The following is a 57671-nucleotide window of genomic DNA, read 5'->3' on the forward strand; positions in this document are numbered from 1 at the left end:
CGCATTTAGCCGAAATGATCGCTGATATCGAGGATAGTTTTCCGGATCAGGTACATCTTGCCTACCTTCCTAAGATCGGTATGGTCAGACTTCGGTTGACGGTTTCTGGCAAAGATGTGGAACAATTGAATCTTTTAGCGGATGAGTTGCAAGAGCAATTGATTGCGAGAATTGGGAATGCTGTTGTATCAACGGAAGATATCAGTTTTGAGGAGGTGCTCATCAAATCCTTTGTGGCGGATAACTGTACCTTAGCCACGGCAGAGAGCTGTACAGGCGGAAATATCGCACATATGATTACGGAAGTAGCCGGAGCAAGCGAGATGTTCGAGGGAGGGATTGTTTCTTATTCCAATCAGGTGAAAGTGTCGCAGCTGGGTGTGTCGGAGTCGACCTTGGAGGCTTTTGGTGCGGTAAGTGAAGAAACGGCTGTGGAGATGGCGAAAGGGGCAAAGGAACGTCTCGGCACGAGTTATGCAGTGGCCACTACGGGAATTGCAGGGCCTGGAGGTGGCTCGGAGGAAAAGCCTGTAGGTACCGTGTGGATTGCTGTAGCGGGTAAGCAGGAGGTGCAAACTAAATTGTTCCGTTTTCATGGGGATCGGCACATCAATATTGAACGGGCAACCGCGCAAGCCTTCCTGATGTTATGGAATTTATATCGACAAGAGAAGGGCGATTAACAGAATTATATTTTTTGTAGGTTTTTATTCAAACGATTATATTTTGTTTCCTTGAGTTTCAACTTTTAATAAGTAACTTAGTGGACTAACAATCCAAATAAAAAATAGATGGCTATATATAAACTTTTACTTCCTAAGATGGGAGAAAGCGTATCAGAAGCTACGTTGACAAAATGGGTGATTCAGGTTGGAGAGCGCATCGAGGAAGATGATGCTGTCGCTGAGATCGCGACGGATAAAGTGGATTCCGAAGTGCCATCTCCGGTTGCTGGTATCCTAAAGGAAAGATTGTTTGAAGAAAATCAGGTAATCCAGGTAGGCGATGTTATTGCATTGATCGAGGTTGATGGCGATGATGATGCTGAAAATTCAGGGAATGTTCAGGATGAAAACTTGAATAATTCCGAGCAAAACATAGAAGAAAAACAAGCGGAACATACGGAAGAATCTGCTGATCAGGAAGGAATGGATGATGCTCCTGAAGCATCGACAGAAATTCCTGGAATGGATCAGGTGGATAGCCGTGCTGCTGAAGATCATAACCAAGTTTCGGAAGCTGGGAGTTCTGGTATTCGTTTTTATTCCCCATTGGTTAGGAATATTGCTCAACAGGAGGGTATTTCTCAACAGGAGCTGGATGGAATTACTGGTACTGGTGCAGAAGGCCGAGTGACGAAACAAGATGTTTTAAACTATATCCAGCAAAAGGCAGGAAGTAACCATATACCTAAAGTTGATTCAGCTTCTCCAACTATGGGGTCTTCAATTACTGAGTCTAGAAGCTCGGTAGCTTCATCATCTGCTGGTTCAGAAGTTAAAGCATCTTCTGGTACAACTAATGTAGGTCAAGCTGTGACGAGTCCGGCTCAGGTAGTGAAGAGCTCCGGATCAGACGAGATCATTGAAATGGATAGAATGCGTCGTTTGATCGCAGATCATATGGTGAGCAGTGTGAAGACTTCGCCACATGTATTTTCAGTGGTGGAAGCGGATGTAACGAATCTGGTGAACTGGAGAAATAAAATCAAGGACGCTTATAAAAAAGCAGAAGGGGAGAACATCACCTTTACACCATTGATCATTGAAGCGATCGCGAAAGCTATTAAAGATTTCCCGATGGTGAATGTTTCAGTGGATGGATATAATATTATTCGCAAGAAAAACATCAATATTGGTATGGCGGCGGCTTTGCCAAGTGGAAATCTGATTGTTCCTGTGATTAAAAATGTGGATCAGTTGAGTCTTTCGGGGATTTCAAAATCGGTAAATGATTTGGCAAATCGTGCGAGGGGTAATAAGCTGAAGCCGGATGATACACAGGGAGGTACTTTTACATTTACGAATATCGGTGCGTTCGGAAATATTTTGGGCATGCCTATTATCAACCAGCCACAGGCAGCGATTTTAGCTGTAGGAACTATTAAAAAGAAACCGGCTGTGTTGGAGACTGAATATGGTGATGTTATTGCTGTAAGGCATATGATGTATATCTCGATGTCTTATGACCATAGGGTAATCGATGGCGCTTTAGGTGGAAGTTTTATCCGCAGAGTGGCTGATTACTTAGAAAACTGGGACGCAGAAAGGACGGTGTAGGTTTTTAGTTGTTGCGACTATCTCGGCAACTATCTCGTCATTGCGACTTTCCCGTCATTGCAAGGAACGAAGCAATCTTTCCGCAGGTCATGCTGAGCAGCGTCGAAGCATCTGTTCGTTAGTACCCGTACAGATCCTTCGACTACGCTCAGGATGACAAAGACTACGCTCAGGATGACAAAGTCCAAAGATTGCTTCTTCGTACCTCCTCGCAATGACGGAGTACCTTACAATGTCTTTAGGCACCCACCTCAATTAACTTCCTTTTCACCACATACTGATACCTCCAAAACAGCAAAACCGAAGAGGTCAGCAATCCCAATGTCAAACCATACCAAATCCCTTTAACCCCCACATTCCAATAAATCCCCAACAGATAAGCCACCGGTATACCCACCACCCAATACGCCACAAACGTTATAAAAGTAGGGATATTCACATCGCCCATACCCCGCAAAACACCCAATCCAACCACCTGCGTTCCATCAAACAATTGGAATCCACCTGCAATGATCAATAGAGGGCCAGCCAAAGCAATAACCGCCAGATCCGTTGAAATAATATAAGGAAGGTATTGATTAAACACCGCAAATATCAAGGCGCATATTATCATAAAGACAATCACCAAATGATAGGAAACCGTTGCAAACTTCCTCAACCTAAAAAAGTTCTTGTTTCCAAAACTATTCCCAACCTTAATGGTGGCTGCTGAAGCAATTCCACTGGCCATCATATAAGTCATCGCAGCAAGCGTAATTGCGGTTTGATGTGCTGCCTGTTCCACTGCCCCGATCATCCCTGCGATCAAAGCCGCCGCAGCAAAAGCGCCAATCTCAAAAACATACTGCATAGCAACCGGAGCACCAATCTTCAGGATGTTTTTCATACGATGCACATCAATGAACTTTACCGAAAAATGCTGGATATACCGTTTGAAATTCGATGAATTCAAAACATACCATGCCATAACAGCCATCATCAGGATACGGTCCACCAAGGTGGCAATACCCACACCAACAACGCCCATTGGCTTAATGCCAAACATCCCTTTCACCAGCACAATTGCCAAGAGCACGTTCAGTACATTTCCCCAAATGGTAATGTTCATAGCCTGCTTGGTAAAACCCAATCCTTCGGCAAATTGCTTAAAGGTATTGAACAGCATCAAAGGTAATATGGATAAGCTCAGGATCAGAAGATAAGGTTTGGCGGTTTCAACCACCAGCGGATCTTGGTCAGCATGTTGCATGGCATACATCGATCCGAAATAAACCAACAAGAACAGCAGGAGAGCCGAAATGATGTTCAACCAAAAACTGTTGGAAAGCAATTTGGCACATTCCTGATAGTTCCCGCGTCCATTTTCCTGCGCGATCAGAGGTGTTAATCCAAAGGCAATACCAAGGCCTATCACCAGAACTACCATAAAAACAGAATGTACCAGAGAAACAGCAGCTAATGAAATCGTACCGGCAAAATGGCCAACAATAATGGTATCCGCTGTTTGGACCAAGGTATGGCCCAATTGGGAAATCACAACAGGTCCGGCTAATGCCATGCTGCTGAGGTAGTACATTTTGTTGGATTTGTAATAATTGAACATATCAAATCGGGTTGGAATGGGCAAATGTACAAAGTTTAACTTCAAACATTGTAGCAGGCTTGTTAACTTTTTGTGTCTAAATATTTACAGATAACAGTTGGCGAAAAAAAATAATACACTTACCTTAGCTCTATTAACAATTTTTAAAAGAAATGAATTTAGCGTTTTTGAATATAGGTACCCAAGAGATGGTGTTGATCCTGATTGTGGCGTTGTTGTTGTTCGGAGGGAAAAAACTACCTGAATTGGCGAGAGGACTGGGAAGAGGTATACGCGAATTTAAAGATGCTTCCGAAGGCATCAAAAGAGAGATTTCCGATCAGATCAATAACTTTGAAAAGGAAATTGATGATGTAAAAGCAAATATCGAAACCGAACCTGAGCAGCAAAAAACATCTACGAATTACCAAAATGATGAGGCTTTAGCAAATCAAGGTACTGATCAGACAGAAAATGGAGAGGTAAAAGAAAAGAAAACTCCACATTTTTCTGCTCCTGCCGGGACATATACCCATCAACCTTATGCAACCCCAACACAGGATGATTATTACAGCTATGGTTATAACGACCATTTTGAAGATAATAAAGAAGTAGACCAAACGGCAGCTACAGAAGATCAACCATCTGCTGACCAAACACAAAATGAAGAAGATAAAACTTCTTCAGATGAAAATCCATCTAAAAACGCCTAACAATATTTAAGCATAAAACCTTAAGCTGTTGATGTTCTTCAACAGCTTATTTTTTCTATAACATTTGATTATGAGTACATCCCACGAGTTTATCGTATCGCAAGAGCTAGCGCTTAGCGAAAAGCAAGTAAACAGTACATTGGCTCTATTGGATGAAGGTGCTACCATTCCTTTTATTGCAAGATACCGTAAAGAGGTTACCGGAAGTTTGGATGAGGTGCAGATTGCGGCGATCAGAGATCGTATTCAGCAATTACGCGATCTGGATAAACGCAAGGAAGCTGTCTTAAAATCCATTAGTGATCAAGGGAAATTGACCCCTGCTTTAGAGGAGCAGGTGAAAACAGCCGAGACCATGGCCATTCTGGAGGATATTTACCTTCCATACAAGCCAAAACGTCGTACTCGGGCTTCCATGGCGCGCGAGAAAGGATTACAGCCATTGGCTGATATTCTATTAGCACAGGATAAGATCGATCTTGACGAAGCAGCTGCAGACTATATCGATGCGGAAAAAGGGGTGAACAACCTGGAGGAAGCATTGGCAGGAGCAAGAGATATTCTAGCGGAACAGATTGCAGAGGATGCAGAAGTTCGATCTCATGCAAGAAAGATCCTGATGGAAAAAGGGAAATTTGTTTCTAGGGTGGTGCCAGGAAAAGAGGAGGCAGCCCTTAAATACAAGGACTATTTCGAGTGGTCTGAATCACTAAAAGATGCACCATCCCATCGGGTATTAGCGATGCGTAGGGGCGAAAAAGAAGAATTATTGTACCTGGATGTGGACGTGGAAGAGGAACAAGTGCTTCCGGGTATCGAAAAACAATATATCAAAGCCAAGAACAGTTCCAGCGAGCAGGTTGAACTTGCGCTATTGGATAGCTATAAGCGTTTGCTGAAACCATCCATGGAAACGGAGGTTCGCGTATTGACTCGCCAACGTGCAGATGAAGAAGCGATCAAGGTTTTTGCAGATAATGTTCGCCAATTGCTATTGGCGGCACCACTTGGTCAGAAACGCTTATTGGCGATTGATCCAGGTTTCCGTACGGGATGTAAAACCGTGGTCCTTGATGCCCAAGGGAATTTATTGGAGAACACGGCGATCTTCCCACACAATGGCGCCGGAGGAATGGCAGAGGCCGAGAAAACCATCAAGCATTTAGTTGCTAAATACGATGTGGAAGCTATTGCAATTGGCAATGGTACAGCTGGCCGTGAAACAGAAGATTTTGTCCGCAAATTACAATTGTCGAATGTGACGGTGGTGATGGTGAACGAAAGTGGAGCTTCGATTTATTCGGCTTCAGAAACCGCAAGGGAAGAGTTTCCCGATTATGATGTTACCGTTCGGGGTGCAGTTTCCATCGGTAGAAGATTGATGGATCCATTGGCCGAATTGGTGAAGATCGATCCAAAATCCATTGGAGTAGGTCAATATCAACATGATGTAGACCAAGGTAAATTACAGAATGCATTAGATGATACCGTGATTTCCTGTGTGAATGCAGTTGGAGTAGAGTTGAATACCGCTTCCAAACAGATTCTTGCCTATATCTCAGGATTAGGACCAGCATTGGCTCAACAGATCGTCAATTATCGTAAGGAAAATGGACCGTTCAAATCTCGTCGGGAGTTGAAGAAAGTGCCTAGACTGGGCGATAAAGCCTTTGAACAGGCAGCAGGCTTCCTCCGTATCCGAAATGCAGCGCATCCTTTGGATGCTTCCGCAGTACACCCGGAGCGATATGCGTTGGTGGAGCAGATGGCAAAAGATCTAAAGGTTTCTATCGAAGATCTGATGAAGGATGATAGCCTGAGAAAACAGGTAAACTTAAGAAACTATACGTCCGAGGAAGTGGGATTGCCAACCCTGACTGATATCATGGCCGAGTTGGCAAAACCAGGATTGGATCCACGGGAGAAATTTGAATCCTTTTCCTTTACGGAAGGTGTGAATAAAATCAGCGATTTGAAGGTGGGCATGAAACTGCCAGGAATCGTAACGAATATCACAAACTTTGGCGCTTTTGTGGATATAGGTGTTCACCAAGATGGATTAGTACATTTAAGTCAATTAGCGAATCATTATGTTTCCGATCCACATGAAGTAGTCAAAGTGCAACAACAGGTGATGGTGCAGGTGACGGAGGTAGATGAACGCCGGAACCGAATCAGCCTAAGCATGAAAACAGAAGATAAAGGCCAAAGAAAGCGTTCGGATTACCGGGAGACTGGAAAATCAGATCAAGGGAAACGAGAGCAGGGTAACAGGCCGCATGGCAAAGGAAACCAGGGAAGGAGAGAGTCTGAGCCCGAAACCGATATTGCTAGTAAACTTGCAGCGTTGGCAAGTAAATTTAAATAGACACAAAAGAAATGGCTAGTCCTCCAGGCTAGCCATTTTTTTATTAGTACTCGAAATAATTGATTAATTTCAACCATGACTATTCAAGAATTCAAAGCCTCATTAAAAGAAAATCATCCCGATCCATCCTGGTCTATTCATCTAAAATCCCTTTGGTATGATGCAAAGGGCGATTGGAAAACTGCTCATGACTTGGTCGATCAACTCACGGATTTGCCTTCTGCACATCTACATGCTTATTTGCATCGGGTGGAGGGCGATCTATGGAATGCCAGGTATTGGTACAACCGGGCCAAGCAGCCTGAATTTACCGGTTCCCTAGATCAGGAATGGGTGTCCTTATTCCATTTATTTAATAAAAACTAAAGTTTACTAGAAGATCAACAAACGGATAGCCAATTAAAATGGATTAAGGTTATGCTTTACCGAATCCTGCCTTGGCAAAGAAAAAGGTTTGATACTATCCTGTTTTGTTTTGAAAGTCCACATCCGGCGCCAGAATTCTCCAAGGGTATTGAATTCCTGCCGATACACCAATCCTACCGCGTTGATATAATCATCCGTCGGTGTAAATAAAATATTCCTCGTATTTAAACGATTGTAAGCCCGGAAGACTAAACTTCCATCCCTACGCACCCTATAAGTCAACTCCGCATCCGTAGCTACCTCATTGGAGAAAAAAGTAAGATCGGTGGTCTGTATGTTCCTGCGGTCCACAATACCACCCGTCAATACCAAGCGATCATTGAAGAACCTAAAGGAAGCTGAGGCATCATTGAAAGAACGGATATTAAAATCCAAGAAATTAATATTCAAGGATTGCGCTAAAATATTATTAAGCTGATTGAAGGCGATCTCCGTTCCGGCAGACAATAAGGTGTTGTTCACCTCCCGACCAACATCATTGGAAGAACTTGCCGTAAAACTTCTTCGGATGATCAGACTCAAGGCCTGTTGGTTCACATTGTTCGCATCGCTTAGATAAGCCTGCAATTCATCCTTTACATAAGGGTTTTGCGGGAAATTCAAGTCGAAAGTAACATCTGGTTGGCTTAGCGTACCTTTGATGTTCATATCAGCTTGTGCCAACACGCGTTCATCCTGCCCAGCTCGCCCTGCTGCATTATACAGATCGCCGATCGATGTTCTCTGTTGATAGAGTGCCACCAAGTTAATTGTTGCTCCAGACGGAGAGCCCGTCCAACGGATGGTTCCCCCTTGTTTGATGTCAAAGTATTTGTTGATAAAATCCTGCGCCGTAAAATGGAATTTTCCAGAACTTACGGTATAATCTCCGAACATCTCAAAATCCCCCAAACTCGATACTTTCAAGGTGATTTCCCCATTACCTGTCCCTTTCAGAGAACCAAGATCCGTCTGTAGGTTCACTTCCGCATCGGGGGTCAGCACCAGGTCCATGTTCATGGTCATGCCCTTCAGGAAGTACCTGGAAGCATTCTCTTTATTTTCACTGGAATCCTTACTCACAAAATAGATGAAATCGCTGTCAGATACCGTCATCGCTGTGTTAAACGGTATACTGATGACTGTATTGGCCTCGGATCTTGCTTTGATATTGATGTCGATAGCAGAGGTCTGTCCCTTGAACAAAAAGTTCCCCGTAGCAAAGGCAGTCCCATAGTAAAGGTTATTGTCCTTGAAAGTGGTGTTCAAAATCATGACATTATTGGTGGCCACATCCACATCAATATAAGGATTGTTTAATTTATTCAGATCGATCTTCCCATTCGCTACCGCTTGATGCCCTTTGGTATCCGTGAAGGTCAAATTATCCAAAATAATGTTGTTCTTGTCTACCAATGCCGTTTGGTTACTGAAGTTATACGCCGTTTTCAGGTAATTCACATTGAACGATGCATTCTGAATCTTGGCCGTTCCGTTGAACAATGGATTCTTCAGGGTGCCATTGATCTGGATATCTGCATTGATCCTGCCTTCCAGATTAGAAGCCAGGTTGCGGACAAAAGGTTGCAGCAAAATCAATTCTGCTTCCTTAAGACCGCCCTTCAGATTTAATTCCTGATCACCCTCATCCACTTGATAGGTTCCTTTCAATGTAAGCCCTCGGTTCAGTTCATCCAATAATTGGAGATCTAAGTTCGCTACTTTGGATTCCGGTACATAATCCGCCAATAATTTCAAATGCCCGATGGGGATTTTATTATATACTAGCGGGGTAGTACTTACATCCGCAGATAGATATGGTTTTCTGAAAATAGAATTCACTTCAATATTACCGTTCAGCTCTCCACTTAACTGAATTCCCATAGGCGCCAGAATACTTTCCAAGGAATTTAGGTTGAAATGGTTGAAAGCCACATCCAATTTATCATCCTCATTGGACAATACCCCGTTAAATGTCAACAATTGCTTGCCCTGGCTGGCCTTCAGGTTCTGCAGGTAAAATTTCCCCTTAGAAACACGCATTTCTGCATCTTTGTTGAATTCCCAAGGATCATTATTGACCACAATGGTCGATTCATTGAACTTGATGTATGCGGGTTTGTTATGCGCAAAATGGATATTCCCATTCAATCGCAGGTAATTTAGATCGGTTTCATTTGCCGCATTGACCGAGAACATCAGGCTGTCTTTTGCCAGTACATTGTTGATCTCGATATTATTTACATATAGACTATCATTTAAAAATAGCCGATCTGCCTTGAGGTCAAGAGAAAAGGCCTCTTGATCCGCATTTTCCTGCAGATTTAGGTTTTGCAGGTTGATACCTTTGTATTTGACCAAAGGGCTAAAAGCATGGAATTTAGCGGTATAATCCTTCGAAGAAAAATGGGCTTCTAAATAAGCACCATCTTCTAAGGTCAGGTTGGGATCCAAGAAAGCGGAAACAGGTTCAAAGGATTTGATATTGAACTCCAGATCAAATATCTGGGGGTTATAAGGTTCCAGATCGAAGCCGATTGCTGGTGCATAGCGCATCGCCAAAGCTTTAAAATAGGGAACAATGGTATTCAGATCGATCAAGCCGCGCATCTCCGCATCCGCCACATTGGACTTCAAACTGAAAAGCCTGTCCTTTTCATTACCCTGTGCCGAAAAATAAACATCATTGATGGAAAACTCGCCCTTGCTGGTTTCCATATTGATCTGGTCGCTATAAAGATCGCCCACCAGATTGTTCAGGTTGTTTCCTTTTAATTGGGTGTGGATGCTGGTATTATAGATCAGGATACTGTCTTTTTTAACCACGCCCATTTTCTTCAGGTTGACCTGCTCAATATCAGCGTAAATGTCGTAAGCAATTTGAGGTTGCTGAAGGTCTATAGAAGCATCGTAACTCAACCTGATCTGGGGATCTTTAATATCCCCAACGGCCTGGATAATGCTGTTCGCTAAGGTCGCATTGACGAATAGGCTATCATATTGGTAATTCTCAAACTGGAAGTTTTTTAGATCTCCTGCCAGATTCAGTTCCAATTGATCCAATTCCAGACCTTTACCTTGAAAATCGAAATCCATTCCGGTTTGTCTCAAGCTATTAGACCCCAAAAGTTTACCTAATTGAAAATCCGGGCTTTGGAGTTGACCTTGATATTGTATGCCTTGCTTGAGGTTGATGTTTGTCTTGGCAATGATATCGCCTAAGGCAGTTTGGAAGTTACCTTCCACATCAAAAAGGTTGTAAAGCCCTTTGAAAGTTCCGGCAAACTGTAGATGTCCTAAGGCATGTAATTGTTCAGGTAGCTTGAAAGCGGAACGGTTGGCCAATTGAGGAACCAAGAGTTCCACATCCTTGGCTGAACTGTTCAGTTTTTCCAGGTCAAAATCAAAAATGGTCCTGTTGATGTCGGGTAAACCCTTGATACTGAAATCGCCCTTTAGTTCCGTTTCCTTTCCGGTTTTAAGATGGGCATCGCTGGCGTATAATTCCGCTACGGTTCCATCCACCTTAGCCTGGATGACATGGGTTTTGAACTTGACGAACTTCAGGTCAGGTGCGAAATATTCTATATCCCTGGAATCCACAAAAACATCTTCCAAGGTGCTTTCAATCTGCACCTTATTGATGAAATCGCCGAAATCAGCGAATTTCGAATAAGTGAATTTTAAATAGCGGCTTAAGGAGGAGTTGTTGCTGATGAGTTTCAGATCATCAAATTCCATGGAAGTGGAGCTGATCTTCGTCTGCGCAGTGAGTTCCCTCAGGTGAAAACCTGATTTTTCTTTAAGCGTTAATGCCCTTAAGTTAGCCTCAAAACCTAGGGTATCAAATTTGATCTCATTGATTGCGCCAGAAAGGTTGATGATGTCCAGATCGGAAAAATCAACACCTCGGTTAAGGTGTTTGAATCGATGGTTGACCAGTTTGATCTGGTTGTTCTTGAGCACAATATTATCCAGTTGCAGTTGCAAAGGCTTGCTCTGTTTTCCTTCTTTCTTTTTCTTGGGGGCGAAATAATCGACCAAAAACTTAAAATTAGAACTGTCTTTATAGAAATGCAGGTTGGCTTTTGCTTCCTCGATACTGATTTCCTCAATGGTAATCTTGTTTTCCAAAATCTTGCGCAGCATGAGGTTGGCATGCAGTTCTTTGGCAGAAAGCAATGCTTTGCCCGATTGATCGGAAATCTGAAATCCAGTAAGGGTGAGTTCTGAAAATGGTCGGAAATATACACGTTCCACCTTAACATCAGCTTTTAACTCTTTGGACAGGTAATTGGCGACCTTATGGCTCACATAGGTCTGCACGGAAGAGAACTGTAGCGAGAATAACACGATCGACAGCAATGCAAGGATGCTGAGCAGGCAAATCAACGTTATTTTCAGTATTTTTTTGATACTTTTGTACTTTATTTAAATTACTCTCTCAAAATGGCCATCATACTCGGAATAGAATCTTCATGTGATGAAACTTCGGCCTCTATTTGTATAGACGGCGAAATTAAGGCAAATATTATAGCTGGTCAAGCAGTACATGCGAAATATGGTGGTGTGGTTCCGGAGTTAGCCTCCCGAGCACATCAGCAGAATATCATCCCTACGGTAGATCAAGCTATTGCTGAGGCAAAAATACATAAAAATGAGATAGATGCAGTAGCATTTACGCGTGGACCTGGACTTTTAGGCTCTTTATTGGTAGGAACCTCCTTTTCGAAGTCTTTTGCCTTGGCGATGAATATTCCTTTGATCGAAGTGAACCATATGCAGGCACATATTCTAGCGCATTTTATTGATGATCCTAAACCTAATTTTCCGTTCTTATGTTTAACGGTTTCTGGTGGACATACGCAGATCGTGCTGGTGAAGGATTATTTTGAAATGGAATTGTTGGGGGAGACCCTGGATGATGCTGCTGGAGAAGCTTTTGATAAAACAGCAAAGATATTGGATCTGCCTTATCCCGGTGGACCATTGATCGATAAACATGCACAAAATGGAAATCCAGAGGCTTTTAAATTACCGGAGCCTCAGATTCCGGACTTGAACTTTAGTTTTTCGGGTTTGAAGACGGCGATACTTTATTTGGTGCAGGGAGAGTTGAAGAAGGATCCTCGATTTTTGGAGGAGCGAATGGATGATCTATGTGCCTCGGTGCAGAGTAGGATTGTTTCTATTTTGTTGAATAAATTGAAGAAGGCGGCGAAGGAAACAGGAGTGAAGGAGATTGCTATTGCGGGTGGTGTTTCTGCGAATTCGGGGTTGAGGAAGGGGTTGTTGGAAATGGGTGAGAAGTATGGTTGGAAGGTGTTTATTCCGAAGTTTGAGTATTGTACGGATAATGCAGCAATGATTGCGATAGCGGGTTATCAGAAGTTTTTGAAAAAGGATTTTGTAGGGCAGGATATAGCGCCATTGGCAAGGATGCATGTATAGTTTTCCGCGTCATTGCGAGGAACTATACGTCATTGCGAGGAGGCACGACGAAGCAATCTTTCGATATGCGGCGCCCTATGTCATCCTGAGCGAAGTCGAAGGATCTGTACCAGATGGTTCGACTACGCTCACCATGACATGGCTAAAGATTGCTTCGTTCCTCGCAATGACGCGAAAAACTACCTAAACTCTACCTTAACCTCTACCTTCTTCCCATCATTACCCAAGCTCCAATCCGGGCCGTTCGAAATAATCTGAATAGCCCTTTGGTTCAACACCGTATTACTAGATTTCTTAACCTGTATCTCCACCGGCCTTCCCGCATTAGAAACATCAAACACCAAGGTCACAGTTCCTTTACCCAATAAAGATTGACCAGTCTGATCCTCTAGGTATTTCCTAAAAGCCGACCAACCCGCCAAAGGCTCTGATTTTGTTTTTCTCGCTCTACCACTTACTCCAACAACAACAACCTCATCCAAACTATGATTCGATGGGGCCAGCTGTACCACCTTATTATTACTTGCGATTATACGCTTACTCTCATATCCTAAAGAAATCAATTCCAATTCTTGGCTATTTGCCGACAAAGGCATAATATATTGACCAGAAGAATCTGTAATGGCAATTTCATTCGTTTGAACATCCCTAACCGTCACATGATCCAATGGTCTCCCTGAAACCTGATCCAACACCAATCCCGTTACGATGGTCTTTTTGTCCTGGGCAGAACCAACCCGCGCAACAGCTCCAGTAATAGTTTCCTTCTTCGCCATACTATTGATTCCCCGGATAACAATTTGATTTTCAGTTTGTACCCCCGAAACTCTTCCTGCAACCCTATTATCCACAATCATATCCTCATTCCGGAAATCATAAGACGTATCCCGCCATCTTCCAAAACCCATCCGATCTGCTTCTGTAGCCACTTGTGCATCTGGAAATCTCAATTTCGGCCGCTGAATTTCTACAACAGCATCTTTAGATGCCCGGTGTTGAGGCGCTTTCTTTTCCAGCATGGCTATTTCCTGTTCAGGCTCGAACAATTCATCCGCCAAACTATCTATCGGAGCTACATTCGTAGGGCTATCCATCGGTGCCGCCTGATCTGCCGTGGCAATGCTTTCCTCCATTGTTTCCTGCTCCACATCACGATTTAGATACCAGGTAAGACCAATCCCAAATGCCAATACCAAGGCAGCTGCAATAGATATCCAACGTAAATAGCCCATTTTACGGATCCTCTTTGGATGCGTACGTTCGTAAATAGCAGAATCAAGATCCTTTTTATCCAGCAATTCAGATTCGCCCAATGCCTTCTCCTGCTCCAAACCAAGGATGATGTCCATCAAGAATTCATCCTGATGGGATGCCTTTTCAAGGGCATACATCTCCGAAGGACTCAGTTCCCCGTTTACATATTTCCTTAAATAAGCAATATCAAAATGATTATTCATTTCCACTCCTTTCCATGCAGTTCTTCAGATTGCGCTTCCCGTTCTGAATATAACTCTTAACATCATTCAAGCTGTAGCCTGTTATTTCTGAAACCTCTTTATAGCACTTCTGTTCTATAAAGAAGAGTTGTATACTCTGTTTTTGTTTATCGATCAGCACCTCGATACAACGTTCCAATTGGGAAAGTTGCTCTTCCTTGTCCTGATAGTTTTCCTCCTGATGCAGGTTTACCCCAAATTCCACAAAACTGTCTGTAACAATTTCCATTTTATTTTTTGCAGAACGCAGGGCCATCAGGCAATGGTTCTTGCCAACAACATATAACCAACGTGGAAAATCTTGGATATCCTGTTTCTTTACCTTTTCGATCAGTTCTTCGAAAATCTGCATAACGGCATCCCGGCTTCTTTCCGGTTCTTTGAAGTATCGGAGGCATACATAGTATAGCATTTCGCTGTGCCGTTGAAACAGCTCACCTAAATAGGTAAGATCTCCAGCTTGCAGATAGGCTTGGAGCAGTTCCTCATCGGTATGGTTGGTCTGTTTCGACAAAATGCTACGGCTTTATAAAAGCTGAAAATTAATTTTTTTTTCTCGTTTATGGAAATTTGTTTTTTTCTGCATCCCTTGTCAAAAATCAACGCGCTATGAAAAGATTACTATATGTTTTCGCTTTGCTGTTTGCCCTAGGAGGTATGAGCCAAGCCATTGCAGCCGAAATTACCGGCTATGTGAAGGATAATTCGAATAAACAGCCCATTGTTGGGGTGCAGATTATGGTAAAAGGAAAAAACCTTGCCACTACCTCGGATAAGAACGGGTATTTTAAGATCCAGGCAGATAAAGGGGATGTATTGGAGTTTTCCTACCTAGGATTTGAAACCAAGACCGTAAAAATCGCCAAGAAATTGAATTTAGAGGTTTTTATGGATGCGAGTTCTATGCAATTAGACGAAGTAACAGTCGTGGGATATGGGCAGGTGAAAGCGCAAAAACGTGTAGGGGCAGTTGTGGCATCCCACCATCCCGGGATGATGGTTCGAGGTATTCCAAGTCCTGTGCAATCAGAATCCTATCAAAACATTGATGAGAATAAGTTTATTTCACCGTTGAAGGAAGCATTATCCACTTTTGCGGTAGATGTGGATGCCGCATCATACAGTAATGTACGTAGGATGATCAATTCTGGAACTCTGCCGCCGAAAGATGCGGTACGTGTGGAGGAGATGATCAACTATTTTCAATATAATCTGCCTGCCCCAACCAATGGAGACCCGGTAAAGATTTTTACCGAGTTGGCGACTTCGCCATGGAATAAGGAGCATAAACTGATGCGTATAGCACTTAAAGCTAAAAATATGCCGACAGAAAAATTGCCACCTTCCAATTTTGTGTTCCTGATCGATGTGTCTGGTTCTATGTTTGGACATAATCGTTTGCCATTGGTGAAATCATCCCTGAAATTATTGGTGGATCAATTAAGACCAGAGGATAAGGTAGCCATTGTAACCTACGCGGGTTCAGCTGGGTTGAAATTGAAAAGTACTGCTGGTGATCAGAAGATGACCATTAAGAATGCGATCGATGAATTGGAAGCTGGTGGTTCAACCGCTGGTGGCGCGGGAATTAAGATGGCCTATAATATAGCGCGGGAAAATTTCCTGAAGAATGGAAATAACCGTATTGTGTTGGCAACTGATGGGGATTTCAATGTGGGAGCTTCATCGGATGAGGATATGGAAAGCCTGATCAGCAGGGAGCGGGAGAGTGGTGTGCATTTAACCGTTCTGGGCTATGGTATGGGAAACCTGAAGGATAGTAAGATGGAGATCTTGGCGAATAAAGGTCATGGTAACTATGCGTACATTGATAATATTGCGGAAGCGAGAAAAGCCATGGTCACAGAATTTGGTGGAACGATGTTCACGGTGGCGAAGGATGTGAAGATCCAAGTGGAATTCAATCCGGCTTATGTGCAGGCTTACCGATTGGTGGGGTATGAGAATAGGTTATTGGCCGCTGAAGATTTTAATAATGACCAGAAATTGGGCGGAGATATGGGAGTTGGGCATGCGGTCACTGCGATCTATGAGATTGTTCCGGTAGGGGTGAAGAGCTCGGCTATTGGAACAGTTGATCCGTTGAAATATCAGGAGAATGGAAAATCTAAAGCAGGTGCTTTGAATGGCGAATTGGCTACGGTGAAGTTCAGGTATAAGGATCCGAAAAGTGAGGTGAGCAAATTGCAGCAAGTGGTGGTGTCGGATAAAGCTGTTGGAATTGATGCAGCAAGTGAAGATTTTAGGTTTGCAACCGCAGTTGCGGAGTTTGGGATGTTGATTCGTAATTCAGAATTTAAACAAAAAGCGAGTTTTCCAAGTTTGATCGCTAGAGCAAAAGCTGCCAAAGGAAAAGATGATGAAGGTTATAGGGCAGAGTTTATCAGGATGGCAGAGAATAGTAAGTCTTTGATGGATACCGGGAGGTAGGTTGTAGAGGAGAGATGATAGATGATAGATGAGAGATGATACACCTTAGCAGGCTGTCATTGGGTGGGGGACAGTCATTGCGAGGGCCAGCGTCATTGCGAGGAACGAAGCAATCTTTCATCTCGTCATTGCGAGGAACGCAGCAATCTTTCTCCCCTCGTCATTGCGAGATACGAAGCAATCTTCAAACATGTCATGCTGAGCGCAGTCGAAGCATCTGTTCGTTAGTACCCGTACAGATCCTTCGACGATGCTCAGGATGACAAAGGGCATTCAGGATGACAAAGTCCAAAGATTGCTTCGTCGTGCCTCCTCGCAATGACGTAAATCTTAGCAACCCCCCTTTTTACTTCTCGTGCTTCTGTTTTTCCTTCCATTGCTGCGCAAAGGATTTATCTGCAATCTTTGGCAGTTCCCGCTGATCCCCCCAAGCTTTCTTGAAAAAATTACGCACAAAGAAATTCTTCATCTTTCCACCAAAGAAATCAATCCATTTTCTTTTTTGGATCGCCCAAGTGAACATCTTCCAGCCTCTAACCTCCATCGGAGCAGCTAAGCCTTCCTGAACAGAATCCCTGCGGTTCAACAACAACATCTTTTGGATATCGATTCCCACCGGACAAACCTCTGTACACTTTCCACACAGCGAAGAAGCATAACTCAAATGCTTGAATTCCTTCATGCCGTTCAGGTGTGGAGAGATCAATGAACCAATAGGTCCCTGGTAAGTGGTTTCATAGGTATGGCCACCAATGTTCTGATAGATCGGACAAACATTCAAACAAGCACCACAACGTATACAATATAAGCCTTGGCGCTGGTCCTTCTGCTCCAATACATTGGTCCGACCATTGTCCAAAAGGATCACATACATCTCCTCTGGTCCGTCTCTTTCGGTTCCTTTTTTAGGACCTGATAATAAAGTATTATAAACGGTCAGGTTCTGACCAGTTCCATGGGATGCCAATAATGGCCAAAATAAATCAAGGTCATTGATGCTTGGCAATACCTTTTCAATACCAACCACCGCAATATGAACTTTGGGAAAAGTGGTGGTCAATCTGGCATTTCCTTCATTCTCCGTGATCGCTATACTGCCGGTATCTGCCACTAAAAAGTTGGCACCTGAGATACCAATATCAGCGCTAGTATATTTCTCCCGCATGATCTCACGGGTTTTCATGGTCAATTCTTCTGCTGAAGATTCCAAGGACATATCAAATTTCTCGTGGTAGACCTTCGCGATATCTTCCAAACTAAGGTGCATCGCCGGAGTCACGAAGTGATAGGGTTTATGCCCTAATTGTTGGATGATATATTCGCCTAGATCACTTTCAACCGTCTCAATCCCTTTTTTCTCCAAAAAATCATTCAGGTGGATTTCTTCGGTAGCCATCGATTTTGATTTGATGACCGATTGGGCAATATGGTATTCCATGATGCGCCAGATCTCCTCTTGGGCTTCCTTCACATCGTTTGCCCAGATTACCTTGCCACCATTTGCCGTAAAATTCGACTCGAAATCCAATAGGTATTTATCCAGATTTTCAATAGCTTTCCATTTGATCAGGTTAGCCTTTAATTTCGAATTCTCCAGATCAAAAAATTTGCTTTTCCCTTTTTCAAAGGCGGTATTATATTTATCAATTCCTGTATTGATAATCTGACGATGTTTCAGATCAAAGGATTTCTCCAAGCTATCTTTAAGGAATTTATCAGCAATAGTTTGTGCCATAGGGGATGATTAAGCTTTCGTGCAAAAATAAAAGATGAAAGGTATGATGCCAATTTTAAATATAAAAAAAATCTGCTAATATTCATGCAGCTAAAAAATCAAAAAGCCTAAATGGATTTTCCATTTAAGCTTTTTGAATAAGAAAGAAATATATTCTTTTACTATTTTATTCCCAAACCCAACTCGTCCAATTGCTCTTTCGCGATGGTAGCTGGCGCATCGATCATCACATCCCTTCCAGAATTGTTTTTCGGGAAAGCGATGAAATCACGGATCGTTTCTTGACCACCAAGGATAGCTACCAAACGATCCAATCCAAAGGCCAATCCACCGTGTGGAGGAGCTCCGTATTGGAAAGCATTCATCAAGAAACCGAATTGGTCCTGTGCCTGCTCAGGCGTAAATCCTAAATGCTTGAACATCAAGGCTTGCATATCTTTATCATGGATACGGATCGAACCGCCTCCGATTTCATTTCCATTCAATACCAAGTCATAAGCATTTGCGCGTACTTTTCCAGGATCGGTATCCAACAAAGGCATGTCTTCTACCTTTGGTGAAGTAAATGGGTGATGCATAGCGTGATAGCGCTCGGTATCCTCATCCCATTCCAATAATGGGAAATCAATTACCCATAATGGTGCAAATTCATCCGGCTTGCGCAATCCTAAACGATTACCCAATTCCATACGCAAGGCACTCAACTGCGCTCTAACTTTATTCGCAGGACCAGATAATACCAGGATCAGATCCCCAGCTTTTGCGCCGGTCGCTTCTGCCCATTTAGCCAGATCCGATTGGTCGTAGAATTTATCAACGGAAGATTTGAAAGAGCCATCCGCTTCACATTTCACATAAACCATTCCCGAAGCACCAACCTGCGGACGTTTTACCCAATCGGTCAGTTCATCGATCTGTTTACGGGTATAAGATGCCGCTTCTGGAACTGCGATACCTACCACCAATTCCGCATTATTGAAAATGGCGAAATCCTTATGTTGTGCTACCGCATTCAATTCGCCGAATTTCATGCCGAAACGAATATCTGGCTTGTCATTTCCATAGGTACGCATGGCCTCATCAAAAGTCATACGTGGAAATTGCTCCAATTCGATCCCATGGATGTTCTTCAAAAGATGACGGGTCATTCCTTCAAATACATTCAGGATATCCTCTTGTTCCACAAAAGACATTTCACAGTCGATCTGGGTAAACTCCGGCTGTCTGTCGGCACGAAGGTCCTCGTCACGGAAACATTTTACGATCTGGAAATATTTGTCCAATCCACCCACCATCAATAATTGTTTGAATGTTTGTGGCGACTGTGGTAACGCGTAGAATTGTCCTGGGTTCATGCGGGAAGGAACAATAAAGTCTCTAGCACCCTCAGGGGTAGATTTGATTAAATAAGGAGTTTCCACCTCACAGAAATCCAAGGAAGAAAGGTAATTTCTTACTTCTTGCGCTACCTTATGACGGAATAACAAGGAATTCTTCACCGGGTTACGACGGATGTCCAGATAACGGTATTTCATCCGGATATCTTCACCTCCATCGGTTTCATCCTCGATCGTGAAAGGAGGTAGCTTGGATTCGTTCAGGATTTCCAAATTGCTCACCTTTATTTCGATCTCTCCGGTAGGGATTTTGCTGTTCTTGCTGGAACGTTCAATTACAGTTCCTGTCACTTTGATCACATACTCACGGCCCAATTCGCGTGCTTGGCTACGTAAAGCCTCGTCGTCCTCACTGTTGAAGGTCAATTGGGTGATGCCATATCGATCACGAACATCGATAAAGGTCATTCCGCCCAAGTCACGAGATTTCTGTACCCACCCACTAAGGGTTACCGTTTTTCCCAAGTCTGTGATTCTTAATTCGCCACAGGTATGTGTTCTATGCATGTGTTCTGTATTATTTTTTTGCGCTACAAAATTATCTGATTTATCCGAGAATAAAGAATTATAATAGGGTAGTTTTCTATGCTAAAACCGCATTTTCAAACTAGATTCGCCCTTAAAGCATGCTTAAAGCAAGGTTTTAGTATGTAAATCTATGTCGAACATACATTTTACATACTTTTAGGTTACTTTCACCTTGCATTTATAGCGAAGGAAACCTCTCGAATAGGCTTCAAAAATCTGCATTCTTAATAGTCCTCCACTTTGCCCCACATTACCTTTCATTTTGCCATTTTACTGCTTAATACCAAGCCATTTAACCCAAAAATACCCTAAAAAACATCCCTATGATACATTCATTAATTTATTGTGTTTCAATACAATCCCTTGTTTTTGACCTATTTAAGGCTGTTTTTGTAGGCGGACGCCTATGTGGAAAACTTTTTTGTGGGGCATTGTGGGGGATTGTGGGAGAAAGTGTATACTTTTACATTAAAATTACCGTAGAAGTCAAATAAATGAATCCATTAATCGGCGAGTTCGAATGTAAGCTAGACACCAAGGGAAGATTGGTGGTCCCTGCCGCGCTCAAAAGGCAATTGCCTGATGTAGAGCGTGAAGGGCTAGTGGTGAACCGTGGATTTGAGAAAAATTTAGTGATCTATACCAAGGAAGAATGGAACAAAAAGATGTTCCAGCTATCTAAACTGAACCAGTATAATGCGAAGAACAGAAACTTCATTCGTCAATTTATGCGTGGGGCTACGGAATTGACCTTGGACGCTGCCGGACGTGTCCTATTGCCAAAATCATTGTTGGAATATGGAAACATTCATGGCGAAGTGTTCTTGCAATGTACGTTCGATAAGATCGAGGTTTGGGCAAAAGAGGAATACGAGGCATTGATGGGAGATGCGGATGAAGCAGATTTCGCGTCCTTGGCAGAAGAGGTAATGGGTGGATTTGATTTCGGAGGAAGTATCGATGAGTAATGAAATTGGATACCATGTACCTGTCATGTTGCAGGAGTGCATCGATGCATTGGCAATTGATCCGAACGGTACCTATGTAGATGTAACGTTTGGAGGCGGAGGCCACTCCAAAGAAATCTTGAAACATCTGGGCGAAAACGGTAGGTTGTACGCCTTTGATCAAGATCCTGATGCGGTTAAAAATGCGTTGGATGATCCAAGGTTCAAATTGATCCATCAGAACTTCAAGTTCTTAAAAAATTATCTGCGCTTAGAAGGTGTTAAGCAGGTTGATGGGATCTTGGCCGATCTAGGTGTTTCATCACATCAATTTGATGCGGCAGACCGTGGGTTCTCCATCCGTTTTGATGCGGACCTTGATATGCGAATGGATCAGGTTTCGGATCTGGATGCGAAAAAACTATTGAATACTTATCCGGAGGAAGAGTTGCATCGGATTTTTGGGATGTATGGGGAGATCCAGAATGCAAAATCCCTGGCGAAGGTGATCGTCACAGCGAGGCTGAACCAAGAGATCCAAACGGTAGCGGAATTGAAGCAGGTGATCCAGAAGTTGGTTCCCAAAGGAAAAGAACATAAATACCATGCGCAGGTTTTTCAGGCCTTGCGTATTGAGGTGAATAAGGAGTTAGAGGCTTTGCAGGAGTTCTTATTACAGACAGAAGCTGTTTTGAAGCCGAATGGCAGATTGGTGGTCATGTCCTACCATTCGTTGGAAGACCGATTAGTGAAGAACTTTATGGCAAAAGGAAAGTTTAAGGGGGAAGTAGAGAAGGATTTCTTCGGAAATGAGATCAAGCCATTCAAGGTGATCAGCCGCAAAGCGATCGTAGCGAATGCCGAAGAGCTGGCAAGAAATAACAGAGCACGGAGTGCAAAATTAAGGATTGCAGAAAAGATAGGATAGGGATGGCGAATAGGAATACCATAAAACAAAAGGAACTGAGCGAAGAAGTTCAGGAGGAGATGTCGGATGCTTTAGAAGAAAAAGTAGAAGAGACCGAAAATTTCCTCAAGAGCTTTTTTTCTACCCAAAGGTTGTCCACTTATCTCGTTGCCAAGAATTTGCCATTTGTGGCTTTTCTTGCTTTGTTAGGCCTGCTGTATATCACGAACAGGCATTTGGCAGAGAATACGGTTCGTCGGATCGATAAATTGGGAAGAGAAGTGAAGGAATTGAGTTGGGATTATAAATCATTGAATGCGGAGTTGATGAAATTGACCACGCAGACAGAAATAGCAAAGCGTGCGGATACCTTAGGGTTGAAAGAGCGTACCGAGCCACCAATAAAACTGGAGATAGTAAAAGAAGTTAAATAGTCACATTAGCAAGAAACATGAATATTAGGAAGACCATTTTGATGAGGGTATACCTGGCGTTCGGGCTGATGGTATTTGGTGCCCTTTTGGTTTTTGGAAAGTTGCTTCACCTGCAATATGTTGATGGTGATCAATGGCGTGAAATGGCGGATAGCTTGACCATACGCGAGCGTGTGGTGGAGGCTGCCCGTGGCAATATTTATTCTAATGATGGCAGTTTGCTGGCTACTTCGGTGCCAGAATATGATATTAGGTTTGATGCGATGGCCATTCCATCCGAGCATAACGATGTCTTCAATGCTCGGGTGGATTCTTTGGCCATTAACCTGGCGAAATACTTCGGAGATCGTTCTTCGAGACAGTACCTGACCCAACTTAAAGAGGCAAGGGCCAAAAAACAACGCTATGTGCTGATCAAGCGTGCGGTGTCGCATCAGCAGTTAAAGGACTTGAAGAAGTTTCCACTTTTCAAGAATTTCAAATCAGAGAAAAAACGCTTTTCTAGCAGTTTGATCGCGGTTCGTGAGAACAAGCGCATTTTGCCTTTTACTAATCTTGCGGCTCGTACCATCGGTTACAAAAACACCAAAGGCGATACGGTTAGGGTAGGTCTTGAGGGTGCTTATGGCGATTACATCGAAGGAAAAAGTGGGGTGCAATTGATGCAACGCATTGCGGGCGGTGTTTGGATCCCAGTGAACAGAGAGATGGAAATCGCTCCAACAGATGGTTCGGATATCATTGCAACCATCGATGTGAATATGCAGGATATGGCACAACGTGCTTTGGAAAAGCAATTGCAGATCAGCAATGCCGATAACGGTTGTGTGGTATTGATGGAGGTTCAGACCGGAGAGATTCGTGCCATTGCCAACTTTACCAAAGATGGCGAAGTTTATAGAGAAAAATTCAACTATGCCATTGCGCAAGGGGCTGACCCTGGTTCTACCTTTAAGGTAGCCTCTTACCTAGTAGCATTGGACGATAAAAAAGTGGACTTGAATACCGTGGTGGATGTGGGTAATGGAACGTATAAAGTTCCTTCGCATACCATCAAGGATTCGCATGCACCTAAAAAATCCCGCATGACGGTTTTGGAAGCCTTTGAAGAATCTTCCAACGTGGCGGTTGCCAAATTGATCAACCAACATTATGGTGCTAATCCGGAGAAATTCACTGGAAAATTGCATGAATGGGGGTTGAACCAACCATTAGGAATCCAAATCCCTGGGGAGGCGACTCCATGGGTGAAAATGCCAGATAGCCGTTCTTGGAGCAAATTATCCTTGGTGCAGATGGCCTATGGATATGAATTGAAACTTACTCCATTGCAGACATTGACCTTGTTCAATGCGGTTGCCAATAACGGTAAGATGGTCGCGCCTTTATTCGTAAAGGAAATCCAACACCTGGGTCAACCGGTTAAGAAATTCGAAGCGAGGGTGATCAATAAGCAGATTGCCTCTCCGGAAGCAATCAAGTCTATGCAGACGATGATGAAAGGGGTGATGGACGAAGGTACAGGTAAGCGTTTGAAAAGCCCATTGTATACTTCAGCCGGTAAGACGGGTACTGCCCAAATGGCCGATGGTTCCAGAGGATACGGACAAAGAAGGTATCAATCCTCTTTTGCTGGTTATTTCCCGGCAGAGAATCCAAAATATTCCATGATCGTGGTTATCCGTAACCCTAGGAATGGATACTATGGAGGTTCGGTAGCTGGACCGGTTTTCCGCGAACTGGCGGATATGGTCTATGCCAACGACCTTTCCCTGCACCATACGTTTGGCCAGCGCCAAGTGAATGTGGCTGGAGAGAAGGTGCCTTATACCTTAAGAGGATCTAAAGAAGCGACTGCCAAGGTATATGAGAAGTTAGGATTCAAAACGGTGAACTGGAATGCGATTGTTCGCGCGGAAAAAGATTCCGCAGGCACAGGTGTCACACCTACTTCATTTGCCACCAATGAGGTGAAAGAAGGGGTAGTTCCGAATGTAAAGGGAATGGGCCTGGTGGATGCCATCTTTGCGATGGAGAACGCAGGCTATAAAACCACGGTGCGTGGAAAAGGAAAAGTTATCAATCAATCATTAGCAGCGGGACAGCGATTGAAAGCTGGAACGCATGTACTTATAGAATTAAATTAAGATGTTGTTAAAAGAATTGTTGCACGGCATTCCGGTACAAGATTACCGCGGCACCCTGGAGACGGAGGTGAAAGCCATTTGTCTTGATTCGCGCAAAGCGGAATCGGGAAGTGCATTCATTGCAGTTCGAGGACATCAAACAGATGGGCATTTATTTATTGAAAAGGCGATCGCCTTAGGAGCAGGAGTTATTGTTGCGGAGGAGATGCCTGAACATATCCAAGATGATGTAGTATATGTACTGGTTTCAGATTCTGCCTATGCACTTGGTGTGATTGCAGGTAATTTTTACGGCAATCCTTCCCATAAACTAAAATTGGTAGGGGTAACCGGTACCAATGGTAAAACGACCATTGCGACCTTGCTTTTCAATCTTTTTGGAAAATTGGGTTACCATGTGGGTTTATTGTCGACAGTGCAGAACCAGATTGGGGATCGGATCATTGCCTCCACCCATACTACTCCGGATCCCATTTCCCTCAATGCTTTATTGCAGGAGATGTTGATGGATGGATGTGACTATTGTTTTATGGAGGTCAGCTCCCATGCGGTAGTTCAGCAGCGAATCGCAGGTCTGCGTTTTGCAGGTGGGATTTTCAGCAATATTACCCACGATCATTTGGATTTCCATGGCACTTTCGCCAACTATATTAAAGCGAAGAAGAAATTCTTTGATGACTTAGACAGATTTGCATTTGCCTTGACCAATATCGATGATAAAAATGGTCAGGTGATGCTTCAGAATACTTTTGCCTACCGCAAAACCTATGGTCTACACCAAATGGCGGATTTCAAAGCCAAGATTTTGGAAAGCCATTTTGATGGAATGCTGTTGCAGATCGATCAGCACGAACTGTGGGTGAAACTGGTAGGGCATTTTAATGCCTATAATTTATTGGCAGTTTATGGTGCGGCTATCCTGTTGGAGCAGGAGACCATGAAAGTGTTGACCGCACTTTCGGAGATTGCAGGTGCCGAAGGACGTTTTGAGACTTTGAAAGCTAAAAATGGCGTAGTGGCTATCGTGGATTATGCCCATACACCGGATGCAGTAGAGAATGTATTGGAAACCATCAATGAACTCCGTCAAGCTGGACAACAGGTTTTTACCGTGTTGGGATGTGGTGGTGATCGAGATAGGACCAAACGCCCGGAAATGGCTGAAGTGGCTTGTCGCCTGAGCGACAAGGTGATCCTAACCTCTGATAATCCAAGATCTGAAGATCCAGCAGCGATCATTAAGGAAATGGAAACCGGCGTACCTACCGATAAAAAGAAAAATGTGTTTTCCATTACCGACCGTAGAGAAGCTATCCGTGCTGCTTTTCATTTGGCACAAGAAGGCGATGTGATTCTAGTGGCTGGTAAGGGACATGAGAAATACCAGGAAATCAATGGGGTGAAGAACCATTTTGATGATAAGGAAGAATTAATTAAAATTTTTAACGAACATAACTAAACGGATGTTATACTATTTATTCACTTGGCTTAATGAGCATATTCATATCCCTGGAGCTGGACTTTTCCAGTTTATCTCCTTCCGGACGGCCATGGCAGTTATTGTATCGTTAATTATCACCACCGTTTATGGTAGCCGTTTGATCCGCTTGTTGCATCAGAAACAAGTTGGCGAAACGATCCGTGATCTGGGTCTAGAAGGGGAAAAGAAAAAGCAAGGAACACCTACCATGGGTGGATTGATCATCATTGCAGGTATTCTAATTCCAACCTTGTTATTTGCCAAGTTGGATAATATCTATGTGCTTTTAATGATCATCACCACCGTATGGATGGGAGCTATCGGTTTCTTGGATGATTATATCAAGGTATTCCGTAAGAATAAAGAAGGATTGGCCGGTCGTTTCAAAGTGATTGGTCAAGTAGGTTTGGGCGTGTTGATCGCCGTGACGATGTATTTCCATCCGGATATTGTAGTTCGCCAAACGGTTTCCAACCCTTCGTCTTCAAGACCGGTGGAAGTAATCATCAATCCGTCAACAGGGGAGAAGACTTATGCCGAAAACGTAAAATCCACGAAGACCAATATTCCTTTGTATAAGAACAACGAGTTTGATTATGCCAAGGTGTTGGATGTGTTCGGACTGAATAATGTATGGATTACCTTCTGCCTGTTTTTGGTGGTTGTGGTCCTGATTGTTACGGCAGTTTCCAATGGGGCGAACCTAACTGATGGTATTGATGGGTTGGCTACAGGAACCTCCGCCATCATCGGGATTACCTTGGCGATCCTAGCCTACGTATCTGGTAACATCATCTTTTCGGATTACCTGAACATCATGTACATCCCTAATTCTGGAGAACTGGTAATCTTCGCAGGAGCTTTTGTTGGAGCATGTACCGGTTTCTTGTGGTACAATGCCTATCCGGCTCAGGTGTTCATGGGGGATACCGGTAGTTTGACCATCGGTGGTATTATTGCTGCCTTTGCCATCCTGATCCGTAAGGAATTATTGATCCCAGTTTTATGTGGAATTTTCTTGTTGGAAAGCTTGTCGGTTATCCTTCAGGTTTCCTATTTCAAATACACGAAAAAGAAATTCGGTGAAGGAAGACGCATCTTTTTGATGTCGCCTTTGCATCACCATTATCAGAAAAAAGGATATCATGAGTCCAAGATCGTTACCCGATTTTTAATCGTGTCGATCATCTTGGCCATTATTACGGTAGTAACCTTGAAAGTGAGATAAGCAGATGTCGAACATTGCACATACCTATTACCCACAGTCTGGACGCCTAGTGATTCTTGGCGCAGGAGAGAGCGGCGTGGGAGCTGCCATCCTTGGGAAGGATAAAGGCTTTGATGTCTTTGTTTCGGACATGGGTACTATTTCTGAGAAATACCTGAATATGCTTCAGGAAGAAGGGATCGCATTTGAGTCGGGTCAACATACCGAAGACCTGATCGTCAATGCTGACCTGATCGTCAAGAGCCCAGGTATTCCTGAAAAAGCGCCATTGATCAAGCAATTGCGTGGAATGGGAAAACCGATCATCTCGGAAATTGAATTCGCGGCACAGTATACCGATGCTAAATTATTCTGTATCACGGGTTCCAATGGTAAAACAACGACCACCTTGTTAACCTATCATGTATTGAAGCAAGGAGGGTTGAACGTTGGGCTTGCGGGTAATATCGGGAACAGCTTTGCCTTACAGGTAGCAAGGGAACAACATGATAGCTATGTATTGGAGATCAGCAGTTTCATGTTGGACGATATGTACCATTTCCGCGCTGATGTGGCGGTTATTTTGAACATTACGCCTGACCATTTGGACAGGTACGATTATAAGATGGAGAATTATGTGGCTTCCAAGTTCCGAATGGTTCAGAACCAACGAGCAGAAGATTATTTCATCTATTGCCAGGATGATGCAGAAACAGTAGCTGCCCTGGATAAACATCCCACAGCAGCGCAATACCTGCCTTTCACCCAAGAGGGGGAATTAAGCGTAGGTGCCTTTGTGGATGCCGACAAGAACTTGAACATTTTAGTACCAAATAGAGAAGCTTTTACCATGAATATTGAAGAATTATCACTGCAAGGCAGACACAATGTTTACAACAACAGTGCCGCAGGTTTAGTAGCCAAAGTACAGGAACTCCGTAACCAGACGATGAAGGAAAGTATGGGTTCTTTTGTGAATGTAGAGCATCGCTTAGAGCATGTTGCCTGCATCGGTGGGGTCAATTACATCAATGATTCGAAAGCGACGAACGTGAATTCGGTTTGGTATGCTTTGGAAAGTTTCAGCACGGAGATCGTGTTGATCATGGGTGGAGTGGACAAAGGAAATGATTACGAAATGTTACGTGATTTGGTAAAATCCAAAGTGAAAGCGATTATTTGTATCGGTAAAGATACTGGTCGTATCCATGAGGCTTTTGAGGATGATACCGATGTGATCGTGAATTCAGCTTCTATGAGCGATGCGGTACAGATTGCTTCGCATCTAGCGAAAAAAGGAGATACGGTATTGTTATCGCCGGCATGTGCAAGCTTTGACTGGTTCAAGAATTATGAAGATCGCGGCGAACAATTTAAGGATGCAGTAATGCACTTATAAAAATAAGATTTATGATGGAACGCATTTTTTCAAAACTTAAAGGAGATAAATGGATCTGGATCATCGTGATCCTGTTATCCATTTGGTCGCTATTGGCTGTTTATAGCTCGGTAGGTCCTTTGGCATACAAAGAAGGAAAGGGTACGGAAATTTATTTGTTTAAGCACTTCTTTACAGTGGCCGCAGGTTTTGGTCTGATGTATCTATCCCATAAACTGGATTACCGCTATTATGCCGGTATTTCCAAATTATTGATGTTGATCACTATTCCATTGTTGTTATATACCTTATTATTCGGTAGTAAGGTCAATGATGCGAGCAGGTGGTTGACCATTCCGATCATCAACCAGACGTTCCAGACCTCGGATTTGGCGAAACTGGCCCTGATCACTTTTTTAGCAAGGATGTTATCCCGTAAGCAAGAGGAGATCAAAGATGTGAAGAAATCCTTTATTCCGATCATGGGTGCGGTTTGTGTAGTCTTTGTATTGATTGCCTTGGCCAACCTTTCAACCGCTTTGATGCTTTTTGGTGTGAGTGTGTTGTTGTTGATGATCGGTCGGATCAGTTTCAAGCAGATAGCCGTAGTATGTATGGGTGGTGCTGTGCTTTTGACCTTGGTCATGTTATTAGGACCACGTCGTGCAACCTATATCAGTCGGATACAAGGGTTCTTTCAAACGGAATCTGTACATGAAGGCAATACTTCTTTTCAGGATGATAAAAACTTCCAAGCGAATAATGCCAAGATTGCCATCGCAACAGGAGAGATGTTCGGAAAAGGCGTTGGTAACTCCGTTCAGCGGAATTCCTTACCACACCCTTATTCGGATTTTATCTTCGCGTTCATCATTGAAGAATATGGAACCGTTGGAGGCGCAGTACTCTTGTTCTTATACATAGCCTTGATGTACCGGATCATCCGGATTGTGACCATGAGTCCTCGAGCATTTGGTGCTTTTCTGGCGGCAGGCCTTGGATTCAGCTTGACCATTCAGGCTTTGGCGAATATGGCAGTGGCCGTAGGGCTAGGACCGGTTACTGGGGTTCCTTTGCCATTGGTCAGTATGGGAGGTACTTCCATCTTGTTCACTTCGATCGCTTTGGGAATCATCTTGAGTGTGAGCCGAAATATTGAAGAGATCAAGAACAAGGAAGAATTGGAGCCCGCAAAAGTTAGGACACCAAAGAAAGTAGTAGTAGGTACAATTTAATAGCATAACAGATGGCGCATCGAATCATAATTAGTGGCGGAGGAACTGGGGGACATATTTTCCCGGCGATTGCCATCGCTAATGCGCTAAAAAATATAGCTCCGGATACCGAGATCCTTTTTGTAGGAGCAAATGGTAAGATGGAGATGGAGCGGGTTCCAGCAGCAGGATACGAAATCATCGGATTGGATATCGCTGGGATCAATAGACAATCGATGTTGAAAAACATCAGCCTTCCATTTAAGATGATCAAAAGTCTATGGAAAGCAAGGCAAGTTCTTAAAGATTTTAAAGCAGAGGCAGCTATCGGTGTTGGTGGCTATGCATCGGGACCCTTGTTGATGATGGCCAATATGATGGGCCTTCCGACAGTGATCCAGGAGCAGAATTCATTTGCTGGGGTGACCAACAAAAAATTGGGAGCCAAGGCAAAACGTATCTGCGTTGCATACGAAGGGATGGATCGTTTCTTTCCTAAGGATAGGATCTTGTTGACAGGGAATCCGATCCGTAAGTCATCAGTGGCTATTGAGGGGAAAAAGGAGGAAGCCATGCATGCTTTCTTCTTGGATGCCAAGAAGAAAACCGTTTTGGTAACAGGGGGTAGTTTAGGCGCAAAGACGTTGAACGATTGCATCAAAGCAGGTATTCCTGCCTTCGTCGCTCAGGATATTCAAGTGATCTGGCAATGTGGAAGCTACTATTATGAAAAGCTGCAAGCGGAATTTGGGGACTCCCTTCCGGAGAACATCAAATTGATGCCATTCTTGGAGCGTATGGATTATGCTTATGCAGCAGCGGATGTGATCGTGGCAAGAGCTGGTGCGGGGACCATATCTGAACTATGTGTGGTTGGTAAACCGGTTATCCTGGTTCCTTCGCCTAATGTATCGGATGATCATCAGACCAAAAATGCTTTGGCCCTGGTGAACAAGGATGCGGCGGTGATGGTCAGGGATGTGCAAGCTGGTTCGGATTTGGTGGAAGCCATCCTGAACCTATTGTTTGATCCTGCAAAGCAGGTCAAATTGAGCGAAGAGATCAAGAAATTGGCATTGGCGGATGCAGATGAAGTCATTGCAAAAGAAGTATTGGAATTAATAAAAAAATAAAGAAATGAATATCGACAAAATAAAAAGAGTTTACCTACTGGGCATCGGAGGAATCGGCATGAGCGGATTGGCTCGTTATTTTAGTCGTTTGGGATGCGAAGTGGCTGGGTATGACCGTACCTCTACCGAGTTGACCAGAACCTTGGAGGCAGAAGGATTAGATATCACGTATACCGATGATATCAATACCGTTCCTGCTGTTTTTAAGGAAGCGAATGAGGAGACCCTTTTGATCTATACCCCTGCTATTCCAAAGGATTTGGCGCTTAAAGCCTTCTTTACGGAGCAAGGTCATGAATTGTTCAAAAGATCTCAGGTATTAGGATTTATTTCGGCAAGCCGGTTTACGATTGCCGTAGCTGGTACCCATGGGAAGACGACAACATCAACCATGGTTGCTCATATATTGAAAGATTCAGGTTACGACTGTTCAGCTTTCTTAGGCGGAATCAGTACCAATTACCAGAACAATGTATTGTTCGGTGATAATAATGTGGTTGTCGTGGAAGCCGATGAGTACGATCGTTCTTTCTTGACTCTTCATCCGAATATTGCCATAGTTACTTCAGCGGATGCTGATCACTTGGATATCTATGGGGATCCTGAAGAATTGGTCACTTCCTTTAAGCTATTCTTGGATAGGGTGGTGGAAGATGGCGATAAGATCGTGAAAAAAGGTTTGCCATTTTCAGGAAACATCACCTATGCCCGTGAGGAGAAATGTGATGCCTACGCAGAAAATGTACACGTGAGAGATGGGGAATTTTATTTTGATTACCATTCGGAGACTTTGATTTTAAAGGATGTGCATCTGGGCATCCCGGGATTACATAATGTAGAGAATGCCGTTGCTGCGATTACGGTAGCGAATCTGTTGGGCATCGAAGCGGATAAGATCCGTACGGCCTTATCGAATTTTGCAGGCGTTAAAAGACGTTTCGAATTTATCGTTAAGAATCCGTCACATATTTATATTGATGACTATGCGCATCATCCGGAGGAATTGAGGGCCTTTTTGACCTCGATGAAGAAGCTATATCCGAACAAGAAACTGACGGTGGTCTTCCAACCTCACCTGTTCACAAGAACACGTGATTTTGTAGATGGATTTGCGGAAGTTCTTGGGTTAGCCGATGAGTTGTTGTTAATGGAGATCTATCCGGCAAGGGAGCTGCCTATTGAAGGAGTGGATTCTTCTTGGTTATTGGACAAGATCAATCTGGAGAATAAAAGATTGGTAAGTCCGGAAGAGGTATTGGAAATCATTAAAGCAGAAAGCCCAGAATTAGTGGTTACTGTAGGAGCAGGAGATATTGATAAATTGGTTAAACCGATTAGCGAAGTATTACATGTTGGATAAAATAAGAAATATCAAATGGCGTCAGGTCGGCTACTTCTTCCTAAGCATTGTTGCGCTGGTAGGGGTGGGCATGTTGATGAGTCTGGTCAATAAAAAAGATCAGGTTCAGGTGTGCTCGGCCTTGAAAGTGATGGTAGAAGGAAAAGAGACTTTTATCGACCAGACGGATATTACTTCGATGATCCAGGAGAAATTCGGCCGTGTAGTGGGAAGACCATTGAACGAGATCCCTCTACAGAAGATCGAAACCGAGTTAAGGAAATCACCTTATGTGTCGGAAGCCGATGTACATATGGATATGGATGGAACCATGAAAGTACAGGTGATGCAAAGGGAAGTTGTGCTACGCGTGATCAACCAGAATGGACAGGAATATTATGTGGATTCCAAGAATCAGAAGATTCCGGTAACCCTGAAGTATGTTCCGCATGTAATGGTAGCGAACGGGTTTATCGGCGAAGGCTATAAGAAATCCTTGGAACCGGTACAGACAAAAGCCGTAAAGGATTTGATCAAAGTGGTGGAGCAAACGAAAAACGATGAATTATGGTCTAACCAGATTGTGCAGCTCTATGTGAACAATGAGCGCGATATTGAGATCGTGCCGCGTGTTGGAGACCAACAGTTGGTAATCGGGAATGCCGATTCATTGAGTTATAAACTGGATAGGTTGACCAAGTTCTATACCCATATCCTTCCAAAAGTAGGCAATGATGCCTACAGTAAGGTGAATGTAAAGTATGGTGGTCAGATCATTTGTGAGCGAAAAGGAGAGTGGTTTATGGACAGCTTACAGATGAAAATAAATAAAGACAACTTAATGCGTTAAGAAGACAAACAAAGGAGAAAAAAAGGAATTATAATATACAGCATCAAACACAGCATATGAAACCTAGAATTACAGAAAATGAAAAAGAGAATCCAATCATTGTCGGATTGGATATCGGTACCACGAAGATCTGCGTAACGGTTGGTCGTCGTAGTGGTGCTAACAAGGTGGAATTATTGGGTGTAGGGAAAGCAGAATCTGCAGGAGTGAACCGTGGTGTCGTTGCCAACATCCAGAAAACGGTAACCAGCATCCGCGAAGCAGTGGCAGTGGCCGAAGGACAATCCAACGTAGACATCAAAGTGGTAAACGTAGGTATTGCCGGACAACACATCAAAAGTATTCAACACCGTGGTATCTTGACCAAGAACGACGATGATGAAATCGGACGGATCGACATCGAACGTTTGATTTCGGACATGTATAAATTGGTATTGCCTCCGGGAGAGGAGATTATCCATGTTTTACCACAGGAGTTCACCATCGACAATGAGCCTGGTATCAAAGAACCGATCGGTATGGCGGGAAGACGCGTAGAAGCTAACTTCCACATCATCTCGGGTCGTGTAACCGATATCAAGAACATCAAACGTTGTGTGGATAATTCTGACCTTGAGGTATCGGAGCTGATCTTGGAACCATTGGCATCTTCAGAAGCTGTATTGGATGAAGAAGAAAAAACAGCTGGTGTGGTATTGGTGGATATCGGTGGAGGTACTACGGACGTAGCGATCTTCCATGAAGGTATCATCCGTCATACAGCGGTAATTCCTTTGGGAGGTAACATCGTAACGGAAGATATCCGTCAGGGATGTTCGGTATTACGTAATCAAGCGGAGCAATTGAAGGTTCGTTATGGTTCGGCTTTGGCAGATGAAAACAAGGATAACGAGGTGATCTGTGTACCTGGTATCCGTGGAAGAGAGCCAAAGGAGATTTCTGTTAAGAACTTGGCCTATATCATTCAGGCAAGAATGGAAGAGATCATCGAGCATGTATATTATGAAATCAAAGCTTCTGGCTATGAAGATAAATTGATCGCAGGTATTGTAATCACAGGTGGTGGTGCACAATTGAAACATTTGGTTCAGTTGGTGGAGTACATTACAGGTATCGATTGCCGTATCGGTTATCCGAACGAATATTTGGCAAAAACAGATATGTTGAACAAACAGGCATTCGATGAATTGAAGAGCCCATTGTATGCAACAGGTATCGGTTTATTGATCAAAGGTATTCAGTCTATCGAGGAAGAAGAGAAGCGCGACGAGGAGAGAACGACAAGAAAAACTCCGGTTGCAGGGAAAGAAAAATCCAAAGATGACGTTAAAGTTATAGCGGAAGGTCAGAGCAGAAAAGAAGGTTGGTTATCTCGTTTCTTAGGAGACTGGATCAAAGACGGGGCGGACATTGACGATGATACTTTCATTGGAAAAAAATAATTATCAACATCAGTATGTTTTTTCCACAATTTAACAAATGTGGATAACTATTGTTAATATATTGGTAATATTACATTAGAATTGTTGAGTCAAGTTGCGATAACGTAATAGATTGATGAAGAATTAAATAGGATAAATTATATGTCGATACAATTTGAAATGTTAAAGGAGAATTCATCAATTATCAAGGTAATTGGTGTAGGTGGAGGCGGCGGGAATGCTGTAAACCACATGTACAAGCAGGGAATTAGTGGTGTAGACTTCATCGTGTGTAACACGGATGCGCAAGCATTGGAGTTGAGTCCTATCCCGAACAAGGTACAGTTAGGAGCAAGTTTAACGGAAGGAATGGGTGCTGGTGCCGATCCTGATGTGGGTGAGAACTCGGCTATCGAGAGTATTGAGGATATCAAACGTATGTTGGGTACCAATACAAAGATGCTTTTCATCACAGCGGGTATGGGCGGTGGAACTGGTACTGGAGCAAGTCCAGTATTGGCGAAAGCAGCAAAGGAATTGGGGATATTGACCGTTGCGATTGTGACTACTCCCTTTACTTTCGAAGGTAAGCGTCGTCGTATGCAAGCTGAAGATGGCTTGGAAGAACTACGTAAATACGTGGATTCCTATTTAGTGATTTCGAACGATCGCTTACGTGAGATCTTCGGAAACCTAACAATGACTGCTGCCTTTGCAAAAGCAGATGATATCTTAACGACTGCTGCAAAGGGTATTGCTGAAATTATTACTATTCCGGGTTATGTGAATGTCGATTTCAAGGATGTTCGTACCGTAATGAATGATAGCGGTGTTGCTATCATGGGTAATGCTGTGGCAAAAGGAGAACAACGCGCACTAGATGCTGTAACTGGCGCATTGGCCTCTCCATTATTAAAAGACAATGAAATTGAAGGTGCTCGTTACATCCTATTGAACATTACTTCCGGTACACGTGAGGTAACCATGGATGAGGTCGCTATCGTAACAGATTATATCCAAGAGAAGGCTGGTCTTTCGGCTGATCTGATCTGGGGTAACTGTATCGATGAGGACTACGACGAGGAACTTTCTGTAACCATAATCGCGACTGGTTTCCAAACTGCGGAAGAGCGCGTGAAAGAAAAAGAGAAAGAGAAGATCGCTATTCCCTTAACACCCGAAGTTCAAACTTCGGCTTTCGTAAAACCAGTAGCAACCAATCAGTTTGTTGAGCGTACTGCACAGGAGCCATCGGCTTTTGTAAAGACTACACAACCGGCGGAGCCAACTGCTCCTCAAGGTCCACAAGCTGATCTTTTTTCCAATAAAGTAGCATCTGCTTCACAAGCAAATGCAGTAGAGAACAAAGAACCAAATTTGATTCGTCATACCTTGGAGCTTGAAGATAGTAATGATGTTGAAGAGGTAGAAGAAGATCCAAATCCACACGGGTTTGAATTGAAAACTTCCCCATCGATCTTCGAATTCAAATTGCCAACGGTATTCGATGCGTATAAAACCAACGAAGAACCGGAGGAAGTTGCTCCACAGGCGCAAGCACCAATTCAGTCGCCATTGCAGGCAGAACCTCAGCCAAAAGCTGAAGTTGAACTGGAAGAGGCGATCAAAGAAGAGTCCAATTTTGAGGATCAATTGATGAAAACGAAAGAAAGAATCCTTCGTTTGAAAGAATTGAGCATGAAATTGAAGTCTTCGAACGGTCTTCAGGAATTGGAGAATGAGCCAGCATACAAGAGAAAACAAAAGACCTTGGATGATGTGCCACATTCTTCCCAATCACAAGTGAGCCGCTTTACCTTGTCGTTTGATGATGGTGAAACGGAGATCAGACCGAACAATTCGTTCTTGCACGACAATGTAGATTAATCTTATCCTATTTAATACTAAAGGGTGGTCTGTGAAGACCACCTTTTTTGTTTTTAGTTTTGTTTTTTGAAAAAAGATGTTAATTTAGAGGTAGTTACTAAAAAATTATCTCAATTAAATCTAACAATTATGGCAAGTATTGATAAATTCAAAGAACTTAAATCAGTTATCGATGGATTGGAAAATGATGCTGAAAAATTCTATTCAAAAGCAAATAGCGCTGCTGGAACACGCGTGAGAAAAGGTTTGCAGGATGTGAAAACATTGGCTCAATCTTTACGTTTAGGTATTCAGGATCTGAAAAACAAGAAATAGAAACCTGAGAAAACCTTGTTACAGTTTAAGCCCTATCAATGGGCTTTTTTTATGCGCAAATACTATTATATTTACAATATGAATAAACTTCAAAATCCTATCTGGCTGATGAGCTCGGCCTATGATCAATTAACTCAAGATGAATTGTTGGATGCGGCAAACACGGCCGGTGCACAAGGGATAGATCTTTGTGTTTTCCGTAGGGATGGTGCCAGACAGGACCATACCGCGACCCATTTGGATTATGAATCCTTTGGGCCGGAGCAGGCTAAGGCATTGTTGGATAAATTCAATGCCAAAGGATTACGCTTGTCCTTAGGTGCCTTTGAGAATATGATAGGAGGCGAGGAAGATCAACGTGTAAAAAATCAGAACCATTTGTTGGCCCTGATCCGGATCGCGCATTTGTTGGGTGGTGATGAGAACGATGTGAAGGTAGGTACCTTTGTGGGGTATAACCATGAATTGGGTAATCAGATCGATGGATTCCAACGGAATCTGGAGGAGTATAAAAAGGTTTTTGAACCGATCGTAAAATATGCGGAAGGTTTGGGCGTGACGATCGTCTATGAAAATTGCCCGATGGAGGGCTGGAGATCTTCCCGCTATAGCAGTACCTTTAATAATTTACCAGGTGTCTTAGCGGCCCGCAAATTGATGTATGCGATGATCCCTAGTGCTGCTCATGGCGAGATCTACGATCCTTCCCATGATATTTGGCAGAATACCGATCCGGTGGATGTCATTGATGAAATGGACATCAACAGGTTGAAACGTATCCATGTGAAAACAACACGTATGAACTACGGAAAGGCGTATACCGAATGGGGCGGAATGTATCCGATGCAATATGTTTCGCCAGAATTGGCAGAATTGGCTGGGGTCAGTATCCCGCAGCATGATTGGGATAGGCATCATTATACCGCGATGTTACCTGGATTTGGTGGTACAGATCATATGGACTGGAATGCCTTTGTAGAGATATTGCACGAGAGAGGCTTTTCTGGGCCGTTTGAGATCGAGAACGAGGCTAAGAACTCCAAGGATACCCATAACATGGGGGCGATCAACCAAGGGGCTAAAAACACCGTTAATTTCCTTGCGCCTTTATTGTGGAGCCTAGAAGATAAAGGCTATGCATACACTGAACAACGTCCATTAAAGGAAATAGATAGAAAAGATATTCCACTTCAAACCATGGATAGTTTGAAATAATACCAAAGTTTTATTGTATAAAAGAAAATGAATAACCAAGCGGTTATTCCTTTTCTGTATTCATTTTGAATAGCGAAATCAAATCGGGGATATTGGTTACCCCTAATTTTTCAAATATTCTGCTCTTATAGGTGCTTACAGTAGAGGAACTCAGGTTCAATCGGTTCGAAACCTCAATGATTCCCAAACCTTCTATCAAGTGTCTGGCTACATCCATTTCCCGGTTCGATAATTTGAACAATGGGTTCAAGCTATCGACCTTTGATTTGCTGGTGGTCAACTTCTGCACATAGAGATCTTTAATGGCATCCGACATATATCTTCCTCTTTCGAAGATGCTGTTAATGGCATTGGTGAACTCAGTCATGCTGGTCGTTTTGTTCACATATCCTGCCGCTCCAGCTTCAATATACCTTAATGCATAGAGGCTCTCATCGTAGGATGAGAACACCAGGATCTTCAAATCGGGCTGGATTTCCAATATCTCTTTAATGACCTTGATGTTATTTCCTCCGGGCATATTGATGTCCAAGAGCAATAAGTCGTACCTGTTATTTTTTAGCTCCCCAAAAACTTCATCATAGGTCTGCGCCTGGGTGATTTCAACAGCCTTAATGGTCTCCTTGATGGCGGTTGAAACACCTAGTCTTACTATGATGTGGTCGTCGGCAATTAAAATTTTCTTCATATTTACACGATCACTAACCGAGATTTCTGCTTTTTTGACTGTGTGATTTATCAATAGGCAGGGTTTATTTATTATTTATAGTAGTTAATTTATTTCTTCAAATATAAGATATTCGTGACAATTCACTTCACCTTAATTTTTTTTTGTTAAATGTAGTTCGTAGCCTACTAAATATAGACAAATATTTTCGGAATTATTTTATTATATCATTCTAAACCGTTTTTTTTGTCGATTATTTGTTTTAAATTTCAAATAGCAAATAAATTTTTCACAGTTAAGACTATTGAATAAAATGGGATTTTTAAAAGAGTTTAAAGAATTTGCCATGCGTGGCAGTGTCATCGATTTAGCGGTCGGTGTGGTTATTGGTGGTGCATTCGGTAAGATTGTAACATCTTTAGTGGATGATATCATCATGCCTCCGATCGGTTTTATCACAGGTGGAGTAGATTTCTCCAAGATGAAATATGTGATCAGCGAAGCGAATGAAGCTGCTGGTACCACAGAAGTAGCGATCAACTACGGTAACTTCATCAACGTGATGATCCAGTTCTTGATCATTGCCTTCTGTATTTTCATCGTGATCAAAGGATTGAATTCATTGAAACGCGAAAAACCAGCTGAAGAAGCAGCTCCAGCTCCTCCAACAAAAGAAGAAGTATTGTTGACAGAGATTCGCGATTTATTAAGAAATAAATAAGCCATTTCTGCGCTCAGAAAGCAAATTATGCAGGTGATCGTGCCTAATTAATTTGCTTTTTTTTATTTATTATATCCTGAGTGTTGCGGAATTGTGAAATAAACTTTATTTTTGCATTCCTCTTTTGAGGGATAAATTGATTAAAAGTATAAAAACAAGCATAAAAGCGTCATGAAGAGAACATTTCAACCTTCGCAAAGAAAAAGAAGAAATAAACACGGATTCAGAGAGCGTATGAGCTCTGCAAATGGTAGAAGAGTATTAGCTTCTCGTAGAGCTAAAGGAAGAAAACGCCTTACAGTTTCTGACGAATACCGTCACAAAGGTTAATCCAAACATCGCCGGTGATACGTCGACCGAGCTAATTTAGCCGGCTCAATGCACATCGAGATGAAAAAATATACATTTACAAAAGAAGAACGATTATGTAGCAAAAGGTGGATCGACCATCTTTTCGATAATGGTTCTTCTTTTATTGTATATCCTTTCCGGATGGTCTATGCCCAGGCTCCTTCCGAACTCCCATATCCTGTACAAACCATCATTTCAGTTTCCAAGCGTAAGTTTAAGAAAGCGGTCGACCGCAATTATTACAAGCGTCGGATGCGCGAAGCCTATCGTTTGGAAAAGCATAATCTTTACGATTTTTTGACTGAACATTCCCTACATTTGCTCTTGACCATACAATACGTGGGCAAAGAAGATCTGCCATTTGCCGAAATGCAGGCAAAAATGAAGCAAATGCTCTTAAAATTGAAAAATGAAATTGCTAAATCTGATCTGGGAGAAGGGAATTAAGCTTCCCATCAAATGGGTATTCCTTATAATAATTAGGTTTTACCAATTGTTCATATCGCCCTTTTTAGGTGCAAGTTGTCGGTATTCGCCAACCTGCTCCCAATATGGGAAGGAAGCCATCCTGAAATATGGCCCTTTCAAAGGCGGATGGATGACGGTAAAACGGATCGCTCGTTGTAACCCATGGGGTGGTCATGGTCATGATCCTGTTCCATAATTCTACTATGTCAAACTGCTATATCCTTTCCATTGAAACTGCAACACAGGTATGTTCGGTTTCCCTATCCAATAACGGTCGTTTAGTTGATTCCGTGTTCAGCAATGAACCCAATATGCATGCTACGGCATTGACGGTCTTTATCCAAGAGCTTTTGGATAAGACAGGGCTTACTTTTCAGGATCTGGCAGCAATCTCTGTAAGCATGGGGCCGGGCTCTTATACCGGATTGCGAATAGGGGTTTCTGCGGCAAAAGGATTGTGCTATGCATTGGATATCCCTTTGATCGGAATTAATAGCTTAGAAGCGATGTTAGGTGGGTATCTGATGAATCATGAGCATGTAGGGGAGAAGCTGATGCTATGTCCCATGATTGATGCACGGAGATTGGAAGTCTACACAGCATTTTTTGATGCTGATGGAATACCTTTAACGGAAACCCATGCCCTGATCGTGGATGAACAAACCTTTGATGCGTATTTGAAGGAAGGTTTCAAGGTCGTTTTATTTGGAGCTGGTGCAGATAAGTTCAAGGAGATGTTTGCCTCCAAAGAGGGGCTCAAAATAGTAGAGGGCTTTGAATCCCATGCCTCTCAGCAAGGAAAGCAGGCCTATGATAAATTCAAACAACAGCAATTTGAGGATGTTGCTTATTTTGAACCGTATTACCTGAAGGATTTTGTGGTGACCAAGTCTAAAAAGAACCTACTTTCCTCTTAATCTTATAACCATCGTTTTCTTTTGAACCAGATATAGATCAGGGCAGAAAGCGCCATCATTACCCCAATAATAATCGGGTATCCATAGTACCATTCCAGTTCAGGCATGTATTTGAAATTCATGCCATAAACCCCTACGATAAACGTTAAAGGCATAAAAAATACGGAGATGATGGTCAGCGTACGCATGATCTCATTGGTATGGTTGGATTCGATGTTGAAATAGATGGACAGCAATTGCGCCGTGTTCTCACTGATATTTCGGTAAAGGGTATTCGTTCTGGAATAGATATCCCTTAAGTCTTGCGTATAGATGTTCTGGTATTCGGGCATATGGAAATAGTCCACGATATCCTTGTACAGGGTCAGAATGATCCGGATCAGATCTACCTGTCTTTTCAAATAGTACACTTTTCGAAGGAAAGGTTTTCTGCGGCTATGCAGGAAAACAATCTCTTCATAATTATCCAGTTTCTCGGAAAGATCGGAAATGATCAAGGTTTCGAATGATTTTAGCGAAGAAGAAACCAGGGTATTCACCAGGCTTTTGCTGGATTTCAGTTTTTTATTGGTCTTATCCAGATCGATCAATTCGGAAAGGAAATTGATTTCATTCCGATGTACCGTGATGACAAAGTCCTGCCCGTAGAATAGGGAAATTCGATTGGTGATATCCGTTAAGGTATCGGAACTTTCCGGAAAACTCTCAGCAATATTCCTAAGGATGAGGAAATGGTATTCCTCAAATTCTTCAATTTTTGGTAAATGGCCGATTTCCAGGCAATCTTTGATGGAAGCATCCTTAATGTTGTACCTTTCTTTGAGATCTGTGAAATCATCGATAGAAGGGTTGAAGATGTCGAACCAGTCGAAACCATTGTCTTCCTTGCTGAGAATCTGTTTTACCATAGTAGCGTAATAATTATCGAAAATTAGGGAGATTTAAGGATATATCAAAAAAATGGCAGCCTGTATTTTACAGACTGCCATTTTTATATCTTAAAGAAGAATTACCTCTTCCTGTGTTTTATTTCTTTGCAGGAGTTTTATCCGCATATTCTTTGTTCAACGCGTCGATCACTTCTTTGGTGATATCCATCTTTGGATCAGCATAAAGAACGGCAGGGTTGGTTTTTGAATAAGTCAATACCAATTTGTACCCTTTATCTTCAGCATGTTTCTGAAGGTATTCTGTTACTGCAGTATATACTTTAGAGAATTCTGTCTGCTCTTCCTGTCCAATGGATTGACCAGCATTCTGCTCCATACGTTGAAGGTCGCCTTGCAAACGAACCAAACGCTCTTCAGTTGCCTGACGTTCCGTTGCGCTCATGCCTTGACCTTTTTGTTGGTATTCTGCTACTTCTCTTTGGTAAGCTTGTCCTTTTGCCTGGAAATCAGCTTGTGCTTTTTTGAATTTCGCTTCTAATCTAGCGCGTACATCTTTGTAGTACGTGTATTTTTCAGATAAAGAATCTGAATTTACATAAACGATCTTCTCATCTTGGGCAGTGGTTGGGGTTGTTGTTGCTGCTGTAGTGGAAGCAGTATTGTTATCTTTTTTTGCTTCTTGGTTACAGGAAACGATTGCTGCAGTGGCAACAAGACCTAAGGTCAATTTTACTAATTTATTCATTCTTTTCTTGTATTTCGATTTTCTGAAGAACAAACCTAAGATAAAAAAATGAAATTTTACCATAAATGCATGAAAAGCTCGTAAATAATGGCTTGGATGAGGATGTTTTTGGGATAGTACCCGAGCGTATTTTTAAGCGTTTTATGTTTGATTATTAAGGTAATTTTTCGTATTTTTGAAAGTTAATCAACAGTAATATTAATTCATTTTCATGAGCGAAGAAAACAAAAAACCTTCAACGTATTCAGCGGATAATATCCAGGTTTTAGAGGGATTAGAAGCGGTACGTAAGCGTCCATCTATGTATATTGGTGATACGGGAGTAAAGGGTCTGCATCACCTGGTTTATGAAGTAGTCGATAACTCAATTGACGAAGCTGTTGCCGGTTATTGCGATGACATCGTTGTAACTATCCAAAAAGACAACTCTGTTTCGGTAAAAGATAATGGTCGTGGTATCCCTACAGGTATCAACAAAAAAGAGAATAAATCGGCATTAGAGCTGGTTATGACGGTATTGCACGCCGGTGGTAAATTCGATAAGGATACGTATAAGGTATCTGGAGGTTTGCACGGTGTGGGGGTTTCCTGTGTGAATGCCCTGTCGACCTTATTGCGTGCAGAAGTTCATCGTGAGGGTAAGATCTTTGTGCAGGAGTATGCACAGGGTAAGCCTCAGTTTGATGTGAAGGAGATTGGTGAGAGTGATAAAACAGGAACTATTGTAACATTCCATCCGGATCCGGAGATCTTTACAACAACCATCGTCTATAACTATGATACCTTAGCAAACCGTTTGAGAGAGCTTTCTTTCTTGAACAAAGGGATTCGATTGACATTGATCGACGAGCGTGAGGTATTGGAGGATGGTTCTTTCCGCCAGAATATCTTTTTCTCAGAAGGTGGACTGCAGGAGTTCGTGAAGTTCTTGGATGGCAATCGCCATGCCTTGATCCCTGAACCGATCTATGTAGAAGGAATCAAACAAGGTATTCCCGTAGAGCTTGCTTTACAATACAACGATACATATGCGGAGAATGTACATTCTTATGTAAATAACATCAATACCATCGAAGGTGGTTCTCACGTAGCTGGTTTCCGTAGAGGTTTGACCAGAACATTGAAGAAATATGCCGATGATTCAGGTTTATTGAAGAACTTAAAAGTAGAGATTACAGGTGATGACTTCCGTGAGGGATTGACTGCGGTAATTTCTGTTAAAGTTGCTGAACCTCAGTTCGAGGGGCAAACAAAAACCAAATTGGGTAACTCGGAAGTAATGGGTGCAGTGGATGTTGCCGTTGGTGAGATCTTAAGTGCTTATTTGGAGGAGAACCCGAGAGAGGCAAAACAGATCGTACAGAAAGTGATCATTGCTGCCCAAGCACGTGCTGCGGCTCGTAAAGCCCGTGAGTTGGTTCAACGTAAAACGGTTATGGGAGGTTCTGGTTTACCTGGTAAATTGGCCGACTGTTCGGATAATGATCCAGCGAGCTGTGAGATTTTCTTCGTCGAGGGGGATTCTGCGGGTGGTACGGCTAAGCAAGGTCGCGACCGTAGAACGCAGGCGATCATGCCTTTGAGAGGTAAGATCCTAAACGTGGAAAAGGCTATGGAACATAAGATCTATGAAAACGAAGAGATCAAGAATATGTTCACGGCATTAGGGGTTAGTATTGGTACCGCCGAGGATTCCAAAGCATTGAATACCGACAAACTTCGTTACCACAAGATCATTATTATGACGGATGCCGATGTCGATGGATCGCACATTGCGACTTTATTGTTGACATTCTATTTCCGTTATATGAAGGAGTTGATTGAGCGTGGATATGTTTATATCGCTACTCCTCCTTTGTATTTGGTGAAGAAAGGTAAGGATTTCCAATATGCATGGACAGAAGATCAGCGTTTGGCCGCTATTCAACGGTTAAAAGGTGCGGGTAAAGAGGATAGTGTTCATGTGCAAAGGTATAAAGGTCTTGGTGAGATGAACGCGGAGCAATTATGGGATACTACGATGGATCCGGATAAACGTACCTTGCGCCAGGTGACGATTGAGAACGCTGCGGAATGTGATCGTATTTTCTCGATGTTGATGGGTGATGAAGTTGCTCCTCGTAGGGAGTTTATCGAAGCGAACGCGAGATATGCGAAGATTGATATTTAATTGGTAGATATTAGATGATAGATATTAGACGATAGATATTAGATGATAGATATTAGCGTGAAATATTTGAGAAGGGCAGTTCATTTTGAACTGCCTTTTTATTTGGAGGAATTTTAGCTTAGGGTAGCCCGCGTCATTGCGAGGAGGTACGACGAAGCAATCTTCCCGTATGTCATGGTGAGCGGAGTCGAACCATCTGTTCGTATGTAATCGTAGAGATCCTTCGACTGCGCTCAGGATGACAAAGTCCAAAGATTGCTTCGTTCCTCGCAATGACGCCTTTCCTCGCTATGACGCCTTACCTCGCAAAGACGGGGAAAATGGCATGAAAAATGCCGTTTCCTTATCAAAAAAGTAACCTAACCTATGAGTTTCGCTATAAAATCATGGTTAAAGCATGCTTTAACCGTGTTTTTATATATCAAACATACATTTTACATACTTTTACATTACTTTCACCTTACTTTCAGGTCGAAGCAAACTTGGCTTCATAACAACCAAATAACAACCAAATAACAATCCAATAACAGCGAAATAATAACCTAATAACAACCCAATAATATCCCAATAATATATTTATAGCATATTGATTTTAAATATTTTACATAAATAAAAACATCAAATTATGCGTCGATATCTCCTCTTTCTTTTTCTCCTCATAACCTTTATCCCCAACCTCTCCAATGCCCAAACCGAAGAAAGAATTCTAGAAGAAATATCCTTATCCGCTTCCGATCCTGATGTCTTCACCGAAGATCTTACTGCACAGCTCGAACTCCTAAAGCCTCTCCAAAAAAATCCACTCAACCTCAATATCATCTCCGAAGAGGAGCTCCAACAACTCTTCTTCCTCTCCGCCAACCAAATCAATCAATTCTTCCTCCACCGACAAAAATCAGGTTTTTTCATTTCCGTTAATGAACTACAGGTAATCCCTGGATTTACCCCGGAAGTGATCATACAAATGCTTCCCTATATCACTGTAAAATCAAGCAATACCTTAAAAATATCCGAACTCCGTAAAAAATCACTCGATAACTCTGCCTGGTCCATGTTCACTTATTCCAGGACCCTACAACCCGCTAAGGGCTACCAAATAAAAGATCCTGAACGGTCAAAATATCAGGGCAGTCCAGATCGTTTATTGGTTAGATTTCGATGGAGCCACCAGGATAAACTCCTCTTTACCCTTAACATGAAAAAAGATCCAGGAGAACCATTTTTCGCCGCTAAACAACGATATGGATTCGATTATTATGCAGGTTCTATATATTACCGAAACATTAAACAAGCAAAACATCTTATCCTCGGAGATTTTCATGTGCAGCTTGGGCAAGGGCTTATGGTCTGGACTGGCCCGCAATTTGGGAATCGCAATGCCATAGCTCCGATCCTCCAACAACCCATAGGCATCAGACCCCATACAGGCATGACCGAAAGCCGGTTCTTCCGGGGAATTGCAGCATCCTTTAGAAAAAAGAATTTTCAATTCATCCCTTTCCTATCCTACAAAAAAGAAACAGCGACCTTACAACACTTACCAGAGAAAGGTTGGGTAGTGACCTCCATCAATTACAGTGGCCTCCATCGTACACCCTCTGAACAAAGAAATCGACAGACTACAGGAATTTTCAACGCCGGAACTTCCATGCATTGGTCAAACCTGAACTGGAAATTAGGTCTGGGCTATCTGTACCATCAATTGCAATACCCTTTACAACCACGACCAACCTATTATAATCAATATCGATTCAGGGGAACCACCCTCCATCAGTTGAATGCCCATTATCAATACAGCTTTTATAATCTGCTGTTGTATGGAGAAACCGCCCATAGCTTATCTTCGGGTTGGGCAAATTATCACGGTCTAACAGCCAGTCTTGGTCGAAAGTTTTCCTTCAATATCCGATATCGACATTATCAACCCAATTATCAGCAATTCTTTGCACAATCTTTCCAAGCACAAAGTAATCTAGGAAATGAACAAGGAGCTTATTTGAGCTTAGCCTATCATCCTTCCCGGAAATTTGATTGGATAGCCAGTTTCGATTATGTTCAATTCGAGAAACCAAGGTATCGGGTTAGATTACCTTCGGAAGGTTGGCTGTTCCAGTCCCAAATGAGCTATATCTGGTATAAAAAGGGATATTTAAGACTCCGATATCAGTATAAATGGTTCCAAGAGAATTTTCCAGCGGAAAGTAAACTGCAAAGTAGGATAGCCAACGTCTTGAGGCTTCAATTAAGGTTGAATTTTCAATATAAACTGACAGACAGTTGGATGCTCAATAATCAAGTAGAAGGAAGGCATTTTGCCAAAGATGCCGCTTATCCTAAAAGAGGATTTTTAGCACTTCAAGATCTGATCTGGAAAAACCCGGGAAATCCACTTTCTGCAAACCTGAGGCTTGCCTGGTTCAATGTGGATAGTTATGATGCAAGAATCTATACCTACGAAAGGGATGTTTTGTATGCATTTTCCTTTCCATCATTTTTTCGTAATGGCATCAGGACCTATGCAAATATAAAATACCGTATTGGAAAGTCTTTGGAGTTCTGGGGAAAGGCTGCTCACACCCATAATTTTGGGATTGATGAAATGGGATCGGGATTAGATCTCATTGCGGGAAATCAACGGACAGATATCAGGTTCCAGATCCGGTATTCATGGAATTAGATAAAATAGTTTTAGGGAAATACATATTCGTATTCCTGTTCTTTTTCTTGGTTTTAGGATATGTAATAGCCCAGTACATAACTTGGTCCAGCCCTCTTGTCTTAATTTTATGGATAATAGGATTATCTGTTTTGATGATCTATCACTCCCGAATAATCCAAAACCATTATAAAGCAAATGCCTGGATAATAGCTTTATTGCTCACTATTTTTTCCTTGTTGAACATGCATCAACATTTGCCAGACACAAGGTTGAAAATGGGGAAAGATCAACAGGTTTTGGCGAAGTTAATTTCTGAACCTAAAATTACGAAGCGACAGATACGCATGGAAATAATGATCTTTGAAATTCAAGGGCAATCCATAAAACCTTCCAAAACCCTAGCCGTTTTATGGAAGGATAGTCTTTCAAGTTTCCCTTTTCATTTAGGGGACCAAATAAGCTTTAAAGCGCATTTAAAACCCATAAAACCAGCCTATAATCCACATCAGTTTGATTATAAATCTTATTTAAAAAGTAAGGGGGTCTATGTTCAAAGTGAGGGGAAGGCCGAAGAAGTCAAGCTGATAAAAAGACACACAGGTTGGGATTTTTCCTACTGGGCAAGAAAACAACAACTGCATTTTGCTGATAAATTCAACACCTTGATGCAAGATATAGAAGCTTTTCAGATAGCTTCGGCCATTGTCTTTGGGTATCGAACAGATTTCTCGGAAGAGATTACCCAAACCTTCGCCAATACCGGAACGATCCATATCCTAAGTGTATCAGGGTATCATGTGATGCTGGTATTCTGGTTTTTAAATTTCATCCTTAAAAACTTTGATACCTACTTAGGAGGTCCTGCTTGTAGGTATATGCTCGTCTTGATCATTATATGGCTCTATGCAGCCATATGTGGCTTTGCACCGCCTATCCAACGAGCAGCTTTGATGATCAGTATTTTTATCATTGGTCAATGGCTGCATCGTTTCCAATTTTCTGTTAATTCATTGGCGGCCTCCGCCTTTATATTGCTCTGCTTTGATCCACATATGCTCTTTGATATCGGTTTTCAACTGTCGTACTTGGCCGTGTTAGGATTGATCCTATTCACTCCCTTTTTTAAAAGCCTGATGAATCATGATAAAAGCATTTTTAAGAAAATGATATCCTTGCTTGCCGTTTCCTTATCCGCACAATTGATCACTACGCCGCTTGCCTTATTCTATTTCCATCAGTTTCCAACTTACTTTTTGCCCGCCAATGTGCTTTTTACACTTCCTTCCAGCATGATGGTTATGGTTGGCGGTATTTTGATGTTAAGTCCATTTCAAGGTATCAATACTTACTTCGCTATGTTATTGGAAAACATCATCACGTACAGTTATTCCATGCTTACCTGGTTGGATAGCTTACCAGGTTCAATTATAAAAGGAGTTCAAATGGATGGATATGCCTTAGTAATAAGTTATTTAGCCTTGCTTTTATTAAGTGTCACCTATTATTTCAGACAAATTAAATCCCTGTTTCTTTGTCTCCTAATGTCTTGCTTGCTGGTTGGTTGGGGTGTTTGGAAGACCTTTTCCAAGCAACACTTTAACGGGATAAGATTATATAATGTGCAGAAGGAAATTGCTTTTGCCATTATAAATAATGGCCATGTTTCGTTGTTTAGCAGTATGGATTCCATACAGGACAAAAGATTGAAATATGCCGTTTGGCCAGATATGGAAAAGTTTAAAGCCTTGGATGAGATCCAGTTTGTCCGATTAGAGAACAGGATGGAAGGAAGCATAAGCTTCCAGGGGAAGTTATGTTTAATCAGGAACAACAAACTTCCTAAACAGCTAAATACTACTGAAACCTGGATTTTTGATGCATCCAATACGGAGCGTTTTATCCAGGAATCCATCGCTTTATTGGATGCCAAAAAGCAGCCCTACTATATTTTGAAGGATAATTTTGCGTATGTTTGGGAGAATAAGGCACATGGAAAAGACTAGTCTGGAAATATTAAAGCAGTATTGGGGATACGATCGGTTTCGGCCTTTGCAGGAAGCCATCATCCATGATGTATTATTAGGAAAGGACACCTTAGGCTTGATGCCAACCGGTGGAGGAAAGTCCCTTTGTTTTCAGGTTCCAAGCCTGCAGATGGAGGGTATATGTATCGTTATTTCTCCTTTGATCGCGCTGATGAAAGATCAAGTCGAGAACTTGCGTAAAAGAGATATTCCTGCCATTGCCATCTTTTCAGGAATGAGTTACCGTGAGGTGGACATTGCGTTGGACAACTGCATCTTCGGAAACATCAAATTCCTTTATCTGGCACCAGAAAGGCTCTATTCAGATCTTATACAGGAGCGGATCAGGCATATGAAGGTCAATCTCTTTGCCATCGATGAAGCACATTGTATTTCCCAATGGGGCTATGACTTCAGGCCACCTTACCTTGAATTATCCAAACTCCGTGAACTCCAACCTAATGTTCCTTTCTTGGCATTAACGGCCACGGCCACACCCAAGGTGGTAGAGGATATCCAAGAAAAGCTAGGATTTCGAGAACGGAATGAATACCGGATGAGTTTCCGAAGGGAGAACCTAGGTTATATGGTTTTTGATGAGGAGAACAAAATGAACCGAATGTTGCGTGTCATCAAGAAGATGGGAGGCTCAGGGGTAATCTATGTAAGGAATAGGCGGGAAACACAGGAGGTAGCTAGGTTTTTGCTCAACCACGGGGTACCAGCTGATTTTTACCATGCTGGGCTTGATATGCCTAGCAGGATGAAGAAACAGGAAGCCTGGACAAATAACCAAGTCCGGGTGATTGTTGCCACCAATGCCTTCGGCATGGGAATCGATAAGCCCGATGTTCGCTTCGTTGTCCATTTGGATTTACCGGATTCCTTGGAAGCCTATTATCAAGAAGCCGGAAGGGCCGGAAGGGATGGCAAAAAAGCATTCCCGGTATTGCTCTATCAACAAGCTGATAGGGATAACCTTTGGCTAAATATCGAAAATGATTTTCCGGATGTTAAATTTATCCAACAGGTATATCATTATCTCTGCAATTATTTCCAGATAGCCTATGGTGCTGGAAAGGGGCTGGTCTATGATTTTGACCTCGTTGAATTTGCCAAAAAATATAAACTGGAGGTTCTAAAGACCATCAGTGCCCTCAAATTTCTGGAAAGGGACCGGTGGTTGAGTTTGAGTGAGTCGGTATATATTCCTGCTCGATTTAAATTTGAAGTGGACTTTCAGGAACTCTATAAATTCCAAGTGCATAGCGCTTTTTTCGACCCATTAATAAAAGCTATCCAGCGTCTCTATGGAGGGGTATATGATTATTTAGTGCCCATCAACGAGTTTGAATTGGCAAAGCTGATCAAAAAGCCTTATGAGGAAGTCGTTAAGATGCTGACCATGATGCAGACCCAGGAAATCGCGACTTATCTTCCCAAAACTGATGCGCCACAATTGGAATTCCTGCAGGCCAGGGTAGATTATAAAAACCTCTACATCGATACCCAGTTTATTGCGATGCGAAAGGCCTATAAGCAGGAGCAGGTAAAGGCCATCTACCAATACCTGGCCGAAAAGCATTGTCGAAGTTTGGCTATTCAACGTTATTTTGGGGAGGAAAGCGAAGAGGTATGTGGCGCCTGCGACCTCTGCCTTACCCGCGATTTTAAAACCAACGAGTCCGAAAAAATAGCCTTGGAAATCCAGCAACTTTTGATCGCAAAGCCCATGTATCTGCATGAATTGATCGAAGCCTTACAGATTGGCAAGGAGGAACTCCGCCTGCAGACCTTGCGCAGCCTACTGGACCAGCAGAAAGTCCTCCTTCAGGACGGGTTGTATTCTTGGAATGGTCTATTATACCGATAATCAATAAGTTATTTATACGGTGTTCTGGTTATTGCTTCTTTATTTGATAAAAAAAATGATAAATTAGTGATAACCAAATAAACTTTCTATGGAACAATTTATTATCTATTTACCAGCAGTCTTGGCTGTTTTGGGTCTACTCTTCATGCTGGTTAAGTCCGGATGGGTAAACAAACAGGATGCAGGCGATGGCCACATGCAAACCATTTCCAAGAGCATCAAAGAAGGAGCGATGGCTTTCCTAAAAGCAGAATATCGTATCCTATTGATCTTTGTTGTCATCGCATCCGTTGCGCTTTTCTTTGTATCCACCTTGGTGGAAACCACGCATTGGATCATTGTGGTAGCTTTTATTTTTGGTGCCTTTTTTTCTGCCCTTGCCGGAAATATCGGTATGCGGATCGCTACGAGCGCCAATGTAAGAACCACGCAGGCCGCTAGAACGAGCCTACCTCAGGCCTTAAAAGTTTCCTTTTCGGGAGGTACCGTAATGGGGTTGGGCGTTGCAGGATTGGCTGTTCTCGGTTTGAGTATCTTCTTTCTTTTGTTTCTAAAAATGTTTGTGACCAATGGTGGTGATTTCGTTCATGAAATGACCATTGTATTGGAAGCCTTGGCTGGATTTTCCCTAGGGGCGGAATCCATTGCCTTATTTGCACGTGTTGGAGGTGGTATTTACACCAAAGCAGCAGATGTGGGGGCAGACCTTGTGGGAAAGGTGGAGGCCGGTATTCCAGAGGATGATCCTCGGAATCCAGCTACCATTGCTGATAACGTAGGCGATAATGTGGGCGATGTGGCCGGGATGGGAGCGGATCTATTTGGCTCTTATGTGGCAACGGTTCTAGCATCTATGGTGCTGGGAAATTATATTATCCGAGATATGTCGGAAGCTTCGGGTACCGCATATACGGATGCTTTTAACGGTATGGGACCAATATTACTACCAATCGTCATTGCGGGAGTTGGTATTTTGGCATCCATACTTGGAACCTTCCTGGTGAAGATTTCCAATAACGACGCCAAGGAGGCGCAGGTTCAGCGAGCCTTGAACATGGGTAACTGGACTTCCATCATTTTAACGGTGATATCCTGTTATTTCCTGATCCAATATATGCTTCCTGAAACCATTCAGATGAAGTTCTTCGGAGAAGGTTTTAAGGAAATATCTCGCATGAATGTGTTCTATTCAACGATTGTTGGATTGGCTGTTGGGGGATTGATCTCTTCTTTTACGGAATATTATACAGGTCTTGGTAAGAAACCGGTTCTGAATATTGTGCAGAACTCCTCCACAGGAGCAGCAACTAATATCATTGCTGGTTTAGCAACTGGGATGAAATCTACTTTTTCTTCGGTATTGTTATTTGCTTTGGCGATTTGGGGATCTTATACCTTGGCGGGTTTTTATGGGGTTGCGATTGCTGCATCTGCGATGATGGCGACGACGGCTATGCAATTGGCCATTGATGCTTTTGGGCCTATTGCGGATAATGCCGGTGGTATTGCAGAGATGAGCGAATTGCCAAAAGAAGTGCGCCAGCGTACCGATGTATTGGATTCGGTGGGGAATACCACAGCTGCGGTTGGTAAGGGTTTTGCTATTGCCTCGGCAGCTTTGACCGCATTGGCTTTGTTTGCAGCCTATGTGACTTTTACGGGTATCGATGGCATCAATATTTTTAAAGCGGATGTATTGGCCGCTTTATTCATTGGCGGTATGATACCGGTGGTGTTTTCGGCTTTGGCAATGCAATCTGTTGGTAAGGCAGCGATGGATATGGTGAATGAGGTAAGAAGGCAATTCCGGGAGATTCCAGGGATCTTGGAAGGTACTGGGAAGCCTGAATATGGGAAGTGTGTGGATATTTCTACAAAAGCGGCTTTAAGGGAGATGATGTTGCCTGGGGCAATTACGATTATTACACCGATTATTGTAGGGTTTGTGATGGGAGCAGAGGCGCTGGGTGCTTACATGGCTGGTGTTGCGGTATCAGGGGTGTTGTGGGCAATCTTTCAGAATAATGCAGGAGGTGCTTGGGATAACGCGAAGAAGTCTTTTGAAGCAGGGGTGATGATCAATGGGGAGATGACTTTTAAAGGTTCTGAGGCGCATAAAGCGGCAGTTACGGGGGATACGGTAGGGGATCCTTTTAAGGATACTTCTGGACCGTCTATGAATATTTTGATTAAGTTGACTTGTTTGGTGGGTTTGGTGATTGCACCGATATTAGGGGGACATCATTTGAAGGAAATGAGTAAGAAGGAAAAGGCGGGGGATAAGCAGGAGATGGTTAGTAAGGTGGGTAAGCAGGAGTTGGTTAGTAAGGTGGGTAAGCAGGAATTGGTTAGTAAAGTGAGTAAATAACCCGTCATTGCGATAATCTACGTCATTGCGAGGAGGCACGACGAAGCAATCTTTGAACTCTGTCATCCTGAGTATCGTCGAAGGATCTGTACGCTGATAAACGAACAGATGGTTCGACTACGCTCACCATGACATATCGAAAGATTGCTTCGTACCTCGCAATGACGCGGTTTTATTAGCTTGCGTACCTCGCAATGACGTGGCTCTCGCAATGACGGGGTTTCTACTTAAAGTTCTACTTAACAATACTCATTTCCACATTCTCTGATCTCGCGTTAACCGTCGGATCATACATACATTCCAACGTCGTGATCCCCGAATTAAACCTTCCCAGATTATTTGCCTTCACCTCATACTCATAAGTAAACTTCCCTTTACCCAATCTATCAAAGAAATAATTTGTCGAAGCATCCTTCATCGTAAAATAAAACCTCTCCCAATACCTATACCCCGAAGGTTGATACACCGGTTCCACGCCAGAAGGTCTACTATCCTTCAAATGCACATATTGCAAAGGCTTATCATTTATCACCGTAATTCTCACCTTAATCTTCTCACCAAGAACAGCCTGATTACTCAGCACCCATTTCCCTTCCCTTTCCACCAAGTATTCCTTGCTAACCTTAATCTCGTTCGTACTGCTCTTTACATCCTCCACCGGCACAAAATATTGATGATAAATTCCACCAAAAATATTCCGAACATTATTGTTTTTCACCGAAAACCGTGTATCCTGTTTAAGTTCCTCCTTTGGAATTACCTTGGATGCCTGACCCAAAACTTTATCATCCATAGCCAGTTCATTTCCATTCATCCGCACCAACACCGTATTCTCCAACGAAAAGTCCTTCGGATTATTTGCCAATAATATCGCATAGATCGCATCCACCGTCATCCAGGTACTGTACCAATAATTAGTTTCCTTTTTATAGAAGAACCACTGACTGATCGGCATCAATTTGATTGGATCATGCATTTTATAAGCTTCCAAAACATAAGCCTGCATCGAGATGCCATTGTAATATTTTTCATTACTCTCCCAATACATTCCTTTCAGTTCATCCAAGATCACCTCCTGCTGCAGCCTATTTCTGATCTCTGTCGATTCTTTGCCAGTTCCGAACAATTGGTTCACAATCCATGCTTTTGCCGCAACACCTGCAGGTCTATTCGCTGTCAACAATGGCGCTATAGCCACTTTACTCTTCAATTTCGCTTTAATAGCCTCCGAAATAGGGAACTCAGCAGACCAATACCTTCTTGCATAGAGATAATCCAAGGCCGTACTTTCAGAAGCCTTAGCTCCAAATACAGCACTTGTTGTATCCAAATAACTGGTTAGTTTTGGAAGGATGCCTTTCATATCTTTACTGATCAAGCTCTTGTCCAGGGTCAATGTCTTACCCATGATCTCCAGGATCCGGATGGAAATATAAGGATCCGCTTTGCCACCATCAAACCAAGGGAACCCACCTTCACGGGTCTGATTCTTGACGATCTTCTCCTCGATCGCCTTTAGCTCTGACGGAAAGTTCGAACGGAATAATTTGGCCAATTCCTGCAATTTCTTGCCATCATTTTCAATGGACTTCAACCAAGGCATTTCCTCCAGTTTGAAACTGATCAACTCTGCATTGGATTCCATTTTAGTTTGTTTTTCCTCCGTATTCAGTTTTCTGAAATAATCGGAAATTGCTGGATAGCTCTTGTCGACATATTGCAGTACTTTAAGGGCAAACCATTTGCTTGTCAATTGCTCTGTACATTCATATGGATAATTCTTCAGGTAATCCAATGCCGAAATAATCTCCAGAATAGGATTGCTTTGGATCTGAACCTTAGCCTGTACATTTTCCTTACCAGCTATTTTGATCAAGTATTCCTTTTCTTGATCCGGTTTCAGCATGATCTTCTCCGAATCGGTTATCAGCACCTTATTGGTCAGGATCGGAACCTCAGAGAGTTCACCATCTGAGAATTCATCTGTTCCTGCAATCACTTTGATCTGAACCGTAGGATAACCAGCAGGTATTTTTAAGGTCCATTCTATTAATCCATGCGTATTTTCTTGGGTTTCAAATCGGGTTATCGCTTTTTCACCAATAAATTTATTGCTGATCACCTCATTGTTTTCCGGGTTAATGATCTCGATCTTTGCCGTTCCTGAAAGTGCTTTCTTACTCAGGTTTTGGATCTGTGTTTTGATCACAATTTCATCTCCTTCCCGGAAGTAACGTGGTAGATTCGGTCGCACCATCAATTGTTTCTGGGTTTGGGTATAGAAGGTAGCAGATCCAGCATTCAATTCCTTGTCATGGGCAAATAACTGCAATTTCCATTTGGTCAATGCTTCCGGCGAATCAAATTCAAAGGAAACATTTCCCTCAGCATCCGTGTAAAGGGTAGGGAAGAAGAAGGCCGTTTCCTGAAGATTGGTTCGGGCCTTTACATCCGATAATTGCTCATTCGCCTGTTTACCGAGCCTACTGGTTAGAATAATAACACCATTTGCCCCCTTCGATCCATACAGAGCAGTCGCTTCTGCATCTTTTAATACCTTAAAATCCGCAATTTCATCCTTATTGAAACTATTGAACTCTTCTTGACTAACAATTTCGCCATCGATGACATATAGGGGATCATTAGTATTTAAAGAGGATGTTCCGCGGAGCATTAAACTTGGTGATGCATTCACTCCTGCTACTTTCCCAGCTGCAGTCACAGTAACTACTTCCTCGATGACTTGACGACGTGAGGATTCGTGAACTCCATCCGAGTAGGCGAAATCATAAACTTTATTTTCTCCCCAATATGGCGTAATCCAAAGACCATAATTTTTAATACTTGGGAATTCGGTACCTTTTGTATTCCTTACTTTAAAGTTCCTAAATAGGGAGTAAGAACCACTCGATGCATAAAAATTGCCATACATATGGTGGTAATAATAGGGTTGGAAATATGGATATTGCTTGGAAAGGGATGAGCTGAAATAATTACCCTGGAAAACATCCAAGGAAGCATCATACATACTGGCCAATACTTCCGCCTGCATCTTCTCCTCTTTTTTAGTGATGGTAAAACTCCATTTTTCTTTTTGTCCAGGCGTTATCTTATCCCGGAAAGTTTGGGTCTTGATCTCCACCGACTGGTTTTCCCTTTCAATTGGGATGTGGATAGGTAAGGACGACAATTTGTTGTCGAAGATCAACATAGCATGGAACTGCATATTATTGTTCAGCTGTTCTTCGGTAATCTTGAATTTATAGATAATTTTCCCATTATTCCAGGACAATACCTGCAAAGGAAGTTTTCGGTTTCCAATCTGACTGAATAAATAAAGACTCTTTGCTTCTTTTAGATCCGTAAATAGTTGTAGAGTCACTTCATCACCCTCTTTATAACTCGGCTTATCTAAGGTATAGGTTAGGAATTCAGAATTAAGACTTTTTCCAGTTGCTTTATCAAATACACTTACCAGGGCTTGTGCTCGGATACTATCCCGGCCTTGAATGGATAAAGCTTTGATGAAATATCTTCCA

42 protein-coding genes (2 of these 42 cut by a window edge) are annotated in these 57671 nt (G+C 42.6%); 32 read left to right on the forward strand and 10 right to left on the reverse strand.

Going from position 1 to position 57671, the window contains the following annotated elements; genetic code table 11:
- Together CRJ00_RS10795 and CRJ00_RS10800 are read left to right on the forward strand one after the other, a co-directional pair.
- Positions 1–683, forward strand: the 3' portion of a protein-coding gene (locus CRJ00_RS10795; protein WP_099366882.1) for a competence/damage-inducible protein A. 568 nt of this gene lie to the left of the window's left edge; the window shows 683 of its 1251 coding nt (coding positions 569–1251); the start codon falls outside the window, past its left edge; the stop codon is at positions 681–683.
- A 108-nt stretch (positions 684–791) separates the two neighbouring features.
- Positions 792–2279 carry a dihydrolipoamide acetyltransferase family protein gene (locus CRJ00_RS10800; RefSeq protein ID WP_099366883.1) on the forward strand — a complete coding sequence of 496 codons (1488 nt, stop codon included), beginning with the start codon at positions 792–794 and terminating at the stop codon, positions 2277–2279.
- A gap of 238 nt (positions 2280–2517) precedes the next feature.
- Here the strand turns inward: CRJ00_RS10800 and CRJ00_RS10805 are convergent, their stop codons facing one another.
- Positions 2518–3837, reverse strand: a complete 1320-nt coding sequence (locus tag CRJ00_RS10805) for an MATE family efflux transporter (RefSeq protein ID WP_306473109.1) — start codon at positions 3835–3837, stop codon at positions 2518–2520.
- 197 nt (positions 3838–4034) lie between these two features.
- On the opposite strand from CRJ00_RS10805, the gene CRJ00_RS19295 reads away from it, so the two are divergent.
- From CRJ00_RS19295 to CRJ00_RS10820, 3 genes are all read left to right on the forward strand, one after another.
- Positions 4035–4574, forward strand: coding sequence for a Sec-independent protein translocase subunit TatA/TatB (locus CRJ00_RS19295; protein WP_099366885.1), 540 nt, complete (start codon positions 4035–4037; stop codon positions 4572–4574).
- Positions 4575–4644: 70 nt separating this feature from the next.
- Complete coding sequence (locus CRJ00_RS10815; protein ID WP_099366886.1) at positions 4645–6942, forward strand: Tex family protein; 2298 nt, start codon at positions 4645–4647, stop codon at positions 6940–6942.
- 75 nt (positions 6943–7017) lie between these two features.
- Positions 7018–7308: a hypothetical protein gene (locus tag CRJ00_RS10820; RefSeq protein ID WP_099366887.1), complete on the forward strand. Its 291-nt coding sequence runs from the start codon at positions 7018–7020 to the stop codon at positions 7306–7308.
- Between the two features lie 33 nt (positions 7309–7341).
- On the opposite strand, the gene CRJ00_RS10825 is transcribed toward CRJ00_RS10820, so the two are convergent.
- On the reverse strand, positions 7342–11739 hold the full coding sequence (locus CRJ00_RS10825; protein ID WP_257213756.1) for a translocation/assembly module TamB domain-containing protein: 4398 nt from the start codon (positions 11737–11739) through the stop codon (positions 7342–7344).
- Between the two features lie 57 nt (positions 11740–11796).
- Between CRJ00_RS10825 and tsaD the strand changes: the two genes are divergently transcribed.
- Entirely contained in the window at positions 11797–12798 is a 1002-nt protein-coding gene (gene tsaD / locus CRJ00_RS10830; RefSeq protein WP_099366889.1) for a tRNA (adenosine(37)-N6)-threonylcarbamoyltransferase complex transferase subunit TsaD, read from the forward strand.
- Positions 12799–12977: 179 nt separating this feature from the next.
- Here the strand turns inward: tsaD and CRJ00_RS10840 are convergent, their stop codons facing one another.
- Both CRJ00_RS10840 and CRJ00_RS10845 read right to left on the reverse strand, forming a co-directional pair.
- Positions 12978–14255, reverse strand: coding sequence for a carboxypeptidase-like regulatory domain-containing protein (locus tag CRJ00_RS10840; protein ID WP_099366891.1), 1278 nt, complete (start codon positions 14253–14255; stop codon positions 12978–12980).
- On the reverse strand, positions 14248–14808 hold the full coding sequence (locus CRJ00_RS10845; RefSeq protein WP_257213757.1) for an RNA polymerase sigma factor: 561 nt from the start codon (positions 14806–14808) through the stop codon (positions 14248–14250). The genes CRJ00_RS10840 and CRJ00_RS10845 overlap by 8 nt, the downstream gene beginning before the upstream one ends.
- 95 nt (positions 14809–14903) lie before the next feature.
- On the opposite strand from CRJ00_RS10845, the gene CRJ00_RS10850 reads away from it, so the two are divergent.
- Complete coding sequence (locus CRJ00_RS10850; RefSeq protein ID WP_099366892.1) at positions 14904–16745, forward strand: vWA domain-containing protein; 1842 nt, start codon at positions 14904–14906, stop codon at positions 16743–16745.
- 346 nt (positions 16746–17091) lie between these two features.
- Here CRJ00_RS10850 and CRJ00_RS10855 read toward each other — a convergent pair whose 3' ends face one another.
- The gene (locus tag CRJ00_RS10855) at positions 17092–18480 is read right to left on the reverse strand and encodes a LutB/LldF family L-lactate oxidation iron-sulfur protein (protein WP_099366893.1); all 1389 of its coding nucleotides are present in this window, start codon (positions 18478–18480) and stop codon (positions 17092–17094) included.
- A 161-nt stretch (positions 18481–18641) separates the two neighbouring features.
- Positions 18642–20384 (reverse strand): aspartate--tRNA ligase, encoded by a 1743-nt coding sequence (gene aspS / locus CRJ00_RS10860; RefSeq protein WP_099366894.1) that lies wholly within the window; start codon positions 20382–20384, stop codon positions 18642–18644.
- Between the two features lie 515 nt (positions 20385–20899).
- On the opposite strand from aspS, the gene mraZ reads away from it, so the two are divergent.
- The 15 genes from mraZ (at position 20900) to CRJ00_RS10935 (ending at position 38279) form a co-directional block, all read left to right on the forward strand.
- Positions 20900–21373 (forward strand): division/cell wall cluster transcriptional repressor MraZ, encoded by a 474-nt coding sequence (gene mraZ, locus CRJ00_RS10865; protein WP_099366895.1) that lies wholly within the window; start codon positions 20900–20902, stop codon positions 21371–21373.
- Complete coding sequence (gene rsmH, locus CRJ00_RS10870) at positions 21366–22280, forward strand: 16S rRNA (cytosine(1402)-N(4))-methyltransferase RsmH (RefSeq protein ID WP_099366896.1); 915 nt, start codon at positions 21366–21368, stop codon at positions 22278–22280. Before mraZ ends, rsmH begins: the two co-directional genes overlap by 8 nt.
- A 2-nt stretch (positions 22281–22282) precedes the next feature.
- Positions 22283–22693, forward strand: a complete 411-nt coding sequence (locus CRJ00_RS10875) for an FtsL-like putative cell division protein (protein ID WP_099366897.1) — start codon at positions 22283–22285, stop codon at positions 22691–22693.
- A gap of 17 nt (positions 22694–22710) precedes the next feature.
- Positions 22711–24840: a penicillin-binding protein gene (locus CRJ00_RS10880; protein WP_099366898.1), complete on the forward strand. Its 2130-nt coding sequence runs from the start codon at positions 22711–22713 to the stop codon at positions 24838–24840.
- 1 nt (position 24841) lies between these two features.
- Positions 24842–26299 carry a UDP-N-acetylmuramoyl-L-alanyl-D-glutamate--2,6-diaminopimelate ligase gene (locus CRJ00_RS10885; protein ID WP_099366899.1) on the forward strand — a complete coding sequence of 486 codons (1458 nt, stop codon included), beginning with the start codon at positions 24842–24844 and terminating at the stop codon, positions 26297–26299.
- Positions 26300–26303: 4 nt separating this feature from the next.
- Positions 26304–27548 carry a phospho-N-acetylmuramoyl-pentapeptide-transferase gene (mraY, locus tag CRJ00_RS10890; protein WP_099366900.1) on the forward strand — a complete coding sequence of 415 codons (1245 nt, stop codon included), beginning with the start codon at positions 26304–26306 and terminating at the stop codon, positions 27546–27548.
- 4 nt (positions 27549–27552) lie between these two features.
- The gene (gene murD / locus CRJ00_RS10895; protein WP_099366901.1) at positions 27553–28926 is read left to right on the forward strand and encodes a UDP-N-acetylmuramoyl-L-alanine--D-glutamate ligase; all 1374 of its coding nucleotides are present in this window, start codon (positions 27553–27555) and stop codon (positions 28924–28926) included.
- Positions 28927–28940: 14 nt separating this feature from the next.
- Complete coding sequence (locus CRJ00_RS10900) at positions 28941–30140, forward strand: FtsW/RodA/SpoVE family cell cycle protein (protein WP_099366957.1); 1200 nt, start codon at positions 28941–28943, stop codon at positions 30138–30140.
- A gap of 11 nt (positions 30141–30151) precedes the next feature.
- Entirely contained in the window at positions 30152–31252 is a 1101-nt protein-coding gene (murG, locus tag CRJ00_RS10905) for an undecaprenyldiphospho-muramoylpentapeptide beta-N-acetylglucosaminyltransferase (protein ID WP_099366902.1), read from the forward strand.
- A gap of 4 nt (positions 31253–31256) precedes the next feature.
- Positions 31257–32612 carry a UDP-N-acetylmuramate--L-alanine ligase gene (murC, locus tag CRJ00_RS10910; protein WP_099366903.1) on the forward strand — a complete coding sequence of 452 codons (1356 nt, stop codon included), beginning with the start codon at positions 31257–31259 and terminating at the stop codon, positions 32610–32612.
- Complete coding sequence (locus CRJ00_RS10915) at positions 32602–33441, forward strand: cell division protein FtsQ/DivIB (protein WP_099366904.1); 840 nt, start codon at positions 32602–32604, stop codon at positions 33439–33441. Before murC ends, CRJ00_RS10915 begins: the two co-directional genes overlap by 11 nt.
- Positions 33442–33497: 56 nt before the next feature.
- The gene (ftsA, locus tag CRJ00_RS10920; RefSeq protein WP_099366905.1) at positions 33498–34883 is read left to right on the forward strand and encodes a cell division protein FtsA; all 1386 of its coding nucleotides are present in this window, start codon (positions 33498–33500) and stop codon (positions 34881–34883) included.
- 141 nt (positions 34884–35024) lie between these two features.
- The gene (ftsZ, locus tag CRJ00_RS10925; RefSeq protein WP_099366906.1) at positions 35025–36749 is read left to right on the forward strand and encodes a cell division protein FtsZ; all 1725 of its coding nucleotides are present in this window, start codon (positions 35025–35027) and stop codon (positions 36747–36749) included.
- Between the two features lie 129 nt (positions 36750–36878).
- Positions 36879–37064, forward strand: a complete 186-nt coding sequence (locus CRJ00_RS10930; RefSeq protein ID WP_099366907.1) for a histone H1 — start codon at positions 36879–36881, stop codon at positions 37062–37064.
- Between the two features lie 78 nt (positions 37065–37142).
- Positions 37143–38279: a sugar phosphate isomerase/epimerase family protein gene (locus CRJ00_RS10935; RefSeq protein WP_099366958.1), complete on the forward strand. Its 1137-nt coding sequence runs from the start codon at positions 37143–37145 to the stop codon at positions 38277–38279.
- 43 nt (positions 38280–38322) lie between these two features.
- On the opposite strand, the gene CRJ00_RS10940 is transcribed toward CRJ00_RS10935, so the two are convergent.
- A complete protein-coding gene (locus tag CRJ00_RS10940; RefSeq protein WP_099366908.1) occupies positions 38323–38967 on the reverse strand; it encodes a response regulator in 645 nt (214 codons plus the stop codon).
- Between the two features lie 292 nt (positions 38968–39259).
- Between CRJ00_RS10940 and mscL the strand changes: the two genes are divergently transcribed.
- From mscL to tsaB, 5 genes are all read left to right on the forward strand, one after another.
- Complete coding sequence (gene mscL, locus CRJ00_RS10945) at positions 39260–39667, forward strand: large-conductance mechanosensitive channel protein MscL (protein WP_099366909.1); 408 nt, start codon at positions 39260–39262, stop codon at positions 39665–39667.
- A 171-nt stretch (positions 39668–39838) separates the two neighbouring features.
- Entirely contained in the window at positions 39839–39997 is a 159-nt protein-coding gene (gene rpmH, locus CRJ00_RS10950) for a 50S ribosomal protein L34 (RefSeq protein WP_075991291.1), read from the forward strand.
- 60 nt (positions 39998–40057) lie between these two features.
- Positions 40058–40465 (forward strand): ribonuclease P protein component, encoded by a 408-nt coding sequence (locus CRJ00_RS10955; protein WP_099366959.1) that lies wholly within the window; start codon positions 40058–40060, stop codon positions 40463–40465.
- Positions 40428–40682, forward strand: coding sequence for a membrane protein insertion efficiency factor YidD (gene yidD, locus CRJ00_RS10960; protein WP_099366910.1), 255 nt, complete (start codon positions 40428–40430; stop codon positions 40680–40682). The genes CRJ00_RS10955 and yidD overlap by 38 nt, the downstream gene beginning before the upstream one ends.
- Positions 40683–40689: 7 nt before the next feature.
- Complete coding sequence (tsaB, locus tag CRJ00_RS10965; protein ID WP_099366911.1) at positions 40690–41403, forward strand: tRNA (adenosine(37)-N6)-threonylcarbamoyltransferase complex dimerization subunit type 1 TsaB; 714 nt, start codon at positions 40690–40692, stop codon at positions 41401–41403.
- 2 nt (positions 41404–41405) lie between these two features.
- Here tsaB and CRJ00_RS10970 read toward each other — a convergent pair whose 3' ends face one another.
- Together CRJ00_RS10970 and CRJ00_RS10975 are read right to left on the reverse strand one after the other, a co-directional pair.
- On the reverse strand, positions 41406–42311 hold the full coding sequence (locus CRJ00_RS10970) for a magnesium transporter CorA family protein (RefSeq protein WP_099366912.1): 906 nt from the start codon (positions 42309–42311) through the stop codon (positions 41406–41408).
- A 118-nt stretch (positions 42312–42429) separates the two neighbouring features.
- The gene (locus tag CRJ00_RS10975; RefSeq protein WP_099366960.1) at positions 42430–43038 is read right to left on the reverse strand and encodes an OmpH family outer membrane protein; all 609 of its coding nucleotides are present in this window, start codon (positions 43036–43038) and stop codon (positions 42430–42432) included.
- 211 nt (positions 43039–43249) lie between these two features.
- On the opposite strand from CRJ00_RS10975, the gene gyrB reads away from it, so the two are divergent.
- From gyrB to CRJ00_RS11000, 5 genes are all read left to right on the forward strand, one after another.
- Positions 43250–45208, forward strand: coding sequence for a DNA topoisomerase (ATP-hydrolyzing) subunit B (gyrB, locus tag CRJ00_RS10980; RefSeq protein ID WP_099366913.1), 1959 nt, complete (start codon positions 43250–43252; stop codon positions 45206–45208).
- Positions 45209–45833: 625 nt separating this feature from the next.
- Entirely contained in the window at positions 45834–47885 is a 2052-nt protein-coding gene (locus tag CRJ00_RS10985; RefSeq protein ID WP_099366914.1) for a helix-hairpin-helix domain-containing protein, read from the forward strand.
- Positions 47876–49870 (forward strand): ComEC/Rec2 family competence protein, encoded by a 1995-nt coding sequence (locus CRJ00_RS10990; protein ID WP_099366915.1) that lies wholly within the window; start codon positions 47876–47878, stop codon positions 49868–49870. The genes CRJ00_RS10985 and CRJ00_RS10990 overlap by 10 nt, the downstream gene beginning before the upstream one ends.
- Positions 49857–51764, forward strand: a complete 1908-nt coding sequence (locus CRJ00_RS10995; RefSeq protein WP_257213761.1) for a RecQ family ATP-dependent DNA helicase — start codon at positions 49857–49859, stop codon at positions 51762–51764. The genes CRJ00_RS10990 and CRJ00_RS10995 overlap by 14 nt, the downstream gene beginning before the upstream one ends.
- Before the next feature lie 88 nt (positions 51765–51852).
- The gene (locus tag CRJ00_RS11000) at positions 51853–54132 is read left to right on the forward strand and encodes a sodium-translocating pyrophosphatase (protein WP_099366917.1); all 2280 of its coding nucleotides are present in this window, start codon (positions 51853–51855) and stop codon (positions 54130–54132) included.
- A 235-nt stretch (positions 54133–54367) separates the two neighbouring features.
- Here CRJ00_RS11000 and CRJ00_RS11005 read toward each other — a convergent pair whose 3' ends face one another.
- Positions 54368–57671 carry the 3' portion of an alpha-2-macroglobulin family protein gene (locus CRJ00_RS11005; protein ID WP_099366918.1) on the reverse strand. 2615 nt of this gene lie beyond the right edge of the window, so 3304 of the gene's 5919 nt are visible here — the last part of the coding sequence; its start codon lies off the right edge, out of view; the stop codon is at positions 54368–54370.

Source organism: Sphingobacterium sp. 1.A.4, assembly GCF_002734245.1.
Classification (GTDB): domain Bacteria; phylum Bacteroidota; class Bacteroidia; order Sphingobacteriales; family Sphingobacteriaceae; genus Sphingobacterium; species Sphingobacterium tenebrionis.

Excerpts from the sequence above, each read along its gene's own strand:
- CRJ00_RS10800 (WP_099366883.1), top strand. The coding sequence starts at position 792 with ATGGCTATATATAAACTTTTACTTCCTAAGATGGGAGAAAGCGTATCA.
- CRJ00_RS10805 (WP_306473109.1), bottom strand. The coding sequence starts at position 3,837 with ATGGCATTAGCCGGACCTGTTGTGATTTCCCAATTGGGCCATACCTTG.
- CRJ00_RS19295 (WP_099366885.1), top strand. The coding sequence starts at position 4,035 with ATGAATTTAGCGTTTTTGAATATAGGTACCCAAGAGATGGTGTTGATC.
- CRJ00_RS10815 (WP_099366886.1), top strand. The coding sequence starts at position 4,645 with ATGAGTACATCCCACGAGTTTATCGTATCGCAAGAGCTAGCGCTTAGC.
- CRJ00_RS10820 (WP_099366887.1), top strand. The coding sequence starts at position 7,018 with ATGACTATTCAAGAATTCAAAGCCTCATTAAAAGAAAATCATCCCGAT.
- tsaD (WP_099366889.1), top strand. The coding sequence starts at position 11,797 with ATGGCCATCATACTCGGAATAGAATCTTCATGTGATGAAACTTCGGCC.
- CRJ00_RS10840 (WP_099366891.1), bottom strand. The coding sequence starts at position 14,255 with ATGAATAATCATTTTGATATTGCTTATTTAAGGAAATATGTAAACGGG.
- CRJ00_RS10850 (WP_099366892.1), top strand. The coding sequence starts at position 14,904 with ATGAAAAGATTACTATATGTTTTCGCTTTGCTGTTTGCCCTAGGAGGT.
- CRJ00_RS10855 (WP_099366893.1), bottom strand. The coding sequence starts at position 18,480 with ATGGCACAAACTATTGCTGATAAATTCCTTAAAGATAGCTTGGAGAAA.
- aspS (WP_099366894.1), bottom strand. The coding sequence starts at position 20,384 with ATGCATAGAACACATACCTGTGGCGAATTAAGAATCACAGACTTGGGA.
- mraZ (WP_099366895.1), top strand. The coding sequence starts at position 20,900 with ATGAATCCATTAATCGGCGAGTTCGAATGTAAGCTAGACACCAAGGGA.
- rsmH (WP_099366896.1), top strand. The coding sequence starts at position 21,366 with ATGAGTAATGAAATTGGATACCATGTACCTGTCATGTTGCAGGAGTGC.
- CRJ00_RS10875 (WP_099366897.1), top strand. The coding sequence starts at position 22,283 with ATGGCGAATAGGAATACCATAAAACAAAAGGAACTGAGCGAAGAAGTT.
- CRJ00_RS10880 (WP_099366898.1), top strand. The coding sequence starts at position 22,711 with ATGAATATTAGGAAGACCATTTTGATGAGGGTATACCTGGCGTTCGGG.
- CRJ00_RS10885 (WP_099366899.1), top strand. The coding sequence starts at position 24,842 with ATGTTGTTAAAAGAATTGTTGCACGGCATTCCGGTACAAGATTACCGC.
- mraY (WP_099366900.1), top strand. The coding sequence starts at position 26,304 with ATGTTATACTATTTATTCACTTGGCTTAATGAGCATATTCATATCCCT.
- murD (WP_099366901.1), top strand. The coding sequence starts at position 27,553 with ATGTCGAACATTGCACATACCTATTACCCACAGTCTGGACGCCTAGTG.
- CRJ00_RS10900 (WP_099366957.1), top strand. The coding sequence starts at position 28,941 with ATGGAACGCATTTTTTCAAAACTTAAAGGAGATAAATGGATCTGGATC.
- murG (WP_099366902.1), top strand. The coding sequence starts at position 30,152 with ATGGCGCATCGAATCATAATTAGTGGCGGAGGAACTGGGGGACATATT.
- murC (WP_099366903.1), top strand. The coding sequence starts at position 31,257 with ATGAATATCGACAAAATAAAAAGAGTTTACCTACTGGGCATCGGAGGA.
- CRJ00_RS10915 (WP_099366904.1), top strand. The coding sequence starts at position 32,602 with ATGTTGGATAAAATAAGAAATATCAAATGGCGTCAGGTCGGCTACTTC.
- ftsA (WP_099366905.1), top strand. The coding sequence starts at position 33,498 with ATGAAACCTAGAATTACAGAAAATGAAAAAGAGAATCCAATCATTGTC.
- ftsZ (WP_099366906.1), top strand. The coding sequence starts at position 35,025 with ATGTCGATACAATTTGAAATGTTAAAGGAGAATTCATCAATTATCAAG.
- CRJ00_RS10930 (WP_099366907.1), top strand. The coding sequence starts at position 36,879 with ATGGCAAGTATTGATAAATTCAAAGAACTTAAATCAGTTATCGATGGA.
- CRJ00_RS10935 (WP_099366958.1), top strand. The coding sequence starts at position 37,143 with ATGAATAAACTTCAAAATCCTATCTGGCTGATGAGCTCGGCCTATGAT.
- CRJ00_RS10940 (WP_099366908.1), bottom strand. The coding sequence starts at position 38,967 with ATGAAGAAAATTTTAATTGCCGACGACCACATCATAGTAAGACTAGGT.
- mscL (WP_099366909.1), top strand. The coding sequence starts at position 39,260 with ATGGGATTTTTAAAAGAGTTTAAAGAATTTGCCATGCGTGGCAGTGTC.
- rpmH (WP_075991291.1), top strand. The coding sequence starts at position 39,839 with ATGAAGAGAACATTTCAACCTTCGCAAAGAAAAAGAAGAAATAAACAC.
- CRJ00_RS10955 (WP_099366959.1), top strand. The coding sequence starts at position 40,058 with ATGAAAAAATATACATTTACAAAAGAAGAACGATTATGTAGCAAAAGG.
- yidD (WP_099366910.1), top strand. The coding sequence starts at position 40,428 with ATGAAATTGCTAAATCTGATCTGGGAGAAGGGAATTAAGCTTCCCATC.
- tsaB (WP_099366911.1), top strand. The coding sequence starts at position 40,690 with ATGTCAAACTGCTATATCCTTTCCATTGAAACTGCAACACAGGTATGT.
- CRJ00_RS10970 (WP_099366912.1), bottom strand. The coding sequence starts at position 42,311 with ATGGTAAAACAGATTCTCAGCAAGGAAGACAATGGTTTCGACTGGTTC.
- CRJ00_RS10975 (WP_099366960.1), bottom strand. The coding sequence starts at position 43,038 with ATGAATAAATTAGTAAAATTGACCTTAGGTCTTGTTGCCACTGCAGCA.
- gyrB (WP_099366913.1), top strand. The coding sequence starts at position 43,250 with ATGAGCGAAGAAAACAAAAAACCTTCAACGTATTCAGCGGATAATATC.
- CRJ00_RS10985 (WP_099366914.1), top strand. The coding sequence starts at position 45,834 with ATGCGTCGATATCTCCTCTTTCTTTTTCTCCTCATAACCTTTATCCCC.
- CRJ00_RS10990 (WP_099366915.1), top strand. The coding sequence starts at position 47,876 with ATGGAATTAGATAAAATAGTTTTAGGGAAATACATATTCGTATTCCTG.
- CRJ00_RS10995 (WP_257213761.1), top strand. The coding sequence starts at position 49,857 with ATGGAAAAGACTAGTCTGGAAATATTAAAGCAGTATTGGGGATACGAT.
- CRJ00_RS11000 (WP_099366917.1), top strand. The coding sequence starts at position 51,853 with ATGGAACAATTTATTATCTATTTACCAGCAGTCTTGGCTGTTTTGGGT.